The 57,671-nt window shown below is 69.8% G+C and carries 50 protein-coding genes (2 of these 50 cut by a window edge); 24 read left to right on the top strand and 26 right to left on the bottom strand.

Annotation, left to right across the window (positions count from 1 at the left end; all coding sequences use genetic code 11):
- From ACIRP2_RS15600 to ACIRP2_RS15610, 3 genes are all read left to right on the top strand, one after another.
- Positions 1-753 carry the 3' end of an LCP family protein gene (locus ACIRP2_RS15600; protein ID WP_404250437.1) on the top strand. The gene continues 765 nt to the left of window position 1, outside the view, so the window shows 753 of its 1,518 coding nt (coding positions 766-1,518); its start codon lies beyond the left edge, outside the window; its stop codon occupies positions 751-753.
- Positions 754-974: 221 nt separating this feature from the next.
- Entirely contained in the window at positions 975-1,469 is a 495-nt protein-coding gene (locus ACIRP2_RS15605) for a DUF6328 family protein (RefSeq protein WP_404250439.1), read from the top strand.
- 533 nt (positions 1,470-2,002) lie between these two features.
- Complete coding sequence (locus ACIRP2_RS15610) at positions 2,003-2,611, top strand: GPP34 family phosphoprotein (RefSeq protein WP_404250441.1); 609 nt, start codon at positions 2,003-2,005, stop codon at positions 2,609-2,611.
- Positions 2,612-2,723: 112 nt separating this feature from the next.
- On the opposite strand, the gene ACIRP2_RS15615 is transcribed toward ACIRP2_RS15610, so the two are convergent.
- From ACIRP2_RS15615 to ACIRP2_RS15635, 5 genes are all read right to left on the bottom strand, one after another.
- Complete coding sequence (locus ACIRP2_RS15615; protein WP_404250443.1) at positions 2,724-3,803, bottom strand: C40 family peptidase; 1,080 nt, start codon at positions 3,801-3,803, stop codon at positions 2,724-2,726.
- A 43-nt stretch (positions 3,804-3,846) separates the two neighbouring features.
- The gene (locus ACIRP2_RS15620; RefSeq protein ID WP_093897272.1) at positions 3,847-4,329 is read right to left on the bottom strand and encodes a poly-gamma-glutamate biosynthesis protein PgsC/CapC; all 483 of its coding nucleotides are present in this window, start codon (positions 4,327-4,329) and stop codon (positions 3,847-3,849) included.
- Positions 4,326-6,071 (bottom strand): poly-gamma-glutamate synthase PgsB, encoded by a 1,746-nt coding sequence (gene pgsB, locus ACIRP2_RS15625; protein WP_404250446.1) that lies wholly within the window; start codon positions 6,069-6,071, stop codon positions 4,326-4,328. The genes ACIRP2_RS15620 and pgsB overlap by 4 nt, the downstream gene beginning before the upstream one ends.
- Positions 6,072-6,077: 6 nt before the next feature.
- Positions 6,078-8,372: a HAMP domain-containing protein gene (locus ACIRP2_RS15630; protein WP_404250447.1), complete on the bottom strand. Its 2,295-nt coding sequence runs from the start codon at positions 8,370-8,372 to the stop codon at positions 6,078-6,080.
- A gap of 306 nt (positions 8,373-8,678) precedes the next feature.
- Complete coding sequence (locus ACIRP2_RS15635) at positions 8,679-9,929, bottom strand: CapA family protein (protein ID WP_404250449.1); 1,251 nt, start codon at positions 9,927-9,929, stop codon at positions 8,679-8,681.
- A 39-nt stretch (positions 9,930-9,968) separates the two neighbouring features.
- On the opposite strand from ACIRP2_RS15635, the gene ACIRP2_RS15640 reads away from it, so the two are divergent.
- Entirely contained in the window at positions 9,969-10,898 is a 930-nt protein-coding gene (locus ACIRP2_RS15640) for a hypothetical protein (RefSeq protein ID WP_404250451.1), read from the top strand.
- A gap of 459 nt (positions 10,899-11,357) precedes the next feature.
- Here ACIRP2_RS15640 and ACIRP2_RS15645 read toward each other — a convergent pair whose 3' ends face one another.
- The 3 genes from ACIRP2_RS15645 to ACIRP2_RS15655 all read right to left on the bottom strand — a co-directional run bounded on the left by ACIRP2_RS15645 (position 11,358) and on the right by ACIRP2_RS15655 (position 12,535).
- Complete coding sequence (locus ACIRP2_RS15645) at positions 11,358-11,777, bottom strand: ankyrin repeat domain-containing protein (protein ID WP_404250453.1); 420 nt, start codon at positions 11,775-11,777, stop codon at positions 11,358-11,360.
- A gap of 21 nt (positions 11,778-11,798) precedes the next feature.
- Entirely contained in the window at positions 11,799-12,101 is a 303-nt protein-coding gene (locus ACIRP2_RS15650) for a hypothetical protein (protein ID WP_404250455.1), read from the bottom strand.
- A gap of 305 nt (positions 12,102-12,406) precedes the next feature.
- The gene (locus tag ACIRP2_RS15655) at positions 12,407-12,535 is read right to left on the bottom strand and encodes a hypothetical protein (RefSeq protein ID WP_404250457.1); all 129 of its coding nucleotides are present in this window, start codon (positions 12,533-12,535) and stop codon (positions 12,407-12,409) included.
- A 341-nt stretch (positions 12,536-12,876) separates the two neighbouring features.
- On the opposite strand from ACIRP2_RS15655, the gene ACIRP2_RS15660 reads away from it, so the two are divergent.
- Genes ACIRP2_RS15660 through ACIRP2_RS15680 form a run of 5 tightly spaced genes read left to right on the top strand, consistent with a single transcriptional unit; the run spans position 12,877 to position 18,444 of the window.
- Positions 12,877-14,169, top strand: coding sequence for a helix-turn-helix domain-containing protein (locus tag ACIRP2_RS15660; RefSeq protein ID WP_404250459.1), 1,293 nt, complete (start codon positions 12,877-12,879; stop codon positions 14,167-14,169).
- A 13-nt stretch (positions 14,170-14,182) separates the two neighbouring features.
- Complete coding sequence (locus ACIRP2_RS15665) at positions 14,183-14,938, top strand: toll/interleukin-1 receptor domain-containing protein (protein ID WP_404250461.1); 756 nt, start codon at positions 14,183-14,185, stop codon at positions 14,936-14,938.
- Positions 14,935-16,932, top strand: a complete 1,998-nt coding sequence (locus ACIRP2_RS15670; RefSeq protein ID WP_404250463.1) for a hypothetical protein — start codon at positions 14,935-14,937, stop codon at positions 16,930-16,932. Before ACIRP2_RS15665 ends, ACIRP2_RS15670 begins: the two co-directional genes overlap by 4 nt.
- Positions 16,929-17,996 (top strand): hypothetical protein, encoded by a 1,068-nt coding sequence (locus ACIRP2_RS15675; protein WP_404250465.1) that lies wholly within the window; start codon positions 16,929-16,931, stop codon positions 17,994-17,996. Before ACIRP2_RS15670 ends, ACIRP2_RS15675 begins: the two co-directional genes overlap by 4 nt.
- The gene (locus ACIRP2_RS15680) at positions 17,986-18,444 is read left to right on the top strand and encodes a hypothetical protein (RefSeq protein ID WP_404250467.1); all 459 of its coding nucleotides are present in this window, start codon (positions 17,986-17,988) and stop codon (positions 18,442-18,444) included. The genes ACIRP2_RS15675 and ACIRP2_RS15680 overlap by 11 nt, the downstream gene beginning before the upstream one ends.
- A 192-nt stretch (positions 18,445-18,636) precedes the next feature.
- Here the strand turns inward: ACIRP2_RS15680 and ACIRP2_RS15685 are convergent, their stop codons facing one another.
- Complete coding sequence (locus tag ACIRP2_RS15685) at positions 18,637-19,113, bottom strand: ATP-binding protein (RefSeq protein WP_404250469.1); 477 nt, start codon at positions 19,111-19,113, stop codon at positions 18,637-18,639.
- Between the two features lie 200 nt (positions 19,114-19,313).
- On the opposite strand from ACIRP2_RS15685, the gene ACIRP2_RS15690 reads away from it, so the two are divergent.
- Positions 19,314-20,138, top strand: a complete 825-nt coding sequence (locus ACIRP2_RS15690) for a helix-turn-helix domain-containing protein (protein ID WP_404250471.1) — start codon at positions 19,314-19,316, stop codon at positions 20,136-20,138.
- On the top strand, positions 20,138-20,341 hold the full coding sequence (locus ACIRP2_RS15695; RefSeq protein WP_404250473.1) for a DUF397 domain-containing protein: 204 nt from the start codon (positions 20,138-20,140) through the stop codon (positions 20,339-20,341). The genes ACIRP2_RS15690 and ACIRP2_RS15695 overlap by 1 nt, the downstream gene beginning before the upstream one ends.
- Here ACIRP2_RS15695 and ACIRP2_RS15700 read toward each other — a convergent pair.
- Positions 20,335-20,529 (bottom strand): hypothetical protein, encoded by a 195-nt coding sequence (locus ACIRP2_RS15700; protein ID WP_404250475.1) that lies wholly within the window; start codon positions 20,527-20,529, stop codon positions 20,335-20,337. The two genes, ACIRP2_RS15695 and ACIRP2_RS15700, sit on opposite strands and share 7 nt — an antisense overlap.
- 255 nt (positions 20,530-20,784) lie before the next feature.
- Here ACIRP2_RS15700 and ACIRP2_RS15705 point away from each other — a divergent pair, with 255 nt between their 5' ends.
- From ACIRP2_RS15705 to ACIRP2_RS15725, 5 genes are all read left to right on the top strand, one after another.
- A complete protein-coding gene (locus ACIRP2_RS15705) occupies positions 20,785-21,774 on the top strand; it encodes an alpha/beta hydrolase-fold protein (protein ID WP_404250477.1) in 990 nt (329 codons plus the stop codon).
- Positions 21,775-21,812: 38 nt separating this feature from the next.
- Positions 21,813-23,297, top strand: coding sequence for a peptidoglycan DD-metalloendopeptidase family protein (locus ACIRP2_RS15710; RefSeq protein WP_404250851.1), 1,485 nt, complete (start codon positions 21,813-21,815; stop codon positions 23,295-23,297).
- A 29-nt stretch (positions 23,298-23,326) separates the two neighbouring features.
- Entirely contained in the window at positions 23,327-25,354 is a 2,028-nt protein-coding gene (locus tag ACIRP2_RS15715) for a family 43 glycosylhydrolase (RefSeq protein ID WP_404250479.1), read from the top strand.
- A gap of 327 nt (positions 25,355-25,681) precedes the next feature.
- Positions 25,682-26,461 carry a serine/threonine protein kinase gene (locus ACIRP2_RS15720; RefSeq protein WP_404250481.1) on the top strand — a complete coding sequence of 260 codons (780 nt, stop codon included), beginning with the start codon at positions 25,682-25,684 and terminating at the stop codon, positions 26,459-26,461.
- 8 nt (positions 26,462-26,469) lie between these two features.
- A complete protein-coding gene (locus ACIRP2_RS15725) occupies positions 26,470-27,948 on the top strand; it encodes a serine/threonine-protein kinase (protein WP_404250483.1) in 1,479 nt (492 codons plus the stop codon).
- Positions 27,949-28,103: 155 nt separating this feature from the next.
- Here the strand turns inward: ACIRP2_RS15725 and ACIRP2_RS15730 are convergent, their stop codons facing one another.
- Complete coding sequence (locus ACIRP2_RS15730) at positions 28,104-28,718, bottom strand: TetR family transcriptional regulator (RefSeq protein WP_404250485.1); 615 nt, start codon at positions 28,716-28,718, stop codon at positions 28,104-28,106.
- Positions 28,719-29,019: 301 nt separating this feature from the next.
- Between ACIRP2_RS15730 and ACIRP2_RS15735 the strand changes: the two genes are divergently transcribed.
- On the top strand, positions 29,020-29,217 hold the full coding sequence (locus ACIRP2_RS15735) for a hypothetical protein (protein WP_404250487.1): 198 nt from the start codon (positions 29,020-29,022) through the stop codon (positions 29,215-29,217).
- Positions 29,218-29,238: 21 nt separating this feature from the next.
- Positions 29,239-30,633, top strand: a complete 1,395-nt coding sequence (locus ACIRP2_RS15740) for a lipase family protein (protein WP_404250489.1) — start codon at positions 29,239-29,241, stop codon at positions 30,631-30,633.
- 466 nt (positions 30,634-31,099) lie between these two features.
- On the opposite strand, the gene ACIRP2_RS15745 is transcribed toward ACIRP2_RS15740, so the two are convergent.
- The 5 genes from ACIRP2_RS15745 to ACIRP2_RS15765 all read right to left on the bottom strand — a co-directional run bounded on the left by ACIRP2_RS15745 (position 31,100) and on the right by ACIRP2_RS15765 (position 38,914).
- The gene (locus ACIRP2_RS15745; protein ID WP_404250491.1) at positions 31,100-32,329 is read right to left on the bottom strand and encodes a damage-control phosphatase ARMT1 family protein; all 1,230 of its coding nucleotides are present in this window, start codon (positions 32,327-32,329) and stop codon (positions 31,100-31,102) included.
- 857 nt (positions 32,330-33,186) lie between these two features.
- The gene (locus tag ACIRP2_RS15750) at positions 33,187-34,515 is read right to left on the bottom strand and encodes a class I SAM-dependent RNA methyltransferase (RefSeq protein ID WP_404250493.1); all 1,329 of its coding nucleotides are present in this window, start codon (positions 34,513-34,515) and stop codon (positions 33,187-33,189) included.
- 213 nt (positions 34,516-34,728) lie between these two features.
- Positions 34,729-36,777, bottom strand: coding sequence for an APC family permease (locus ACIRP2_RS15755; protein WP_404250495.1), 2,049 nt, complete (start codon positions 36,775-36,777; stop codon positions 34,729-34,731).
- 113 nt (positions 36,778-36,890) lie between these two features.
- Positions 36,891-37,952, bottom strand: coding sequence for a 1-aminocyclopropane-1-carboxylate deaminase (locus ACIRP2_RS15760; RefSeq protein WP_404250497.1), 1,062 nt, complete (start codon positions 37,950-37,952; stop codon positions 36,891-36,893).
- 176 nt (positions 37,953-38,128) lie between these two features.
- Entirely contained in the window at positions 38,129-38,914 is a 786-nt protein-coding gene (locus ACIRP2_RS15765; protein WP_404250499.1) for a GntR family transcriptional regulator, read from the bottom strand.
- A 469-nt stretch (positions 38,915-39,383) separates the two neighbouring features.
- Between ACIRP2_RS15765 and ACIRP2_RS15770 the strand changes: the two genes are divergently transcribed.
- Positions 39,384-40,052, top strand: a complete 669-nt coding sequence (locus ACIRP2_RS15770) for a TrkA family potassium uptake protein (RefSeq protein WP_124721011.1) — start codon at positions 39,384-39,386, stop codon at positions 40,050-40,052.
- Positions 40,052-40,729, top strand: a complete 678-nt coding sequence (locus ACIRP2_RS15775) for a TrkA family potassium uptake protein (RefSeq protein ID WP_124721010.1) — start codon at positions 40,052-40,054, stop codon at positions 40,727-40,729. Before ACIRP2_RS15770 ends, ACIRP2_RS15775 begins: the two co-directional genes overlap by 1 nt.
- 118 nt (positions 40,730-40,847) lie before the next feature.
- Here ACIRP2_RS15775 and ACIRP2_RS15780 read toward each other — a convergent pair whose 3' ends face one another.
- The 5 genes from ACIRP2_RS15780 to ACIRP2_RS15800 form a co-directional block, all read right to left on the bottom strand.
- Positions 40,848-41,612, bottom strand: a complete 765-nt coding sequence (locus tag ACIRP2_RS15780) for a DUF3159 domain-containing protein (protein ID WP_404250501.1) — start codon at positions 41,610-41,612, stop codon at positions 40,848-40,850.
- 3 nt (positions 41,613-41,615) lie between these two features.
- Entirely contained in the window at positions 41,616-42,032 is a 417-nt protein-coding gene (locus tag ACIRP2_RS15785) for an OB-fold nucleic acid binding domain-containing protein (RefSeq protein ID WP_404250503.1), read from the bottom strand.
- A 221-nt stretch (positions 42,033-42,253) separates the two neighbouring features.
- Positions 42,254-42,946, bottom strand: a complete 693-nt coding sequence (locus ACIRP2_RS15790; protein ID WP_351084878.1) for a response regulator — start codon at positions 42,944-42,946, stop codon at positions 42,254-42,256.
- Between the two features lie 70 nt (positions 42,947-43,016).
- Complete coding sequence (locus ACIRP2_RS15795; RefSeq protein WP_404250505.1) at positions 43,017-45,560, bottom strand: ATP-binding protein; 2,544 nt, start codon at positions 45,558-45,560, stop codon at positions 43,017-43,019.
- Between the two features lie 357 nt (positions 45,561-45,917).
- Entirely contained in the window at positions 45,918-46,667 is a 750-nt protein-coding gene (locus tag ACIRP2_RS15800) for an ABC transporter ATP-binding protein (RefSeq protein WP_404250507.1), read from the bottom strand.
- 495 nt (positions 46,668-47,162) lie between these two features.
- Between ACIRP2_RS15800 and ACIRP2_RS15805 the strand changes: the two genes are divergently transcribed.
- Positions 47,163-48,071, top strand: a complete 909-nt coding sequence (locus ACIRP2_RS15805; RefSeq protein WP_404250509.1) for a M28 family peptidase — start codon at positions 47,163-47,165, stop codon at positions 48,069-48,071.
- A 24-nt stretch (positions 48,072-48,095) separates the two neighbouring features.
- Positions 48,096-49,526: a M1 family metallopeptidase gene (locus ACIRP2_RS15810; RefSeq protein ID WP_404250511.1), complete on the top strand. Its 1,431-nt coding sequence runs from the start codon at positions 48,096-48,098 to the stop codon at positions 49,524-49,526.
- A 96-nt stretch (positions 49,527-49,622) separates the two neighbouring features.
- On the opposite strand, the gene ACIRP2_RS15815 is transcribed toward ACIRP2_RS15810, so the two are convergent.
- From ACIRP2_RS15815 to kdpF, 4 genes are read right to left on the bottom strand one after another with little or no spacing between them, the layout of a single operon-like run.
- Positions 49,623-50,291 (bottom strand): potassium-transporting ATPase subunit C, encoded by a 669-nt coding sequence (locus ACIRP2_RS15815; RefSeq protein ID WP_404250513.1) that lies wholly within the window; start codon positions 50,289-50,291, stop codon positions 49,623-49,625.
- 6 nt (positions 50,292-50,297) lie between these two features.
- Complete coding sequence (kdpB, locus tag ACIRP2_RS15820) at positions 50,298-52,424, bottom strand: potassium-transporting ATPase subunit KdpB (RefSeq protein WP_404250515.1); 2,127 nt, start codon at positions 52,422-52,424, stop codon at positions 50,298-50,300.
- Positions 52,421-54,085: a potassium-transporting ATPase subunit KdpA gene (kdpA, locus tag ACIRP2_RS15825; protein WP_404250517.1), complete on the bottom strand. Its 1,665-nt coding sequence runs from the start codon at positions 54,083-54,085 to the stop codon at positions 52,421-52,423. Before kdpA ends, kdpB begins: the two co-directional genes overlap by 4 nt.
- Before the next feature lie 7 nt (positions 54,086-54,092).
- A complete protein-coding gene (gene kdpF / locus ACIRP2_RS15830) occupies positions 54,093-54,182 on the bottom strand; it encodes a K(+)-transporting ATPase subunit F (RefSeq protein WP_351084850.1) in 90 nt (29 codons plus the stop codon).
- Between the two features lie 388 nt (positions 54,183-54,570).
- Here kdpF and ACIRP2_RS15835 point away from each other — a divergent pair, with 388 nt between their 5' ends.
- Entirely contained in the window at positions 54,571-55,242 is a 672-nt protein-coding gene (locus ACIRP2_RS15835; protein ID WP_404250519.1) for a HEAT repeat domain-containing protein, read from the top strand.
- 3 nt (positions 55,243-55,245) lie between these two features.
- Positions 55,246-56,253 (top strand): HEAT repeat domain-containing protein, encoded by a 1,008-nt coding sequence (locus ACIRP2_RS15840; protein ID WP_404250521.1) that lies wholly within the window; start codon positions 55,246-55,248, stop codon positions 56,251-56,253.
- A 240-nt stretch (positions 56,254-56,493) separates the two neighbouring features.
- Here ACIRP2_RS15840 and thrS read toward each other — a convergent pair whose 3' ends face one another.
- A protein-coding gene (gene thrS / locus ACIRP2_RS15845) for a threonine--tRNA ligase (protein WP_404250524.1) crosses the window boundary here: on the bottom strand, positions 56,494-57,671 show its 3' portion. 49 nt of this gene lie beyond the right edge of the window; only the last 1,178 of its 1,227 coding nucleotides appear in the window; the start codon falls outside the window, past its right edge; its stop codon occupies positions 56,494-56,496.

A 57,671-nucleotide genomic window follows, 5' to 3' on the forward strand; every position in this document is an offset into this window, starting at 1 on the left:
CGCATAAAACGCCAACAGGCCTTTGTCGCCAGTCTGTTGAAGCAGGTGAAGAGCGACGGACTCACGCCCACCAAACTGCTGCCGCTCGCCGACGCGGCCACCAGATCGATGACCGTCGACCCCGGGCTCGGCTCCGCGGACAAACTGGTCTCCTTCGCGATGTCGATGAAGGACATCGATCTGCACAACACCAAGTTCGTGACCGTGCCGTGGAAGTACCAGGGTGCGCGGGTGGCGATCGTCCATCCCGACGCCGACGCGCTGTGGGCGTCGCTCAGGGCCGACCGCACCATCGACGGCCAGGACGCCGGCGGAAAGGGGAACGCGGAGACGACCGCGCCGTCCCCCTCGGCATCGTCGGACGTCGACGAACCGGACTACGGCACCGGTGTCTCCGTGGCCGTCTACAACGGCACCACCGTCACCGGCCTCGCGGCCCGCGCCGCCGGGATGCTCGAAGAGCACGGCTTCACCGTCACGGACACCTCGACGGCCTCGGTCCGCACCCAGGTCAAGACCGTGATCGAGTACGGCCCCGGCCAGAAGGACCAGGCCGCGAAGGTCGCGCGGGCCCTCCCCGGCGCGGAGCTCACCCCGGCCGCCGCGACCGGCATCGCGGTCGTCCTCGGCACGACGTACGCGACCGAGCCGGAAGCCACCGCGTCGGCCCCGCCGTCCGACGTGCCCTCCCAGGTCGCCGAGGACGCCCGCTCCGCCGACGACAACCCTTGCTCCAACCTCTCGTACGGATAGGGCGGCCCGCCGTTTCGAGTGCCCTCGATCGTCACCGCGGCGGACGGTCCGTCGCGGTGGTTGAGCAGCGATGCCGCGCCCGGAGCAGGTCCCCGCTGGTCCCTGCCGGTGAGGTCGGGTGAGATCAGGGGCTGTGATCGCCGTACGAAAGTTCCGGCCCGTTCGGACGTGACGCGGTGCGCCGCGTGATGTGGCCGGACGGCCCGAGAACAATGAGCCTCATGTCTCATATCCCGACGGATGGTGGTGATCCGTCCCCGCTCGGCCGGGAGACGCCTGCGGAGCGGGCCGACCGCAACCTGGTCGAGCTGCTCCAGGAGCTGAGGGTCGTGCAGACCGGTGTACAGATCGTCTTCGCCTTTCTCCTCGGCGTGGCCTTCACCAGCCGATTTCCCCACCTCGACACCTTCGAACGCACCACGTACGTGGCCACGTTGCTGCTCACGGTGGTCTCCGCCGCAGTGCTCGCGACTCCGGTCGCACTGCATCGCGGCCTGTTCCACAGGGGTGCCAAGGTCCGGATCGTCGCCCTGTCCGCGCGGCTCGCCGAAATCGGTCTGGTATTCCTCGCCCTTGCGCTCAACGGCGCTGTTCTCCTGCTCATGGATGTCGTCCTCGGCCGGACCGCCGCTGTCGCGGTCACGGCCGCCACACTCGTCATGTTCACCGGCCTCTGGTTCGTCCTCCCGAGGGCACTGCGCCGCCCCGCGTCCTGACGCGTTCTTCGGGATCCCGCCGACGTAACGTCGGCCGACCGCCCGGAGCGCAGGGTCGAGCCGAGCGCGTGCGCGATCGTCCACGCGGACGAGCGGCTCCGGTTTCCCGCTCCCCGGGCCTCCGGTCTCCCCACGCCTCCGGCTCCCGGGCCTCCGGTGTCCCGAGAGCCTCCGGCTGCTCCCTCGCGCCGCCGGGGCCCTCGGTCTTCCCCGCAGGGTGCGCATCCCCGGCGGGGAAGGGTGGGCTGCGTGGGATGCGGCTGACGTCCTCGCTTCGTAGACTCGAATGCGGGCGTGCTCGCCGTCGGCAACCGGTCGGACGACGGCACACGGACGTCCGAGAGGGTCCACCGCCTCATCACGTCCACCGCCTCATCCGTCACAGCGAGAGACGGGCACCGCAGTACGCGCAGCATCACCGTCGGCGACACCACGACCGCAGCCTTTCGCCGCGTGAGGGCGTCGATGGCGTCGACGCCCCGGGCGCTCATCCGCCCGCCCCCGCCCCAAACGCCCCTGACGTGGAGCCGTTCATGAGCACACCGCGGGACTTGTTGATCGCCGCCATCGACAGAGCGGCCAGCCGCCCCCTGGAGCGAGGCGATCTGTCGCTGGTGCTCGCGGGAGCGGAGGTGATCGACCTCCTGGATGCCGAGGCCGTCAGGCTGGACGGCGATCGGATCGTGCCGGGCCATGCGCCGGCGATGGAGGATCCCCTGTTGGACGAGGCCGTGTCGTCGCTCGTCCGGCAACCGCCCTACGAATCGCTCGACGACTGGCTGTGGCGCCGAGGCCGCGGCCTGTCCACGGCCTATCTCTCCGCCCTTGAGGCGGAGGGACAGCTCACCCCGCAGAACCGCCCCCGCTGGGTGCCTTCCGCGACCAGTCGGATGGTCCTCGCCGACTCGCCCGCCCGTCGCCGGGCGGCGGACCGCTGGAGTTCCGACGAGCCCGTCCTCGCCGCGCTCGGCGCGGCGGCCGGAATCCGCGACAAGCCCACCGGTGACTCCCCGGACGTGCCCGACGAGCCGATCACGACGGTGCTCGCCGCCGTGGACGACGCCCTGCGCGACCTCGAGTTCCAGCGACAACGGCGAGCGATCGACGAGGCGGCCTTCGACAACATCTGGCGCGGCCAATGACGAAGGCGCGAACGGTCCGGACGGCCTCCGGCCCCGTGCGCCGCGCCGCCCGGAGCCACGCCGAGCGGCAGGCCTCCGAGCGGTGCGGCGTGCAATGGCCGGGGGCGCTGCTTCACAGACGCTTGGCGCTGCGCAGCGTAGCGGCGTAGTAGCCGTTCCCATCCAGCCTGGAGGTACCGCCCTTGTCGCCGATGGTCGGGCCGTTGACCTCTTCCCGGCTGGACACGAAGATCTTGTGCCCGTCGGTGTCGTGCCCCATGTACATGCCGACGTGGTCCAGTCGCTGCTTGGTCCGCCGGTCGAGCTTGAAGAAGACCAGGTCTCCCGGCTGCAGCACGTCGATGCTCTTCGGCCGGTCCGCGGGCGTGATGCCCTTGAGTTCGATGACGTCCGCGCCACGCTTGGAACGGGCCATGCCGTTCGCGGTGCGCGGCAGTCCGTCGCCGAGGGCGTCGGTGGCCATCAGCGGATAGCGGGCGCGGTAGCCGAAGACCGTACGGATGAAGCCCGAGCAGTCCATCGAGCGGGCGCGCTCGGCGCGCGGCTGCATCGTGGTGCCGTTGCGGAAGGTGTACGGGATGCCGAGGTAGTCGAAGAAGTCGGACTCCTCCAGCCGGTAGTCGTTGCCCGGACTGCCGTTCGGGTTGATCGGACCGAAGTTGGCGTCCCCCGCGTACGGGACCCCTTCGTCGTCCTTCTTGATCGGCGCCTGGTCGACGTACTGGAAGGCCATCGCGAAGATGTCGTCCTCCTCGCTGCCGAAGAACTCCTTGAACCAGTCCTTGAACCACTTCTCCTTCTCGGAGCCCTTCTTCCACTGGTACGGCATCAGCCGGACCCAGTCCTCGGTGACGACCCGGGACTTGGTGTAGGCGGGTTCGGTGAACGTTCGGCTGGGGCCGGTGAGCGTGGCGGTGCGGGCGCCGTCGGTGAAGCTGGCGAGGACCTCGCCATCGGCACCGCGCAGCAGGGTGCGGGCGGGGTTCTGCAGTCGTTCCCAGCTCTTTTCGCCGTTGAGACCGGCGCCGGAGGAGCGCAGGGAGGGGTTGTCGGTGACGGCCTGCACGGCGGGGGCCTTGGCCTGCTCGTCCTTGCGCAGTTCGACGGTGAGGTAGGCGCTGCCCGCAAGCAGGCTGATCACCGTGACGGCATGCAGCACCGGGCGGGGGCCACGCTTGGTCTTGGCACTCATGGGTCGGTCAGCTCCGGGTGGTGGGTCGAGCGGTGTCGGTCGGTCAGACGGTGGGCAGGGCGCCGAGCAGGATTCCGGCGGTGAGTACGACGTACGCCATCAGCGTCACCGTGCCGGTCGCGAGCAGCGTCGCGCCCTTGGGCTGGCGGACGAGCTGGTAGGCGATGAGGCCCGGGACGATGAAGCCGAGCGTCTGGTTGGTGTACATCAGCGGGAATTCGAGCGACAGCACGATCATCAGCGTCGCCTGGAAGACGACGCCGGTGAGCACGACGGTGGAGAACAGCCGCTTGCCGTAGAGGATCACGACGCGCTGGAGGCCGAGGACGGCGACGTACGTCAGCACGGTGACGCCGACCACCATGGCCGCGCGCTGGAGGTCCTCGACGAGGGTGAGGGCCAGCCAGCCCGGGGTGATCATGCCGCCGGGCGAGAGGTTGGTCGTGAGATAGCAGACCAGGGAGAACATCAACCCCAGGGCGATACCGATCGCGGCGATCTCGGGGGTGAGGACGGAGGGGATCAACGGGGTTCTCCTGGGTTCTGCTGCTGGGCCGGGGCGGGCGGCCGAACCGGCTCGAAGGGGCCGCGAACATGGGGCTTTGCGGGCGGTTGCGCCGGACTCGGTGCCGGAGTCCCGGATGTCGGCCGGGGCTGTTGCGGCTGCTGTCCCGACTGCTCCTGCGGGGGCTGTTGCGTCGGCTGTCCCGACTGCTCCGGTCCGCGCTGTTGCGTCGGCTGTCCCGACTGCTCCGGTCCGGGCTGCCGGGGGCGTACGGCGAGGGGCAGCACGGCCGGCTGACGCTGCTGGTACCGGGCCTCGTAGGCCTCGGGGTACGGCGCGAACGGGTCGAGGCGCGGTGTGTACCGCGGCAGCGCGAGCGTCTCGTCGTGCGGCACATGGCCCGGTTCGAGGGCGGGCGCCTCGCGCCGGGGCTGGGCCGGGATCACGGGAACGGCCGCGGTGGGCGGGCCGTCGTCGCGTACTGCGGCACGTGCCTCGTCGGGCAGGCCGTCCCGCGCTTCCCTCACGCCCGGCGCGTCCGTCGGCGTGTCCGCCGTCTCGTCCGCCGTCTCGTCCGCCGTCTCGTCCGCGGGGAGTTCGGCCAGATGCTCCAGCAGGACCTCGCCCTGCCCGTGAATGTTGCCGATCGCGACGAGCGAGGACTCGGGGCCGAGCCGGTCGAGCAACTGGCGCATGAACTCGTCGGGATCGCGCTTGTCACCGCCCAGGTCGACCGCCGTGTGCCGCCACTCGGCGGGGATGGCGTCGATGGCGCTCTTCGCCGGGTGCCCGATGACGAAGACCTTCTCCGGCTGGAGATCGGGGATGATCTGGCCCATCTGTCCATTGCGCTCGACCCGGTCGGGGCGGCAGTTGATGACGACGTTCAGCGGCCGGCTGATCGCCCCCAGGTCGAGCAGTTGGTTGATGTTCATCAGCGTCGACTCGGGGTCGTTGGCCGCGAAGACGTTCGCGAACCGCAGCCGCTTGTCGTCGTGGGTGCGGTACCGCTCGACCGAGAGGACGCCCGGGTCCGGCGGAGCGTCGTACATGCCCTGGAGCGCGGTCTCCCGGTCCACACCGAGGAGCTCGGCGACGGCCAGCGCGATCGCCACGTTCTCCTTGAAGGTGAACCAGCTGAACCCGCGCAGCTCCGCGTCGCTCACGGTCTCCGGGTCCGCGTAGATCAGCTTGCAGTCCCGGGCGTCCGCCTCCTCCTGGAGGATGTCGAAGCGGTCCTTCTCGGCGGTGACGCAGATGCCGCCCTCCGGCATCGAGCGGCACAGCGAGCGGGCCACGTCGTCCAGGGTCGGGCCCATCTCGGCCAGATGGTCCTCACGTACGTTGCAGAGCACGCCGATCGTCGACCGGATCAGCTTCGACTGGTTGATCTCCTGCAGCGCCGGCATGACGGCCATGCATTCGATGACCAGCGCGTCCGGGTTGTACGCGGCGGCACGTCGCACGATGCCGATCTGCTCCACCACGTTGGCTATGCCGAATTTGCGGTAGACCGGCTCCTCGGTGGCGTCCGGGTGGATGAAGCGGGCCGCGGTGCCGGTCGTCTTGGCGACGGTGACGAGGTCACCGCCGCGCAGCGCACCGGCGCAGAGCCGGGTGATGGAGCTCTTGCCGCGGATGCCGTTGACCAGCACACGGGTCGGTATCCGCTCCAGATTGCTGAAGTGGCGGCGTTGCTCGACGATGCCCGCGATCAACAGGATCGCGCAGCACATCACGAGCACGGTGTAGAGGAAGAGCAAGGCCGATCAGTTCCTTCCGGCGAGGGGGGCGCCGTCGCGTCTGCGCTGCTCCTGGAGCTGCTGCCGGACGAGTTCGAGACTTCGCGTGACCGCGCCGACTTCGTCGTGGTGGTGCGGGAAGAGCACGGTGCGCCGGTCGCCGTCGGCGAGTGCCTCGGCCTTGCCGGCCAGTTCACGCAGCGGCCGTACGACGACGATGTGCAGCCAGCCGAGGCAAGCGGCGGCGGCGGTGACGCCGAGCAGTCCGGCCAGGACGGTGCGGTTCTGCAGGCTGTACTCGGGAATCGCGAGACCCGCGGCGGGCTGCCAGCTGACCACCGTCCAGCCGAGCTTCTTCGCTGCCCCGCCGCCGACGAACGGCGCGGCTCCGGCGACCTGGACTCCGTCACCGTCGCGGTACATGACACCGCTGGCACGGGCGCTGAGTCCGGTCTTCTGGTTGGTGCCGGTCGCCAGTTCGTCGAGCCGCTTCGGAAGGCTCTGGAAGGCGAGGTAGCCGGTGTTGCCGCCCAGGACCCGCCGCTCGTCGTCGACGACCCGGATCTGGCCGAGACCGGGGCGCTTGAGCAGCGAGTTGATGAAGTCGATCCGGAACTCACCGATCACGGCGGCTCCGTCGCGGCCCGGGATCTCCGCGTATCCGGCGATCACCGGCTCCTTGCCCGAATCGTTGAGGACGCTGATCGGCTGCGTGGGGAGCTTGTCGCCACCGCTCGCGTTCGCGGGCAGGCCGTGCGGGGACTCACCGGCCCGGGCGAGGACGGTGCCCTCGGCGGAGCGTACGTACAGCGACCGGTAGCGCACGTGCTCGGTGCGGGTACGCTCCAGGACCTTCTTCATGTCCTCGGGGCTGGTCCGGTTGCCGATCAGCGCGGAGACGGAGACCAGGTCGGCGTGGCCCTCGTTGAGCGCACGGCGCACCCGGTCGGAGAGCGTGTCGGTGCGCTCGCGCTGGTCGCTGATGATCTGTTCCGGTACGGCGACGGTGGAGTCGGCGCGGTTGAAGAGCAGCAGCATCGGCGCCGACCAGGCGAGGAGCAGGACACCGCAGACCACGACGAGGCCGCGGGTGCCGACACGGCGGCGCGACGCGCCGGAGGACGCGTCGGTGGTGCCGGCCGGTTCACCGAGGAGCTGGCGGCGGAGCCGTTCCAGGGCCTGCCCGATCCGCCCGGCCTCGCCGTACCTCGGGACGGTGACGGGGCGGGTCAGATCGCCGCGGGTGAGCCGGCGGCTCTCCAGGAAGAGTTTCAGCAGCGGGCGCTGGACCGTACCGAGCAGCAGGGCGACCGCGAGGGCGCCGATCAGCAGCAGCGCGGCCGCGGCGAGCAGGCCGAAGAGCGGTCCGGCGACCCTGGTGGGGTCCACCGCGACGTCGACCATGGAGACGACGGTCAGGCCGAGCGCGGTCGCGACGGTCCCTTCGCCGGGCTCCGGGCCGGTGAGCGTGGCATATCCGGCGATGGAACGGTCGCCCTCGAAGGTGTCCCCGAGCAGACTGCCGCTGACCCCGAGGAAACCGCCGGAACCGGGCTCCTTCGCCTTGAGCGGATGCTCCGCCGACTTGACGGCGGCAATCTTGGAGAAAGCTTTCAGCTGCTTGTTGGAACGCTTGACGCCTTCGCGCTGAAGATCGGTGAGGACCTGCTCGGGTTCCGGAATGCCGTCGCTGCTGAGGATGCGCCCCTCGCTGTCGATGACGGCGATGGAGCGGAACTGCCCGAGGCTGATGCCCGGGAAGCGCAGACTGCTCGAAGCGATCAGCAACTGCTGCGGCCGGTCCGGCCAGGAGAGCAGGGCGAGCGCGAGCAGCCGGGTCTCGCCGTTCTGCAGTCGCACCATGCGCGGGCTGAGCCCGTCCTTCTCGGCGAGCTTGCTCGTGTCGACGGCGGTGACGGGCACGTTCTCACCGCGCGCGGCAAGCATCCGCCCGGACTTGATCTCCACGACGGCCGTGCCCATCCATTTCTGGTAGACACTGCCGATCTTGTCGAGGACGGCGTCCGGCGAGACCGGATCGCCGGCGCTGAAGAGTCCGGCGGTACGGGTCAGGTCGGTGGCGCTCTCGTCGATCGAGGCGCGCATGGCGACGGCACCGTCCTCGGCGAAGTGCTGCTGCGAGGTCAGCACGGCTTCGGGGACGGGGTCCTGACCGGCTCTCCCCAGACCGAGGGCGGTGATGCCCGCGAGGGAGAGCAGCAGGGCCGAGAGGACCGCGATGGGTGGACGGATGCCACCCAGCAGCGACATGTCGGCCCGGCGTCGGACCTTGTGCCGCCGCTTCGCAGACGAAGCGGCCATGAATGTTGCCTTTCAGGTTCTGGCCCGAGTTGAGGCCCGCGCCGATGCATGCCATGGAGATGAGGCGATCAGTTCCACGACCTGGAAGCTTGGCGGAAAGTTGTACGGAGAGTTGCCGGTGTGACGTACCCGACGTTTGAAGCTCATTTCTTGACTCCGCACCCACTTGGTGATCACTCAGCTGTGCGTCACCTGTCGGAAAACTGTGAGACATCTGTGGGACAGCCAGGAGTCACCCAACGGCCGGCTACTGCTCGGCCGCCGGTCGGCGTGCGGTCGGCGTACGGTCGTCCTGGAGGACGGTGATCAGTCCGGGAGGCCCTCCAACGGCTTCAGACCGTCCTTGGCTGCACCCCGGTTGAGCATCGTGCCCTGGGTGCGCTCGAATGCCATCCGGTATCTCGCCCGCTCCTCGGGCGAGAGGTCCTTGCCGTCTCGCAGGGATTCGGCCAGATTCAGCAGCCGGTGGTCCTTCACCGCACCCCGCTCACCGGCCGCCTTCACGGAATCCGGGTCGCTCTCGTCGACGTCCGGCGGGATGGTGACGAGCGTCGGTACGTAGCGCGCGTCCACGTCCCATGTGCCGCCCCGCTTGTGGAACTCGAACCAGCCGATGACGCCTTCCTCGGTCAGTCCGGACGGCACGTCGTGCCGCGCCAGCTGGTTGCCGAGGCCGTACGCCACCCATGTGCCGTCGACCTTCTCCATCGGCTGCACCACGTGCGCGTGGTGGCCGATCACCAGGTTGATCCCGGTCTCCCTCGCCAGCCTGCGGGCCAGCTTCAGCTGCGGAGCGCTCGGATCCGGGTGATGTTCGCGACCCCAGTGGATGCTGAGGATCACCACTTCGGCACCGGCCTTGCGGGCAGCCTTCTCGGCGGCGGCGATCTTGTCGAAGGAGTTCTGGTTGACGATCCAGGGCTTGTCGGCCGGGATCTCGCGACCGTTGAACCCGAAGGCGTACGACAGTTGCGCGACCTTCACGCCCTTCACATCCATGATCAGCGGCTTGGCCGCCTCCGCACCGCTGCGCGCCGAACCGGTGTGCTTGAGACCTGCCTTGTCGAGGGTGTCGAGCGTGCGCTTCACGCCCTCGGCTCCGTGGTCGAGCGTGTGGTTCGACGCCGTCGAGCAGGTGTCGTAACCGACGTCCTTGATCGCCGCGGTGATCTGCGGCGGCACCAGGAAGTCCGGGTAGCTCTGGAACGGTCCCTCCGGCTTGCCGATGACCGGCTCGAAGTGGCAGATCGCCAGGTCGGCCTTGCTGATCACGGGCTTGACCCCGGCCATGATCGCACCGAAGTCGAGCCCGTCGGACGCGGTACCGCCGCTTCCGGCACCCTTGCCGTCGGCCGACTCGGCGTCCTTGCGGGCCTGCTCGGTCAGCTGTGGGTGGATCAGGATGTCGCCCGCGGCGGCGACGGTGAACGACGGGCCCGACTGCGCGTCGGCGGCGTCACTGTCACTGCCCGGCAGCGAGCAGCCCGCCGCGGTGACAGCGAGGAGCGCCAGCAGGGCGGCGCGGGCCGCGAAGGAGTTGAGAGGGAATGATGACACCCCTGATATTTTCGTTTGGATAGGACACGGGACCCTGCCGTGAAGATAACGATCAAGGCAATACTGCTGAGTACCGTGGTGATACTGGTCACGATCGGTGCGCTGGTGGCGGTTCTCGTCCCGTCCGGCGACCGGCCCCGACACGGTCCGGCCGCTCCCGATGCCCGTGACGGCGACGACCTGGCCCGGCGCATCACCGAATTCACCAGAGGAACGGTCGCGCACAGCGACTACCAGCGACCCCTGCCCGCCCAGCGCCGTACCGTCGCCGAAGCCGTCGGGCTCTTCCTGGACGGCCACCGGGCCGAAGCCGGGCGCCGCCTGGCCGAGGTCGACTTCGGCATCCGTACCTTCACCGACACCGGGACCGGTCGGCGCTTCGCCGAGATCGCCGACCGTGCCGCGGAGGTCAGGCGGGGCTGGGGCCGGGTCTACGTCGACCTCGGCGCCCCGGCCCGCTGGTCGGTCCAGGTCCCGCATCCGGTCGCCGACACACGCAGCGAGCAGCTGGGCATCGAGGTGCTGCGCGCCAGGACCGGTGGGGTCATGGTGCTGGCCGGCGCCCACCGCAACGCCGGAAAGGGGGACCGCGCCGATGTCGCGCACCGCAGCGACTCGGTGTTCGACGTGGTCTGCGACGAACTGGTCCGGCGACGGCTGCCGGGCGTGCAGGTGCACGGCTTCGCCGACTCCACCGAACCGGACTACGACGTGATCGCGTCCACCGGCAAGGGCGAGGCGGGCCGTGTGGCGGCCCGCCGCACGGCGACCGCCCTGCGACGGGAGGGCTTCGCCGTCTGCCGTGCCTGGGTACGACGCTGCGCGCTGGAGGGCCGCAGCAACGAACAGGGGCGACGCGCGGCGACGGACGGTGTCCCGTTCCTCCACATGGAGTTCAGCCGGAGCGTGCGCGACGACGAGGAGCGGATGCGGCAGGCGGCCGGAGCGCTGGCGACCACGCTGCCCTGAGGCGAGACACGCAGGGCATGTCGCACGGCGGACGTCCGGGGGGATCGCACCCCAGCGCCGCGCCGATGCGCACCCCGACCCGGTCGAAGTCACCGCCGTCAGGAAGCGGCCCGCGCTCGGGGCGCGTCCCGGAAGGCACCCGGCGGCTTCGCGTCGCAGTTCGTCGGGGCGCCGCCGCCAGAGGACCGGCCCGGGGCGTCCCCGTCGCGCCCGCGCGCCGACGCGGCCACCCGCCATGTCGACCACGGGCCCGCCCCCACGGCAGCCGACCTGCCGGGAACTTCACGCTTCGCGCAACCGGAACAAGCCCCTGTGAACCATTCCACCCCGGTTCGACGAACCACCCCGGTTCGACGAAACAGCCCGGGTTGACGAAACAGCCCGGGTTGACGAAACACACAGGGGCACCCCCGGCAGCACTCGGCAAACCGGAGGTGCCGGCCGTCCTGCGGGGACGGATCAAGCGGTGAGGTTGCGCAGCCGGTCCAGGACGGCCCGTCGCTCCTCGGTGTCGTCGCTCCAGCCCTGTGCCCAGTCGAGCGCCGAGCCGCCCCCCGACTCCCGAAGGTGCGGGTCGGCTCCATGACGGAGCAGCAGCTCGACGAGGGGCGGGTTCGCTGTGGTGGCGGCTGCGGCAAGTGGTAGCCCGCTGCGCCATCCGCGGGATTCGGCATTGGGCGAGGCCCCGGCCGCCAGGAGCAGCTCGGCGCAACGGTTTTCGCCTTGGACGGCGGCGAGGTAGAGCGGTGTGGCTCCGTCAGGGTCGCGGGCGTCGGGATCGGCCCCTTGGGCGAGGAGTCTTCTCAGAAGTCCGACGTGTCCGTCACCGGCAGCCGCGGCAAGCCGCTTCGGCAGCTTCTTACGCTTTCTGTTGTTCACGTGTTTCCACGGGCGCGGGGCCTACCGCCTGGAGCTGCGGAAGGTGCAGTGGTGCGCCCGGTACCCCTTTCCGTACTTCTTGCTGATCTGGGCTTGTACATCTCGCTGAGCGGCCTTTTCGGCCTCCGACTTGCTCTTTCCCTTTCCGGTGCCCTTGAGCTGCTGCTTTCCGTGGTCGCCGCTTCCGATCTTCTCGACACCACAGACGGCGGTGGAGTACCACGCCTTGGGCTTGGCCATGGCATCGGAGGCTTCGGCGGTTCCGGTGAGTGCGAGCAGGGCGCATGCCGCTGCTGCGGTCCAGCAGGCGATGGACTTCTTCACGGTGGCTCGCTTTCGGTTGGTGGGGGGCATGGCGGCGCCGAGCCGACACGATCGCATGCGCCGAGGACGGGCTTGCGTGGCCGTTCAAGGCCGGAGTTGACGTGCGGAACGGTTCTTCTCCCGTTGTCACGGGGATGTGCGGCTTTTACGAGGCCCGGCGGATTCACACGTTCGCGTGAGGTGGACCGAGGGGCGTTCGCATTTCCTCGGGCTGGAAGGCCCGCGGCAGAGACTGCGGCTGTCTTGAACGAACCGTGATCGCCACTGGAAGTGTCGCCTGCTACAGAGGCGTTGCTCAGCGCCCTTCACGCGACGACATCCTGCGCGGCCTGACAAAGGACATCCTCGAAATCCGGGTTGTCCTTCAACCGCCGTGCCAGCACGTGTACGGATTCGGAAGGGTGGCGGACGTCCATCCCCTTCCGCAGCAGCACTGCCCCAACTCCCTGTGCCACAGCGGGATGGATGTCTCCCCTCGTCGCCACGGTGGGGCCGGACCAGCTCACCAGGCCGTCGGCACCGTCACCCCAGCCCTGAGCGAGGCGGCAAACCAAGTGGGATCGACCTGCCGACGAGGAGCCTTGTGGCGTGGCCCCGACCTAAGGGCTGTCGTCAGGCTCCGTGACCGACACAAGTTCGGCCCCTCACGAATGCCGCGCCGCACCGTCGGAGAAGGAAACGGGAAACAGCATCGATTGCCTTGTCCGCCCAAGAGGGGTTGCCGCACTCTTCTGTGCAGCAACCAGGCCTGGTCGGACGGGCTTTGGAGGTTTCCGTGCCACAGCCGTCCACCGAGTTCGGCGAAGAGCTGAGAAAGCGGCGCTTGGAGGCCGGACTGAGCCTCACGGCTCTGTCCGGCGCAGTGCATTACAGCAAGGCGCAGTTGAGCAAGGTCGAGCGAGGCATCAAGGCACCCAGCCGTGACCTCGTCCGACTGTGCGACACCGCCCTTGGTGCCGATGGGGCGCTGATCGCTCTGTCCCCTCAGGCCGCTCCTGACGCACCTTCCGAACCAGCACCGGGCCACGTCTACGAGGAGGACTGGATCATGCAGTTGTCGCCGGACGGTCCCAACCGGTTCCAGCCCGTGGGCCGGCGAAAGGTGATGGGTGCCGGCGTCGCATCGCTGATGACATGGCGTTCGGAAGGAACCGGTCCGGCCTCCCCTGCCTCGGGTGCCGGCATGCTGGAAGCCTCTCGCTCGCTGTTCACGCACTACCGAAGACTTGGCCAGACCGTGGAGCCCGGCCTGCTCCTGCCCGCCCTGATCGCGCAGACGCACACGCTGCGAGAACTGTCCACGCAGACCGACACCGGTACCCGTCGACAGTTACTGGCGCTCGGCTCCCGGTACGCCGAATATGTCGGCTGGCTGGTGCAGGAAACCGGTGACGAACGCGCGGCACTGTGGTGGACGCAGCGCGCGGTCGACCTGGCAGCGGCCGGCGGTGACCAGGCCCTGGCCGGTTATGCACTGGTCCGCAGGGCTCTGGTCACGATGTACCGGGACGACGCCGAGCAGACGATCGCCCTGGCCCGTCGCGCACAGAACGGCACGCTGCCGGCACGGATCCGCGGGCTGGCCGCACAACGCGAAGCGCAGGGGCACGCACTCGCAGGTGATCTCCCTGCCTGTCTCCGCGCCTTGGAGCGCGCTCGTACGCTCCTCGCCCGCCAGGACGACGGCTCCGGCGAGCCGGTGATCGGCACCATGCACCTTCCCGACCCGGTCGGCATGGCCACCGGCTGGTGCCTGGTCGATCTCGGTCGGCCACGAGAAGCGGCTGCGGAACTCGATCGGCAGCTCGCCGGGGTCAGCCAGGACGCGGTGCGTACGCAGGTCCGGTACGGCGTACGCCGTGCGCTCGCCCATGCGTCCGCCGGCGAGATCGACCACGCGTGTGCGCTGACGGCACCACTGCTCGACAGCGTGGCGGCAGTGCGCTCAGCGACCGTCACGACCGACCTACGGCGGCTGGCCCGGGTCCTGGCCCGCCATGCGGATCACCCGTCCGTACGTCAGCTCTGGCCGCGGCTCGGCACGTTGTCGCGCCCATCCACTTCCTGAGGGAGACACCTCCATGAAAGAGATCTTCATCAACTACCGCACAGGCGACGGGGAGAAGACCGCCGCGCTGATCGACCAGGAGCTGTCACGTCGCTTCGGCCAGCAGCACATCTTCCGCGCGTCGAGGTCCATCGCTCCCGGCGAGGCATACCCCGACGCCCTGCTCGCCGCGCTGCGAGGCAGTTCCCTCCTCCTGGCAGTCGTAGGGCCGGACTGGACGAACTTCCGAACGCGACTGCACGACCGGGAGGACTGGGTACGCAGGGAGATCGAGGAGGCGTTCACCTGTGAACTTCCGGTCGTCCCCATTCTCGACGGCCGGAAGACGAACCGGTTGAGCAAGGCCGACCTGCCGCCCGAACTGGCGCGGCTCGCGGACCTCCAGTCCATTCCGTTCGACACCCACGAAACCGAGGCCGGCCTCAGGCGCATCGGCGATCTGGTGACCGAGATGGTTCCGGAGCTCGACGACCTGGCCCGCGCAGCCGAGACGTCGCCCGCGTCCGACACCATGACCAACTCGATCGGAGAAGTGAGCGGAACAGCGGTACAGAGCCGTGACTTCACCGGAGACGTCGGCGGCACCGTAGTGAAGGGCTCTCACGGCCCTGTCCACACGGGCAGCGGCAGCATCTACCAGAACTCCCGCCATGTGTCGGGCGGCCGGCACTTCTCGGGCGACGGGATGACGTACTTCGAGGGCGACAATCACGGCGGCGTTCAGCATCGGTTCGGTGAGCCGGATCGACGCGAGGACGACGGCCGGTGAACCAGCCGGGCAGTACACGAGTCGAGAACCCGCAAGGCTTCACGCACACCGGCCCCGGCCACATCTACGTCAACGTCGGCGCTCAGCCGCAGGACTCGGACAAGCCGACCTTCCGGCGTATCGCTGAGGACCAACTCCAATGGCTGCGACGCGTGTTGGTCGACCCGCCCGGCATGGGAAAGGCCCGCGCCCTGCTCGCCGACACCGGCACCGTCGTCCTGGACGGCACCCCGGGCAGCGGTCGTACCTCCGCGGCCCGTGTGCTTCTGCGCGAATGCCGCCGGGACAGCGGCGTCTTTCACGAACTTCTGCCCGGGGAGGAGGACGAACTCGCCCTCCACGACCCTGCTCTGGTCGGAACCGGTGACCAGTTGCTGCTGGATCTGTCCGCCGCCGAGGACCGCCAGTGGTCCTCGGCAAGGGCCGACCTCCCCGCGCTCCGCAAGGCCGTGCACGAACAGCACGCACATCTTGTCGTCGTCATGCCGCACGGCGGCACCCTCGATCCCGATCTCCAGTACTACCGGGTCGATCTCCAGCGCCCGTGCGGTCGGCAGGTTCTCAGACGGCACCTCCGTATGCACGGCATCCCGTACGAGCAATACATGCAGGCCGACATCACCGTCGAGGAATTCGTGCGCGAGGAAAGGCCTATGCGGGAGATCGCGGGCTTCGCCGACCTGGTGCGCCGCGCCCGCGAGAGCGCGCGGCCGGACGAAGGGTTCGCGCAGTGGTGCACGACGGCGAAGCGGGCACGGAACGACCGGCGGAGGGAGGTCGCCGGACGCGTCGCCGAATTGCGCGAGGCGCCTCAGCGGGCGCTGCTGATCGCCGTCTCCATGCTCCACGGGGCACACGCCGACGTCGTCCACCGCGCGGCCCAGCTCTTGCTGCGCACCCTCCGTTCCCCGACGGACGGACTCCCTCTGCTCCAGCACAAGGACCTCGCCGAGCGACTCGGGGAGATCTCGGCCGACACCGGCCCGAGCGGACTCGTGCGCTTCACGGAACTGGACTACGACTCCGCCGTCCGCGCACATTTCTGGGACCACATGCCCGACCTGCGGCCGCACCTCGGCTCGTGGGCCGCGAGCGTCGTGGACCTGAACGACCCGCACGTCGTCCCGGCCCTTCGTGACGGCCTGGTGGCGCGGCTGGCCGGTCAGTACCTACGGACCGGGCGCGGAGACGCTCTGGCATCGCTCGCCGAGCACTGGAGTGCCGAGTCGACGGGCAGAGCACGGCTGGAAGCCGCCGCCCATGCGCTCACCTGTGGTCTTGAAGATCCTGAACACGGCAGAGAATTCCGGAAACGGATCTATCACTGGTGTGCTCACGGCCGTCTCGGAGGAGAGCTCGCACAGGTACTCGTCCGGGTCTGCTCCGACGTTCTCGCGGCCAGTCATCCGGATCAGGCTCTGCTCAGGCTGTACTACCTGGCCCGGCGCGAACACGACGCGGCACTTGCCCTGCAGGCGCTGGACGACCTGGTGGCCGGTAGCCGTCGGCTGCGCCGAAGGCTGCTCGACCGCCTCGCACGACCCGCGCTCTCACCGTCCGACCTCACCATCTTCCTGCGAGTCAGCGATCCGGCGCCGCTGACGGACTCCTCCGACACCTCACGTGCGCTGGTGGAGGAGAACGAAGTGCAGCGCACCCTGACCGTGTGCTGGCACGCGGTACTGGCCGAGCTGCCACGGGCGACGTGGCAGCCGCACGCGGCACGCTGGCTCCACCGGGCGGCCGACGGCACCGGACAGGGCGGTGAGATTCTGCTCGACCTCCTCGTCAGCGCGGCCGAAAGGTGCGGGACAAGGCGGGGTGAGGTCTTCGCCGCCCTGTACGCGAGCGCCCGCGAAGCCGAGCACACCGCTCCGGGAGGCCCCACCCGCTCCGTCGAAACCACCGAACTGCTACTCCACAAGATCAGCGTGGCCCAGGGCCTCGGCCCGAGCGCCCCGCCGCCGGCATCAGCCAGGGGGACTCGACCATGACGACCGCGCGAAAGACGACCACCGCCTTCCTCACCGTCCTGTGCGGCCTACTGCTCACCATTGTCGGCCTGACACAACGGTGGCCCACATGGACGTGGCCGACATTGGCCGTGCTTTTGCTCCTTGCCCCCGCAGTGGCCTTCCGCATCGCTTCGCTGCGCCGCGGCTCCATACCGGTCAGCTTCGAGGAACAACTCACCGCGACCCCTGTGGAGCGCACGGAGTGCCATGTCAGCCGCGTGGTATTGCCGAGCCACTGGGACGACTACAACTTCGTGTTCTCGGCGACCGTACGCTGGTTCCTCATCGAATCGCCCGGAAACGACCCCGTCCTCAATCCGGCGGGACTCGCCGTCGAAGCAGTCCTGAATCGTGCCCGCGCCGTCACCGAGAGACGGGAGCCGGGCCGAGCCTCACTCGTGCAGCACGAGCTCGGCGGTGTCCTCAGTCGTATGTGCCCGGATCCCACAGAACACCTCCAGGCCATGGCGGAAGACATCAGCCTCACCCTGCTGGAGCAGGACCAGGAGCGCTTGGACAGACTCGCCGACGTACGCAAGGACAAGGCGGTCTGGGAGCACCGACGCAAGTACGAGCAGAGCAGGCGCCAGTACCTGGGCGAGGACGTGCTGAAGGACACCGGCAGCGCAGTGGTCTGGTGGCTCGCCAAGAACGACGAGCACGTGGAGAAGACGGTGGCGGACCTGGCCCTGCTCGCACAGCTCACGTCCGCAGCCAATGACACCGACATTCCGGAGCGGATTCAGGACCTCCTGCCACAGCAACCAGGCGAGCGAATCACTCCGGAATTCCTGGAAGGGGCACGGACTGCTTCCCGACACGAAATGACGGCCACGGACCATCTCTCCGACTTCTTCGAAGCCATGGGCTTCACGGAGGGAGACGTCCGGCGGACGATGCTGGCCAAGCAGATCTCCCAGATCATCACGGAACAGAACCGACACGAGACGGCCGAGGACCTGCTACGCCGGTTCGATCCGCCGGCGACCTTCACACCGGACAACGGTGAGGAACCGAATCCAGGAGGAGACGATGGACGCTGAGTTGACCGCGCTCGCGGCGTCGGGAGCAACCACCTTGGTCTCCCTGATGGTCACCGACTCCTGGACACGCGCGCGAGAACTTGTGGGGCGGTTCTTGGCACGCGTCGGTTCGGATCCCACCGCAGTCACCGATCTGGACGACGCGAGGTCCCGGCTGCTCGCCACCGACGCTCCGGAGGGCGGGCAGGCGGGTGCCGACGTCAGGAGCCAGTGGCAGGTCCACCTGCAACAGCTCGTCGAAGGCGGATCCGTCACCAGCACCGAACTGCACGTCCTGATCGCCTCTTTGCAGCAGCTCGCCGCGTCCTCGACGACGCCTCGTGGGTCCGTGCACAACGACATCGCCGGCGGCGTTCAGCACGGTCCCGTCATCCAGGCAGGCCGAATCACGGGCCTCACCTTCCACGTCAACGAGCCTTCAACAGGCACCGAAAAGCTACCCTCCTGACGCCGTGACGGCATCTGCATCACAGCGCGGAACACTGCTGTGGCGAGAACCTCCGCGACAAGGCGCACGGCGCGAAGGGCCGGGAACGCGCTGTCCGGCCCGCCTTCCACCCGTACGCCCCACCGTTCCAAGTCCGCGAGCAGTACCTCGACCTGCTTCTCGCAGGCGAGCAACCTCCAAGACGCCACCCAGTCAGGCCAGGGCGACCTCGCACCAGACGGTCTTGGTGTACGGGTCGCCCTCGGTGGTTCCCCAGTGGGTGGACAGGGCCTCGACGAGGAGGAGGCCCCGGCCGGAGTCGAGGTCGGGAGACGGCGGCGGGATCCTGCCCGGAGCCGGTGGGCGGCGGTCGGGGCTCGCGTCCGTGACTTCGACACGAAGGGCCGGACCCCCTGGGCGGAGGGTGAGCCGCAGGCGGAAGTCGCGACCCCGCGCTCGGCTGTGCAGCACCGCGTTCGTGGCGAGTTCGGCCACAAGGAGTGTCGCCGTCCGGTTGGTCTCCGTGTCGTACGGCCAGCCCCAGCGGTGGAGTTCCTCGGCCGCGAGGCGGCGGGCGAGGCGGGCCCCGCGCGGGGTGGCCGAGAGGAGGATGGCGAAGTGGCGGGTCGCAGCGGTGTGTCGCGTGGGCCCGGGGCGGAATGCCGACGAGTGGGCAGTCTCGGGATTCATGTCACTCAGCGTGGTCGGCCACCTCTACGTTGACCAGTAACGACGACAGTACGCAGCGTCACTGTCCGGCCTCTGTCCGGCTCTGTCCGGGCGGCGCGGCGTTACGCGGTGCGCCGAGGAGGAGTTGGGTACGGACGTGACGGACGTGGAGGTGCGCGAACGTGGGTGTGACGGGGCAGGAAGCGCCGGGCGGTGACGGGATGGAGCCGTACGGCGGTGACGACGAGGAGTCGGCGACCGTACTGCGGACGATCGGCCGCGTCGTCAAGACGTGCCGCGAGCGGAAGGGGCTCACCCAGGCCGAGTTGGGAACGGCCATCGGCTACAGCGAGGAACAGGTTTCCTCGGTGGAGCGGGGGCGGCGGGCGCCGAGTGAGGCATTTCTGGCCAAGGCCGACGCGGTGGTGGAGGCAGGTGGGCTGATCGCCGGGCTGAAGAAGGACGCGGAGGAGGCTCGGTATCCGAAGAAGGTGCGGGATCTGGCCAAGCTGGAGTCGAAGGCGGTTGAACTGTGCGCCTACGCCAACTCCGTCGTCCACGGCCTGCTTCAGACGCCGGAGTATGCGAGGGCGCTGTACGCGATGCGGCGTCCGCCCTTCGCCGAGGAGGAGGTCGAGCGGCTCGTCGCCGCGCGACTGGCACGCCAGGAGGTCTTCGATCGGCAACCTGCCCCCGTCTTCAGTTTTGTCCAGGAAGAGGTGACACTGCGCCGCCCGCTCGGGGGCAGAATGGCGATGCGAAAGCAGCTCGAACACCTGTTGGAGGTCGGCCATCGACGGAACGTGGAGATCCAGGTGATGCCCACGGATCGCGAAGACCACGCCGGTCTCGCAGGGTCACTTCAGCTGCTGCGACTCAGAGATGGGGACACCGTGGGACACAACGAGGTTCAGCTCACCAGTCGGCTGATCTCTCATCCCAAGGAGGTCCAGATCCACGAGATTCGCTATGGCATCATCCGGGCCCAAGCCCTCACACCCTGTGAGTCGCTGGCCGTCATCGAGAAAGCGCTGGGAGAGACATGATGACCAACTCCTCGACGGGGAACGGTTCCGCGCTGGAGTGGTTCAAGAGCAGCTACAGCACGAATGACGGCCCGGAGTGCGTGGAGGTCGCGTTCGCCCCCGAGACCATTCACGTACGCGACTCGAAGCATGCGCAGAGCCCTCAACTCGCCTTCGGCCCCCGGCCATGGGCCGCCTTCGTCTCGTACGCCGCCGATCACTGAGCCACGACCTGCGCACGCCCCACGTCCGATCCGCACCGGGCGCGGGGCGTCGGCATATCCAGGCCGGCCATCACCGCACGGCTGCGCTCGACGAGGCCCTCGGCGTGGCTCGCCTCCGGGGAGCGGTTGCGGGTGCAGTTGACGAACAGCGCGCTGCGATCGTGGTAGCGGTACGCGGTCGAGTCCATCGGCAGCGGTCCTCGCAGGCGGCCGGTGGGTGCCCCTCCCGCCGCCTGCGAGGAGCCCCGCGGATCGATCCACCGCGGCGTACCCCAACGCGTGACGCGAGGGTCCCGCTCGCCTTCTACCGCGTCCGGGCCGCGCCTGTCAGTCCGTAAGGTTCCGGATTCTCCGCCGAGGAGTCACGTCGCTACGTTCCGAACCGCCTGTCACACGGCGGCCGGACAATCCGTCGCCGCGTTTCCCCCACCCAGGAGGCTACGTTGACCTCGCACCAGCCCACCCGCAGGAGCATCCTCAAGTCCGCCGGCGGCGTCACCGCCGCCCTGGCCCTGGGCGCCGGAGGCGTGCTCGCGGGGGCGTCGACCGCTGCGGCGGCCGGAGACGGCTTCGGCCTGCACATCGTGGACCACAACGAGGGCGACCCCCGGATGTGGTACTACCGGTTCCAGACCGACGCGATCGGCTGGAACCCCGGTGTCAACGTGCTGCTGCCGGACGACTACCACTGGAGCGGCCGCACCTACCCCGTCCTCTACCTGTTCCACGGCGGCGGATCGGACCAGGACTTCATCACCTTCGACCGCGAGGGTATCCGCGCCTGGACCGCCGGGAAGCCCATCATCGTGGTCATGCCCGACGGCGGCCACGCCGGCTGGTACTCCAACCCCGTCAGCTCCAACGTCGGTCCCCGCAACTGGGAGCACTTCCACATCAACCAGCTGCTGCCGTGGGTCGAGGCCAACTTCCGCACCTACGCCGAGTACGACGGCCGGGCCGTGGCCGGTTTCTCCATGGGCGGCTTCGGCGCGCTCAAGTACGCCGCCAAGTACTACGGCCACTTCGCCTCGGTCAGCGCCCACTCCGGCCCGGCCAGTCTGCGCCGCGACTTCGGCCTGGTCGCCCACTGGGCCAACGCGTCCTCCGCGGCCCTCGACCTGGGCGGCGGCACCATCTACGGCGCTCCGCTGTGGGACGAGGCCAGGGTCACCGCCGACAACCCGGTCCAGCGCATCGAGAGCTACCGCAACAAGCGGATCTTCCTCGTCGGCGGCACCAGCCCCGACCCCATCAACTGGTTCGACACCGTCAACGAGAACCAGGTGCTCGCCGGACAGCGCGAGTTCCGCGGGCTGCTCGACCAGGCCGGGATCCCTCACGAGTCGTACGAGCTGCCCGGCGGCCACTTCATCCGCCACGACATGATGCAGCGCGACATCGACGGCATCATCGGCCGTCTCCGCAAGGCGTGACGGGAGGCGTCACGTGACACTCTCTCCCCCGACGCGCGCTGCGCGTCCTGCTCGCCGCGACGGCGGCCTTGGCGCCCGGACTGGTACTGGCCTCACCGGCCACCGCCCAGGCGGCCGATTTCACCGCGGCGTGCCCGGCCGCCGGCTACGTGTCCCAGCACTACCACAGCGGCCACAACGGCGTCGACATCGCCAACGACTACGGCACTCCGATCTACGCCGTGGGCGACGGCGAGGTGACCATCTCCGGCTACGAAAGCGGCTACGGCCAGTGGATCCGCGTCCAGCACCCCGACGGCAGGATCTCCGAGTACGGGCACATGTACCAGCGGGACGTGTCCGTCGGCGACCACGTCGTGGCAGGTCAGCGGATCGCCCTGATGGGCGCCGAAGGCAACTCGACCGGCCCCCATCTCCATCTGCGCATCTGGGGGGACTCCTCCGCCTCGTACGGCATCGACCCGGAGCCCTACCTCGCCGACCACGGCGTGGTGTTGCCCTGCACCCCCGGCACCGGGCCCCGTCCTACCCCGTTGGTGTATCCGGCGGAGTCGGGCCGGGTGGTGTCGGCCCGGTCGGCGGACGGACGCCTCGAAGTCTTCGCGGCCGGGGCCGACGGCGTCCACCACGCCTGGCAGACGACCGTCAACGGCAACTGGTCCGACTGGGAATCCCTCGGCGGCCCCGGCGGCGCGGAACTGGCGATCGGACCGAACGCCGACGGACGCCTCGAACTCTTCGCCATCAACGGCAACGTCTTCCAGCACCTCTACCAACTCTCGCCCGCCGGCCGATGGTCGGGCTGGGACAACTTCGGCGGCGGCGGCAAGGACATCGCCGTCGGCGCGAACGGCGACGGCCGCCTCGAAGTCTTCGCCTCCGGCCCCGTCGGGATCTTCCACAAGTACCAGACCGCCGCCAACAGCGGCTGGTCCGAATGGGAATCAGCCGGCGGCGGACCCGCCAACAGCCGCATCGAAATGGAGAAGTCCCCGGACGGACGCCTCGAAGTCTTCGCACTCAACGACGACGTCCTCCAGCACCAGTTCCAGACCGCGGTCAACGGCACCTGGTCCGCATGGGAGAACTTCGGCGGCGGCGGCCACGACCTCACCCTGGACCACAACCAGGACGGACGCCTCGAAGTCTTCGCCTCCGGCCCCACCGGCGTATTCCACAAGTACCAGACGAACTTGACCAGTTGGTCCGACTGGGAACCCACCGGCGGCCCCGCCGACTCCCAACTCACCAGCGAACGCTCGCCCGACGGCCGGGTCGAGGTGTTCGCGATCAACGGCAGCGCGGCCCAGCACCTCTGGCAGACCGGAGTGAACGCCCCGTACGGCCAGTGGGAGTCCTTCGGCACCGGCGGCACCGAAGTCACCGCCACGGCGAACGCCGACGGCCGCATCGAGGTCTTCGGCACCAGCAGCGCCGGCGTCTACCACAAATGGCAGACCGGCTTCGCGACATGGTCCGACTGGGCCTGGCTCAACTCCACCTCCGGCCCCGCCGTCAACTGACCCGCCCGAGTCCCTTCCGGAGAAGAGTCATGCACCCGATCAGCAGGCGGCACCTGCTGCGTGCGGCCGGGGCGGGAGCGTTCGCGCTCCCGCTCCTGGGCCGTGGCGCCGCCTTCGCCGCCCCTCTCCCGCCCCACCAGTGGATCGGCGCCGGTCCTTTCACCCCCGTGTACGACCCGTCCCTCCCCGGCCGGCGCCGCTACCTCAACGACCACACCCTCGTCCGGGCGAACGGCCGTTGGCACCTGTTCTCCATCGTCGGCGAGAGCGCCGCGCCCGGCGAGGCCCCGGACAGCTCCGCCGAGGTCGCCTTCGCGCACGCTTCCGCCCCCGACCCGTACGGGCCCTGGACCAGCCATGCCGACGCGCTGACCGTCGATCCGACCTATCACGGCGAGGAACACCTCTGGGCGCCGCACGTCATCGAGGCGAACGGCGCCCACTGGATGTTCTACGCCGCGGGCGGCCGCGACGGGGCCGCGATCAACCTGGCCACCTCGACCGACCTGTTCACCTGGACCCGTCTCGCGTCCGGCCCCCTGTTCCGGGGCCGCGCGGCGCGCGACCCCATGGTGGCGCGGATCGGCACCGAGTGGGTCATGTATTACACCGAGGAGTCCGCCGCCGACGGGCGCCACCTCGTCTGCCACCGCCGCTCCCCCGACCTGCTGAACTGGAGCGAACCCGGCATCGCGTTCGCCGACGAGAGCACCACCGCCACCGGCGTCTCCGTCACCGAGTCGCCGTACGTCGTCGAACGGGACGGCTGGTACCACCTGTTCATCGGGCCGCGCGGCGGCTATGACGGTACCGACGTGCTCGCCTCCCGCGATCCCTTCCACTTCACCCTCGACGAGTACGCGGGCCACGTGCCCGGTCATGCGGTCGAACCGGTCACCGACGGGCAGAACTGGTACGCGAGCGCCGCCGGCTGGTTCCGCCGCGGGCTCTCGCTGGCGCCCCTGCACTGGCAGGACACCCCACCTGTGTGGCAGAGCCCGGACAACCCGGTCGCCGCCCTGGACGTCCACGACCGCCTGACCGTGTTCGCGCTCGACGCCGTGGACCGCTCGATGCTGCGGCGGGTCCAGCTCGACCCGGACACCGACACCTGGTCGGACTGGGAGCCGTTCGGCGGCCCGGCGGGCGCCGTTCCCACGCTCGGCCGCAACGCCAACGGCCGCCTGGAGGTGTTCTCGCTCGCCCCCGGCGGCACCCATCTGCACCACAGGGTCCAGCGGCCGGACGGCAGTTGGTACGACTGGGAGGAGTTCGGCGGCCCGGCCGGCGCCGCGCCCGCCGTCGCCCGCAACGCCGACGGCCGCCTGGAGGTCTTCGTGCCGAGCCCCGGCGGCACCCTTGTCGCGCGGCGCCGCCAGTGGTCGCCCGGCGCGCTGACCTGGGACCCGTGGGACGCGGGCTTCGGCGGCCCGGCCGGCGCCCCGCCCGCCGTCGGGGTCAACGCCGACGGGCGCCTTGAGGTCTTCGCTCTCGCGCCCGGCGGCGCCGCACTCCTGCACCGCTGGCAGGAGACGCCGGGCGGCGACTGGGCCCCGTGGAACCGTTTCGGCACCCCGGCCGGCGCGGCCCCGCGCGTGAACCGCGACGGCAGCGGGCGGCTCATCGTCTCCGCGATCGCTCCCTCGGGCGTGGCCGCCTTCCACCGGCGCCAGTCGCTCCCGAGCGGCGGGTGGGACGACTGGCAGCCGCTGTTCGGCTGGTCGGCGGCGGCCCCGCTGCTCGTCCCCGGCGCCGACGGTCGGCTGGAGGGCTTCGTGCTCGCCCCCGGCGGCGAGCGGCTCGACCACCGCCGGCAGCTCGCGCCGGGCGGCACCTGGGACGCCGGGGAGGACTTCACCGCGCCCGGCGTCGTGCTCGCCGCCGGGCCGTCGACCGCGGCCGACGCCATCGGCCGTCTCCACCTGTTCGCGGTCACCGCCGACGGGCGGGTGCGCACCCGTGTCCAGGAACGGCCCGGTGGCGCCTGGCGGCCCTGGGCGGCGTTCGGCGACCGCGCCGTCGCGGCCGTCCTCTCCGGCGCCCGAGCCCAGCCCTGACCACACCCCGCCTTCCGTTCCCCGCCGTTCGTGTCCCGGCATCGTCGAAGCCGAAGAGAGCCAACCGCCATGACGCAGCATCCGACTCCCCACCACGGCGCGGCACGCCCGCCGCCGGGCGCGGGGGGATCCCTGTCGGATCACCGCCCCTTCGCCACGTGCGCGACGCCGCCCTGATCGGCGTCCGCCCGCACCCCGGCGCCCCGGTTCCGGCCCCGTCCCCCGCTCCCGCCGGAATGGCCAATACCACTCGGTGAATCACCGTGCGCACACGGGGTAACGTTCGTCCGTCGGACAAGGGTGGTCGGCGCGCGGGATGGGGGAGCAGTGAGCGGAATCGTCGTGCACCTGCCGAAAGGGGACGGCGGTGACGCGGTGACCCTGCGGCTCGGCCCCGGGGAACGCGTGCGGTTCGGCCGCGGCTCGGCGCGCACACCGGTCGAACTCCGCCTCTCCGACGAGGCGGTGTCCCGCTTGGCCGGGGAGATCCGCGCCACTGAGGACCACTGGCAGCTCAGCAATCTCAGCACCACCCACAGCTACCTGGTGGAGAATCCGGAGGGCGCGGGCGAGTACCTGCGCGTCCCGCCGCGCCGGCTCGGGGCGCCCATCCCGTTCGAGCTCTCCCGGGTGGTGCTGCCGTCCCGCCGTGACACCCCGGTTCTCTTCCAGGTGTTCGCGCCCGACCACGTCTATCTGGATCCGCAGACGATCGGCGACGGATCGTGGGAGAGCCGTACCGTCACGGCCTATTCCCTGGACGAGACCGCCACCTACTTCCTGGTTCTCGTCGCGCTCTGCGAGCCCTGGCTGCGCGATCGTTCACCGGTCGCCGTGCCGACCACGCCGGAGGTCGTCGAGCGGCTCCGGGGCCATGCCGGCTGTGCCCGGCTCACGGCCCGCGCGGTCAGTGCGCACATCGACTACCTCGCCGACGAGAAACTGCGGATCGGCGTTCCCGCTGCCCCGGACGGCGCGGCCCGCGCCGACCGCCGCAACGGCAAGCGCGAGGCCGTCGTCGGGATCGCGCTGAAGTTCGGACTCGTACGGGAGGAGCACCTCGCCCTCCTGCCGCCGCGCGCCGAGCCGGCCAAGCGCGATCGGTAGGGCGGACGGTGACGGTGCACGACCGGACTGCGCCGGGGGACAGCGGTGGACCGGAACTCCTGCCGGAGGGCCACCGGATCGGCCCCTGGGTCGTCGGCGAGCCGATCGGCGCGGGCGGCTGGGCCACCGTCTACGCCGGGCGCGCGGCTGACGGGCCGACGGACGCAGCAGACCACGCGGCCGACCGTCCGGCACACCCGGCGGACGGGGACGAGGTCGCGCTCAAGATCATGCCGACCGCCGGACTCGCGCCCCGCCAGGCCCGCAGCGTGGCCGAGGCCGCCCGCCGCGAGATCGATCTCGGCCGCAGGGCCGGCCATCCCCGACTCGTCCGGCTCGTCGACTCCCTGGTCCTCAGCGCTCCCGACCGGCCGTCCCTCGACCACGCGATCGTGCTCGTCATGGAGCGGGCCCGGTGCAGCCTGCGCGAACTGCTCGCCGCCGGCATCACCGAGGAGGAGGGCACCCGGCTCGTCAGCGGCATCGTGGAGGGTCTCGCCCATCTGCACCGCAGCGGCTGGGTGCACACCGACCTCAAGCCCGAGAACATCCTCGTCGGGCGGGACGGCGAGGTACGGCTGTCGGACTTCGGCCTCGCCATCGAAGTGACCGGCACGCACGGCTGGACCGCCCCGATGGGCACCCTCGACTACCTCCCGCCCGAGCGGTGGCGGGAGCCCCTCGCGGAGCGCGGCGTCCAGGTGCGGCCCAGCGCCGACATCTGGGCGTTCGGCATCGTCGTCCACGAGGTGTTCGCGCACGGCGCCCTGCCGTTCCCCGGCGCCACGCCCACGGCGCGCAGGGCCGCTGTGCAGGAGTACGCGGCGGGCGGGGCACCCTTACGGATGGACAGCGCCGTCCCCGCCTTCTGGCGCGCCCTCGCCACCGACTGCCTGTCCCCCACGCACGCGGCCCGCGCCCCGCACACCGCCGAACGCCTCCTCGAGCGCATCCGGGCCCACGAGGCCGGACTCCCGGCCCGCCGCCGCTCCGGTCCTCGCATCCGCCTCCGCCGCCGCGACCGCTCCGGCCCCCGCCCGCGTACGGTCACCGCCGTACTCCTCGCCGCCATCGGGTGTGCGGCCGCCGCCGCGCTCTGGACCTACGTGGAAGGGAACGGAACCGGCCACGGCCCCGCAGCCCTCCGAGGGACCCCCGAAAACCCCGCCCAGGTCCGGGTGTTCAACGCCGAGCGGGGCTGCCAGGAGCGCCGCGACCGTGACCTTCATTGCAGTCTGGGCCTCGCGATCGACCCGCGGCGGCCCTACACCACCGAGAACGTCGTGGACACCCGTGTGTGGCACGACGACGTCCTGGAGGCGGAATGCCGACTGGCCTCCGGGCTGCCGATCCTCGACGAGGAGGACCGCCGGTCCACCGTCTGGTTCCGGATCCGCGTCCCCGGAGCGAAGGTTCCGGCCACGGCCTGGTTGCCTGCCGTCCGTACGAAGGACCGCCCGGCTCTCCCGGACTGCGGCCCCCTGTAGTCGGCGTGCGGCACGGTGCGCCCGCCGCCGACGGCGAGTAGCGGCGTCCGGGCGCGGGCCCGCCGTGCGGTCGTCTCCGCCCTGCTCTCCCCCAGTCCGCGTAGGCTCGCGCACCTCGGGGCGAGAGCGATGCTCCCCCAGGGCTCCCCCGGTGGTCAGTAGGGCAAGCCCTCCGAAGCTGCGCGCAGGGCGGCAAGGAGGCACGTGGCGATTTCGGTGCCCGCCGCCCCGGGCTCCTCCGCGTACCGGCGGGCGAAGTCCTCCGAGGCCGCGCGCAATGCGCCATTGATGGTTGCCGCGTGCACCTTGATTCGGAGGTCGTCGGCGCTGCCGCCGGACCGCTGGGCAAGGAGTTGTCCGAGGACGGGCAGGGCGTCGTCGTGGGCCTGGAGCCAGACGGAGCGCAGTGATGGATCGGTGGTGGTCATACGAATCAGGTCGAGGGTGACGGGAGCGACGGACGGCAGCTCGCCGGCCCGCAGGGATTGCGTGACGAAGTCCAGCAGGCTCATGTCCGCCGGCCAATGGCGCAGTTGGGTCACGACGAATTCGAGCCCTGCGGAGAGCAGCGGCAGGACGCAGCTCTCCTTGCTGGGGAAGTGGCGCCAGAGGGTGCGGGAGGAAATGCCCACGGCTTGAGCGATCTGCTCGCCCGTCGTGCCGGTGACGCCCTGCAGGGCGAACAGCCGGACAGCCTCGGCAGCGATCTCGAAGCGGAGAGCGGCCTTGCGCCGTTCAGCAAGCAATGGCCTGCCGTCTTCCTGAACCACCGTCCCGCGTATCGCGGTTGGCGCTTCGCGCACCGTCGGCCCCCGCTCTCCGTCCCTGTGACCGCAGCATAGCGAGCCATTCGAAAATGACACGCACAGACGTCTTGTCACTGACTGACGCGCAGACCTACGCTGCCGTAAGTGACTAGCCAGTAACAGCACTGCTCTGCAGGGCACTTGGTGTGCATCGGCCGCAAGGACCGAGTTCAGGCGACAGCGACCGCCGAGGACCCTTCCCGCCCGGGCAGTTTCGACGGCCACACCGATCGGACGGCGTCCCACCCCCCTCCAGGAGCCGCTCATGCCCCATCCCCGCAGGCGCACCCTGCTCACCGTCCGCGCCCCGGAAGGCCGCGTCCGGGGCCGCCGCGGCCTCTACGTCCCCGACGGTGCGCCGATCCCCGGCACAACCCGAGCCTGCGACCCGTCGGTGACCGCCACCGTGGCCGAACGGGCGAGGGACGTCATCACCGAGCACGACATCGACACGATCATCTGACCGATGAACGAGGAGCACACCATGAGCCGCAAGAGAACCCGTTCCCGCTCCGCCCTCACCACCACCACGGCGACCGGCCGTGGCAACAAGACGGGACTGCGCCTGCTGGCCGGGGTCGTCGCCGCCGGCACGGTCTGTGCGGGCCTGTCGTCGGTACCGGCCTCCGCGGCCGCACCGGAACCCGTCGTCTCCCGCGGGGTCACCATCCCCGACTTCTACACCCCTCCGGCCGAACTTCCCGACGCCGACGGCGCGTTGATCCGCACCGAGGCACTGCCGCTCGGCCTGGGCATCCCCGGCCTGGACGGCCGCCCGATGCCGGGCACCGCGACCCGGCTGATGTACAAGTCCACCGACTCGGCCGGACTGCCCGTCGCCGTGACCGGCGCCTACATCGAGCCCTCGGCCACCTGGAAGGGCGGCGGACCACGCCCCCTGGTCGCGGTCGCGTCCGGCACCATGGGCCAGGGCGACCAGTGCGCGCCGTCCTTCGCCCTGCAGAACCCGCTCACCCTCAACGGAGACACGGTGTCCGTGGGCTACGAGGCCCTGGCGATCTACCGACTCCTTTCCACCGGGGCTGCGGTGGTCGTCACCGACTATGTCGGCCTCGGCGCCACCGACCGCCTGCACACCTACGTCAACCGCCTCGACCAGGCACACGCCCTGCTGGACGCCGCCCGTGCCGCCCGCGCCGTCCCGGGCGCCTCGGTCACCGCGGCGTCCCGCACCGGCCTGTACGGCTACAGCCAGGGTGGCGGCGCCAGCGCCGCCGCCGCGGAACTCCAGCCCTCCTACGCGCCCGACGTCCCACTCGCCGGGACCTACACCGGCGCGCCCCCGGCGGACCTGACGTCGGTCATGAAGGGCATCGACGGCAGCGCGCTCGCCGGTGCGCTGGCCTGGTCGATCAACGGATTCGCCCAGGCCGACCCCGACCTGCGCGCGGTCGTCGACGCGAACATCAACAGCGCCGGAAGGGCCGCCCTGGCAGACGCGTCGACCATGTGCGTCGGCGACGCGCTGTTCGGCTACGGCTTCACCAAGAGCAGCGAATGGACCACCAACGGCAAGTCCATCGGCGACATCATCGCCGCCGACCCCCGCGCGAAAGCCGCCCTGGACAAGCAGCGCATCGGCACGCTCAAGCCGTCCGGACCGGTCCGCGTGGCCACCGGCGTCCAGGACGACATCGTCCCCCACACCCAGGCCCGAAAGCTCGCCGTCGACTGGTGCGCCAAGAGCGCCGACGTCACCTACAAGGCCATCGTGCTGCCGAATCTCGGCGACAAGATCCTCACCAACCACCTCGTACCGCTCATCACCGACCAGGGTGACGCCATCTCCTGGCTGACCGACCGCCTCGCCGGCAAGGCGTCCACCTCCAACTGCTGGTCGATGCCCGTCCAGCCCTGACCCCACCGCCCCTACGAATCCGCCGCGTCCCCCGGAGCGACACCCCGGGGGCGCGGCACGTTCTTGGGGGGGCTGGTCGGCGTACGCGTCCCGCGGGCCGAGGTTCCCCCGCTGTCGAGAGGTGCTGATCAGCCGACGAGGCTGGGGTGACGGCTATTCAGGTTCACTCGTTCAGCAACGCCCGCACCACACATCACGCACACCGCCCAAACCGGCGGGTCAGGGGCTTCTGGGCGAGCTCAAGGATCGCCACACACTCCACGTGGTGCGTCATCGGAAAGAGCTCACATCAAACGGAAGCAGGCATAGTCGCACGTCAGCGTAGGTTCAAAGCCGCTCTGAGCGACCCTCTGGCCGCCTGGAGCATCAAACGAGCGTCGCAACCAGCCGAGGGAGCGCCCCTGGCGGGCCGTACCGCCAAGCTCCCCCAACAGCACCTCGGTCACCACTTCCGTGACCACGGCGGCTACCTACTCACCTCAATCAACGCGTGCGTGCCACTCGTGCGCCACGCGGCACCGGAGCACTCAAGGGCGTCCAAGGTCGCGTGGTCCAGGCCGACAATGACGTCGGACTTCAGTGTGCGCAAGGCCGCAACGGCTCCCGGGAAGTAGGCGGTGCGAGCGGCGAATGACACTGTGGCACCCCACAGCCGGTCCCCCACCAGGCGGCGGTAGTTGAGGTCGCCCTTCAGGATGGTGAGCGTGGCACCCGCGAACTCCTCACGGAGGTCCTCCGGCATCTCCTCGTACGGCAAGGGGGCACAGAAGAACGGGTGGGTGCGGGCCTCCAGGCTTCCCGTCGCCATGGCCTTCCACAGTCGGCCGCCGATCCGGCCCGCTTCGCCGGGCGCCTCGGTGAGGCGCCGGAGGCAGTCGACCACGTCCGCCGTCATCGCGTCGGAGACGTAGTACGGGTAGGGCTTGACGTGGAGGACGACCCGCTCGGCATGCCGTTGTTCGAGGAGGTGGTCGATGAGGATCAGGTCAGGGATCAGCTCGCGTCCCGCGTTGTCGGCCACCACGGCGACAGTCGAGGAGCGTCCGGCAGGCAGGAGCTGCCACAGCAAGGCACTGTCGTCGGCGACCAGTGCGGAGGCGGCGGCCTCACCGGCCGCCGGCTCCCCCGCCAAGACGCGAAAGCCGAGATCCGCGCGGTTGCCCCAGAGCGAGGCATGGAGCAGGGCTGTGGCCCGCTCATCGGCCGGCGCGTCCGCGAGCGCCTCCAGGGCCCGCAGTTCCTCCTGCACCGCCTCGCCGCACAGTTCGGCCTGCTTGAACGGCGCGAAGGGGTCCACTCCGTGCCACGGTCCGTTACCGAAGTACCCGACCGCGCCGAGGAGCCTGCGGTAGAAGTAGCTCTCCGCCCACAGGAAGGGCGTGTCGTACCAGGATCGCCCGAAGTGCTCCCGCCCCCAGTCCGCCCAGTGCTCGTGATCGTGATCCTCAGGGTCGAGCGGTTCGACGGCGCCGTTGGTGATCTCGTCAAGCAGGGCATCGAGGGCCTCGTGCTGCCGACGACTGTACGGGAAAGCGGCTCGTACCTGCTGGATGAGGGCAGGGTGGCGGCTGGCCAGCACGCCCCAGGCAAACGAGCCGGGCTTGTTACTCGTGATGACCGGCGGACTTGCCGCAAGGGCCGGACCGGAGTCGGCTCCGGCCCCTTCGCCCGCGGTGTGGGGGCCTCTGTCTCCCATGGCGTCCAGCCCTTCGCAAATCGACAGCCGGAGCGTCAGTCTCCTGACTGCTGGTTCTCTCCAGGTCTCCCCCGCGCGAAGCCTGGGACAATACGCAGCGGATCGTCCGTCACCGTCGCACGCCAGTCGTCGTCGAAGGTCAGTTTCATGGTCAATACTGCCCCATCTTTAATTGTCGACGTCGGTGTCCGCCAACCCGCCCAACGAGTCCTTGATGTGTAATGCTCCGCTGAGCCCTCGGCTCGCATTCGCCTCGAAAACCGGGCAGAAAGTGACGCGCCGGAGCCCGGCGTTGCGGCCGGGCTGTTGTGGTCTTCCAAGGTCAGGCTGCTGGGGACGCGCAGGAGGTTGGGGAACTTCGGCGCCGACTTCATGCAAAGGCTGAAGATGCCCTTCGAGTTCCTCGGCGACGTCTACGACGCCATCACCGGCCAGAACGGCGGCGCAGGACGACTTCGTCGACAAGTACCTCCCTGTCCGCCCCACCTACCGCCTCTACCAAGCCCACCCGACACCAACGGCCACGCCCCCGCTACGCCCACGACACGGCTCACCGACTACCCGACCCGAAGCACATCGAGAGCACCGGGAACCGAGCAGCCGGCCATGGCCCGAGATACCGACATCGTCTCGTGATCGCCCCCAGTCACCAGAGCCATGCGGCCGGGCCAGCGCCTCAGAGCAAGCGTCACCCGAGCGTCCAGAATCTCCGAACAAGACTCTGAAATCGCCGCCGCCGTGGTCGTTTCCGCCACGAAGTCGCAGGTCAAGCCACCTCCAACAGGCGATCTGTCCGCTCGACCCGCTGCACGGAGGGAAGCAGGTCGAGCAACCTACCCGAGCTATAAACCCGCAGGTCAGGCGCCCTTCTCAGCAGGCTCCAGGATCGCCACGCACTCCACATGGTGGGTCATCGGAAACAGATCGAACGCCCGCAGAGTCCGCACCCGGTAGCCACCGTCGCGGAAGTATGCCAGGTCGCGGGCCAGTGCCGCCGGGTCGCATGCCACATACGCGATACGGCGGGCACCCAGGCCCGACAGGTGCTTGATCGTCTGCTTGCCGGCACCTGCCCGCGGGGGGTCGAGGACGATCAGGTCGCACTCGGTGATGCCGGTGCGCGGCAGGATCTGGTCGACCTTGCCGTGCTCGATGCGAACCCGGTCCAGGTCCTTCAGGTTGTGCCGGGCGTCCTCGACGGCGCGCTTGCCGGACTCGATGCCGAGGACCGCGCCCTTCTCGCCGATGCGCTGGCCGATGGCGCCGGCGAAGAGGCCGACGCCGCAGTAGAGGTCGAGGGCCGTGTCGTTCTTGCGGGGCAGGAGGCCCTGCATGACGGCGCGGACCAGGGTGTTGGCGGCCTGCGGGTGGACCTGCCAGAAGCCGCCCGAGCCGACGCGGTAGGTGCGGTCGTCGGCGCGCTCGCGGACGAAGGCGCGGCCGTGCACCCGGTGGACGCCCCCGTCGCGCTCGTCGACGCGCATCACCGAGACGGGCTTGTCGAGCTCGACGAGGGGCAGCCGACCACCGGGCCTCGGGGTGAGGATCACCTGGCGGTCGTGGGAGCCGGTGGCGGCGATGGCCTCCACCGAGGCCATGCCGGGCCATTCCCGCTTCTCGATACCGAGCTCGGTGACGCCGGGGGCGGCGATCAGGCAGCGTTCGATGGGCTCCACGTCGTGCGAGCGGTGCTTGCGCAGGCCGACCTTGCCGTCCTCGTCGATGGCGTACTGGACGCGGGTGCGCCAGGCCGGTACCTCGCCCGCCGGAAGCTTGTCGCCCTCGGCCGGCATGACGGTGCCGTCCCAGCCCGCCTCCTCCGGGGTGAGACCGGCGAGGCGCTGGAGCTGTTCGGCGATCACTTCGCCCTTGAGCCTGCGCTGGGCGCCGGGCTTGGCGTGCTGCCAGTCGCAGCCGCCGCACTTTCCGGGACCGGCGTACGGGCAGGGCGCCTCGACGCGGTCCTTGGACGCCTCGATGATCCGTACCGCGTCGGCGCGCAGGAAGCGGGAGTCGCTCTCGCCCTCGGTGACCTTGGCGATGATCTTCTCGCCGGGAAGCGTGTGCCGTACGAAGAGGACCCGTCCCTCAGAGGTGCGGGCGATGCAGTGGCCGCCGTGCGCGACGGGCCCGACCTCGACCTCGTACTCCTCCCCGACCAGCGACGACGTGGGTTCGTTCTGCATGAGGGGGTGGCTCCAGAGATCAAGGGACTAACGGCCGGACAACAACCTACGATTCTACGTGGGTGTCGTCCGGCCGTTGACCACGAGAGGCCGGGCACGGTGAGCTCTTGTCGACGAACCGGCGGTCGGCTGTCGACGCGGCCGGCCCCTTGTCGGCGGTGCAGCCGTCGTTCGCGGGGCGTCCCCGCCGTTGGGATCGGCCTTGTACGCGGGTCAGCCCCTGTTTACGGGTTCCTTGGGCTTGCGCTCCACGGGTCCGCGGCGCACCGAGCCCGGTGCGTTCCACTCGGCGCGCTTCCTGGCGCGCTTCTTCGCCGCCTCGGAGGACTCCAGCTGGTACGGCACGGAGGTCACCATGACGCCCGGGGTGAAGAGCAGTCGTCCCTTGAGGCGCAGGGCGCTCTGGTTGTGGAGGAGGTGCTCGTACCAGTGGCCGACCACGTACTCCGGGATGTACACGCTCACCACGTCGCGCGGGCTCTCCCGGCGCAGGCTCTTCACATAGTCGATGACCGGCCGGGTCACCTCGCGGTACGGGGAGTCGAGGATCTTCAGCGGGATGTCGATGCCGCGCCGCTCCCAGTCGTCCTTGAGCGCCTTGGTCTCCGCCGGGTCGACGCTGATGGAGAGCGCCTCCAGCCGGTGGGAGCGAATCAGCTTGGCGTAGGCGAGGGCGCGCAGGGTGGGCCGGTGGAGCTTGGAGACCAGGACGATCGAGTGGACCCTGGAGGGCCGCATCGTCTCGTCGGACGGGGTCTCCTCGGCGGCGATCTCCTCGGCGACCCGGTCGTAGTGCTTCCGGATCGCGGTCATCGTCGCGAAGAAGATGCACATGCCGAGCAGGGCGACCCAGGCACCGTGGGTGAACTTGGTGACCATGACGACCACGAGGACGAGGCCGGTCAGGAAGGCGCCGAAGGCGTTGATCGCGCGGGAGCGGATCATGTGGCGGCGCTTCTCCGCGTCCTTCTCGGTGGCCAGGTGGCGGTTCCAGTGGCGGACCATGCCGGTCTGGCTGAGCGTGAAGGACACGAACACGCCGACGATGTAGAGCTGGATCAGCCGGGTCGAGTCGGCGCCGTAGACGACGACGAGCATGGCGGCCGCGCCGGCGAGCAGCACGATGCCGTTGGAGAAGGCGAGGCGGTCGCCGCGGGTGTGCAGTTGGCGCGGCAGGTAGCGGTCCTGGGCGAGGATCGAGCCGAGCACCGGGAAGCCGTTGTACGCCGTGTTCGCCGCGAGGAACAGCACGAGGGCGGTGGCCGCGGCGAGCACGATGAACAGGAAGCTGCCGTTGCCGAAGACGGCCTCGGCGACCTGCGTGATCACCGGGTCCTGCACATAGTCGGGGCCGACCGGCACACCGCCCTTGAGCAGGTTGTGCGCCGGGTTCTCGGCCATCCGGACGTTGGTGGCCAGGGCGAGGGCGATGATGCCGACGAGCATGGTGATGGCGAGCACGCCCATCATCGTCAGCGTCGTCGCCGCGTTCTTGGACTTGGGCTTACGGAAGGCCGGGACGCCATTGGAGACCGCCTCGACGCCGGTGAGCGCGGCACAGCCGGAGGAGAAGGCACGCAGCAGCAGGAAGACAAGGGCGAAGCCCGCGAGGCCCTCCTGCTCTGCCTTGATGTGGAAGCCGGCGGTGGGCGCGCTCATGGTGTCGCCGAGCACGAGACCGCGGAAGGCACCCCACGCGATCATGATGAAGACGCCCACGACGAACACGTACGTCGGAATGGCGAAGAGCGACCCGGATTCCTTGACGCCGCGCAGGTTCATCAGCGTCAGCAGCACGATCACCGCGACGGCGCACAGCACCTTGTGCTCGACCACGAACGGGATCGCCGAGCCCAGGTTCTCGATACCGGAGGTGATGGAGACGGCGACGGTGAGGACGTAGTCCACGAGCAGCGCGCTGGCGACCGTCAGGCCGGCCTTGGGGCCGAGGTTGGTGGTGGCGACTTCGTAGTCGCCGCCGCCGCTGGGGTACGCGTGCACGTTCTGCCGGTACGACGCCACCACGGTGAACATCACCACGACGACCGCCAGCGCGATCCACGGGCTGAAGTGGTACGCCGACACGCCCGCGACAGACAGGACGAGCAGAACCTCGCCCGGCGCGTAGGCAACGGAGGACAAGGCGTCGGAGGCGAAGACGGGGAGGGCGATGCGCTTCGGCAGGAGCGTTTCTCCGAGCCGGTCACTGCGCAGTGCGCGCCCGATCAGGATCCGTTTGGGCACGTCGGTCAGTTTGGACACGCAGAGGATCGTAAGCGTTCCGTATGGAAGTCGCAGACGCACCACCCGCGTGGTCCCGCAATCTCCTGCACTCGGGCCGAAAAAGCCACGAAATCCTTAACGAAATCCTTGCACTAGGCGTCCGCGAAAAGGGCGCTGTACCCATTCAATGCGGGCTGACCGCCGAGATGTGCGTAAAGGACGGTGGAATCGCGGCCGATCTCACCGCGGGCCACGAGGTCGGCCATTCCCGCCATCGACTTCCCCTCGTACACCGGGTCGGTGACCATGCCCTCGGTACGCGCGACGAGCCGCATCGCGTCGAGGGTGGTGTTGTCGGGGATGCCGTACGTGCCCGCGTGGTAGCGCTCGTCGAGCTCGATGTCATCCACGGTGAGCTCGCGCCGCACCCCGATGAGCTGTGCGGTGCCGGCCGCGATCCGGCCGATCTGCACACGCGTACGGGCGGGCTCGGCGGAGGCGTCGATGCCCAGCACGCGCCGCGGACGGCCGCCCGCCTCTTCGAGTGCGGCGAAGCCGGCGACCATGCCGGCCTGGGTGGAACCGGTCACCGAGCAGACGACCACGGTGTCGAAGAACACACCGAGCACACGCTCCTGCTCCGCGACCTCGTAGGCCCAATTGGCGAAGCCGAGCCCGCCGAGGGGGTGGTCGGACGCACCGGCGGGAATGGCGTACGGCCTGCCGCCGCCCTCCTCGACCTCGCGCAGCGCCTGCTCCCAGCTCTCCTTGACACCGATACCGAAGTCGGCGCGCACCAGGCGGACGTCGGCACCGGCCAGGCGACTGATCAGGATGTTGCCGACCTTGTCGTAGACGGCGTCGGGCCATTCGACCCAGCTCTCCTGGACGAGTACGCACTTGAGGCCGGCGCGGGCGGCCACCGCCGCGACCTGGCGGGTGTGGTTGGACTGGACTCCGCCGATGGAGACGAGCGTGTCGCAGCCCTTCGCCAGGGCGTCGGCGACGAGGTATTCGAGCTTGCGGGTCTTGTTGCCGCCGTAGGCGATGCCGGAGTTGCAGTCCTCCCGTTTGGCCCAGACAGCGGCGCCGCCGAGGTGGTCGGTGAGCCGGTCGAGACGGTGCACGGGAGAGGGGCCGAAGAGGAGGGGATAGCGGTCGTAGGAGGAGAGGGAGGGAGAGGAGGAGGTCGGGGTCGGGGTGACGGGCGTCATGGGAGCTCCCTCGGTCGGGGGTCGGTGGGGTTCGGGTTCCTGATCGGGTCGGTGAGGGTGGGGGCCGGGGTCATGCGCGTGCTCGGCGCCGTGGCCGGGCGCGTTCGGGGCGGCGCGGTGGCCGGGAGGGGGCGCGATGGCGGCGGTCACGGGGCGAGGTGTCGACTTGTCCGCGGTTACGCCGGGGATCCGGCCGACGCTCGGGCCCTCGGCCGGTCGCCGACCGGACCGGGCGGTCCAACGGCCTGTCGGGGCTGCCCGTGGGCGGCCTCGGCGGAGGACCCCTGGGCCGCCCCGTCGGACGGTTCGTCGGACGGTTCGTCCGCCAGTTCTTCGAGAGCCCGCCAGATCTCCGCAGTGATCCGGGACGCCGCCTCGGCATCACGCCCCGCGCATGCCTCGATCAGCCGGTCGTGCAGTTCGGCCGAGCCGTGTGCCGCGCTCGCCGTGCCGAACTGCCGCCATTCCAGCCGCCGGATCAAAGGGGTGTAGCGCTCGACCGTGGCAGCCACGGCACGGTTGCCGCACGCCGCGACGAGGACGTCGTGGAGCCGGTCGTCGGCGCGCAGCGCGTCCATCACGTCACCGCGGCGGGTCGCGTCCCTGAAGAGTTCGTTCGCCTCGCGCATCGCGGCGACGTCCGCATCCGTGAGGCGAGGTACGGCGGTCCTCGCGGCCAGCTCCTGCATGACCCGTACGACAGCCGCCGCGTCCCGGACGTCGCGCGGCACCAGGCGGGTCACCCGCGTGTAGCTCTGCGGCTTGGACTCGACGAGCCCCTCGCCGGAAAGCCGGGACAGCGCGTCACGGACCGGGGCCCGGGACAGTCCGAGGCGTTCGGCGAGTTCGGCGTCACGGACAGGGGCACCGGGCGGGATGTCGCCACGGACGATGGCGTCGCGGATCGCCTCGTACGCGGTGTCCCGCAGCAAGGTCCGTCGGACGGGGCGCAGGGTCTCCATGAACTGACATGTTAGATGTCTGTTCTGCCGGCACTCAAGGGTCCGTGCGTCCCTGGTGCGATCGACGGGCCCTTTCCCTCCGCAGCGGCGCGAACTGGGCGGCCTTCCCCCTCCGCCCCTCCGCGGTGACACGAACGACGGCCCCCCGTCCGCAATCGTGCGGACGCTACGGACGCCGATCCGCGTCACACGTGTCCGGCGGTGTGCCCACCCCTGTCGCGAGGACACGTCGAGGACACGTCACAGCACCCATGCGTGATCGCGCGGACACTGCGCGGTACCCATCCGCATCGCGCGGACGCGGCGAAAGCGCACGCGGATGAGGCTTCGCGATCCCAGCCGCATAAGCTCATCCTGGGCAACGGGACACACCGTTGCCCCGTTGTTTGCCCGGCAAGCTGAGAAAGAAGTGTGAGCAGGGTGTTTTCGCAGGTCAGCCGGACGACCAGGACTGCGAGGTAGGCGCAAGGTGCACATCGTCATCATGGGCTGCGGGCGAGTCGGAGCCGCTCTCGCGCAGACCCTGGAGCAGCAGGGGCACACGGTCGCCGTCGTCGATCAGGACCCCACGGCGTTCCGACGCCTCGGGTCCGGATTCGGTGGGCGGCGCGTCACCGGTGTCGGCTTCGACCAGGACACCCTCCGTGAGGCGGGGATCGAGGAGGCCGGCGCGTTCGCCGCGGTGAGCAGCGGCGACAACTCGAACATCATCGCCGCCCGGGTCGCCCGCGAGATGTTCGGCATCGAGAACGTCGCGGCGCGGATCTACGACCCTCGGCGCGCCGAGGTCTATCAGCGTCTCGGCATCCCCACGGTCGCCACCGTGCGCTGGACCGCGGACCAGATGCTGCGACGGCTGCTCCCCTCGGGGGCCGAGCCGCTGTGGCGGGATCCGAGCGGCGGTGTGCAGCTCGCGGAGGTGCACACCACGCCGTCCTGGATCGGCCACAAGATCAGCACGCTGCAGGAGGAGACGGGCGTCCGCGTGGCATTCCTCACCCGGTTGGGCGAAGCCATACTGCCCACGTCGCAGACCGTGCTGCAGGAGGGCGACCTGGTCCACGTGATGATGCGTACGGACGAGATCGCGAAGGTCGAGGCGGCCTTCGCCGAGGGCCCCGAGGAGGGCGGTCACTGATGCGTGTCGCGATTGCCGGCGCCGGTGCGGTGGGACGTTCCATCGCGGGCGAGTTGCTGGAGAACGGGCACGAGGTGCTGCTCGTCGACAAGGCACCGACGGCCATTTCGGTGGAACGGGTGCCGATGGCCGAGTGGCTGCTGGCGGACGCCTGTGAGATCACCTCGCTCGACGAGGCAGCACTTCAACGCTGCAGCGTCGTGATCGCCGCGACCGGCGACGACAAGGTGAACCTGGTCGTCTCGCTGCTCGCCAAGACCGAGTACGGCGTGCCGAGGGTCGTCGCCCGGGTCAACAACCCGAAGAACGAATGGCTGTTCAACGAGGCCTGGGGCGTCGATGTGGCGGTCTCCACACCGCGGCTGATGTCGGCCCTGGTCGAGGAGGCGGTGAGCGTCGGCGATCTGGTCAGGCTGCTGCGCTTCAGCCACGGCGACGCCAACCTGGTCGAGCTGACGCTGCCCCCGGAGTCGGCGTTGGCCGGCACCCAGGTCGGCGAAGTGGCCTGGCCCGAGGACACCTCGTTGGTCACCATCATCCGCGGGCAGCGTGTACTGACGCCGAGCACCGAGGAGACGCTGGAGGCCGGTGACGAGCTGCTGTTCGTGGCCGCGCAGGCACGCGAGGAGCAGTTGGAGGACCTGCTGTCGGTGCGCCGGGGCGACTCGGACGACTGACCGGCGCAGTGCCGATCGGAGGCCGGCACGAGGCGCCAAGCGCAGCCCTGGGCGGAAAGCAAGGGGCCCGGAACCGTTTCACACGGTTCCGGGCCCCTTGCTTTCCGCCCAGGGCGGTTCAGTACTCCTGGTGGCGCGTCGCGGCGGCGGCCGCTTCGGCCTCGCGGGCCTTCTCGGCCTGCTCCTGCGCCTCCATCTCGGCGAAGACATCGATGGGCGGCGGCGCCTTGGCGAGGAAGACCCAGGTCAGATAGACCGCGAGCAGGAAGGGCGGGATCTTCAGGGCGACCAGGACCCAGCCGAACTGGGTCGTGTCGGCCCACCAGTACAGCGGGAAGAGAACCGCGCACTTGGCGAGCAGGATCAGTCCCCAGGCATAGCTCGCCTTGGCGTATGCCTTCCTGCGGCCGGGGTTCCTGGTGCGCCAGGAGAGGTTCTCCTTGAACACCGGTCCCAGGATCAGGCCGATCAGCGGTACCCCTGCGAGGGTGGTGATCAGATAGGCGAGGGCCAGGCCGAGCGTGTAGAGCATGCCCGGCAGATAGAAGTCCTTGGCGTTGCCGGTCATCATGGCGAAGACCACGCCGAAGGCCACGCCGAAGACACCGCTGAAGGCGTGCTTCACGGTGTCCCTGCGGATCAGCCGTACGGCTACGAGGAGCAGGGACACCACCAGGGCCGCGATGGCCGAGATGTGCAGATCCTTGTTGATCGTGAAGATCGTGACGAAGAGCAGCCCGGGAAGGACTGTCTCCACCATCCCCCGGACACCGCCGAACGCCTCGAAGAGCGCTGCCTCGGTGACCGCCTTCGCGTCGGCCTCCTGCTGGTCGGTGCGGGTGGTGCGGTCCGTGTCGGACGTCGGCTTGTCGAGAGACGTCACCGGCTACTCCTTGCCGAGCGGTCGGAGTTCGTATTTGGGATTGAACAGCACCCGGCGTCCATGACTCATGGCAATCCGGCCCGAGGCGATGAGCTTGCGGCCCGGTTCTATACCCGCGATGGAGCGTCGGCCCAGCCAGACCACGTCCAGCGGCGCGGTGCCGTCGAAGAGCTCCGCCTCCAGGGCGGGGACTCCCGCGCGCGGCCGCAGGGTGACGGTCCGCAAGGTACCAGTCACCTTCACGATCTGCCGGTCGGTGCATTCGGAGATGCGCGTGCAACCCGAAGCCTGCGAGTCCTCCTGCAGCTCCTCGGACTCCAGGTCCGACTGGGAGCTGGACAGCCGGTCGAGCATCCGCCGGAAGCGGCCGGACGGCTTCTCCGCCTTGCCCGGCTTCTCGAATCGAGGAACAGCACTCATAACCGAAGGGTACCGGTCTCCCATGCTCCGAGCGGGTGTCCCGGGTCTCACTCGAACGGGTTACTTGTCAGGGCTTCGGACTTCTGGTCGGACCTTCGGAGCTCTCGTCGGAGTCGGCGAGCAAAACGAGCGACGCAGCCACGACGGACCGGGCCCGCAGCACACGCCTGCCGACGAAGGACCCGGCCGACACGCCGAAGCCCAAAGTGCCCGACTGCGGTTCAGCCGCGCTCGAACCGGTAGCCCATCCCCGGCTCGGTGACGAAGTGCCGGGGATGCGAGGGATCGGCCTCCAGCTTGCGCCTCAGCTGGGCCATGTAGACCCGCAGGTAGTTGGTCTCGGTGCCGTACGAGGGCCCCCACACCTCCTGGAGCAGCTGCTTCTGGCTGACCAGCCGGCCGCTGTTGCGGACCAGGACCTCCAGCAGATGCCACTCGGTGGGCGTGAGCCGCACGTCGCGTCCCTCCCGGTGGACCTTCTTCGCCGCCAGGTCGACGGTGAACCCCTCGGTCTCGACGACCACCATGTCGTCGGTGCCGTGCTGGCCGACGGGTTCCGCGCGGCGGACGGAGGCGCGCAGCCGGGCCAGCAGCTCGTCCATGCCGAACGGCTTGGTCACGTAGTCGTCGGCTCCGGCGTCCAGGGCCTCGACCTTCTCGTCGGAGGTGTGGCGGGCGGAGAGCACCAGGATCGGCACCCTGGTCCAGCCTCTCAGCCCCTTGATCACCTCGACCCCGTCCATGTCGGGCAGTCCGAGGTCGAGGACGACGACATCGGGGTGGCGGGCGGCGGCGAGCTGAAGGGCGGTGGCGCCGTCGGGCGCCGCGTCCACCTCGTACTTGCGCGCCTTCAGGTTGATCACGAGGGCGCGTACGATCTGCGGCTCGTCGTCGACCACAAGCACCCGGGTCATGGGGGCCCTGCCTTTCTGCTGTACGGCGATCTCCCGGAACGTTCCGGTGATCATGAGGTGACCGGCGAGGTCATGAGGTGACCCGCGCGGGAAGGTCGGGGCTGACCGGAACGTATCCCGACGCCGCCTTGAGGGTCAGCACCATGGTGAGACCGCCACCCGGGGTGTCCTCGGCGTCCAGCGTGCCGCCCATGGACTCCACGAAACCGCGGGCCACCGCGAGACCCAGTCCGACGCCCGCCCCGCGCGGGGCGTCGCCGTAGCGCTGGAAGGGCTCGAAGATGCGTTCCTTGGCGTCGTCGGGGATGCCGGGGCCCCGGTCGACGACCCGTAGTTCGACGCGTTCGCCGAGCGCGCTGGCGGCCACCGTGACGTGTTGTTCGTAGGGGCTGTACTTGACGGCGTTCTCGACGATGTTGGCGACGGCTCTCTCCAGCAGCCCGGGGTCGACCTCGACCATCGGCAGGGTCTCGGGGATGTCGAGGTCCACGCTGCCCTCCGGCACGCCGCCGAGCGCCATCGGCACCACCTCGTCGAGGTCGATCTCGCGGATCAGCGGGGTGACGGTGCCGGTCTGCAGCCGGGACATGTCCAGGAGGTTGCCCACGAGGTGGTCGAGGCGGTCGGCGCCGTTCTCGATGCCCTCCAGGAGTTCCGCCTCGTCCTCGTCGGACCACGCGACGTCGTCGGAGCGCAGGGAGCTGACGGCGGCCTTGATGGCGGAGAGCGGAGTCCGCAGATCGTGGCTGACGGCGGCGAGGAGCGCCGTCCTGATCCGGTTCCCCTCGGCGAGCCGCCGGGCCTCCTCCGCCTCGCCGACCAGGCGCTGCCGGTCCAGCACGACGGCGGCCTGGGCGGCGAACGCCCCGAGCACCCGGCGGTCCTCGGCGGGCAGCACCCTGCCGGAGAGGGCGAGCGCCATGTGGTCACCGACCGGCATGTCCACGTCGGCGTCCTCCGGCCGGGCCACCGGCCCCGGGCCGACGCTTCCGGCGCAGGTCCACGGGTCGACGTCGCTCTTCCGCTCCAGCAGGGCGACGGACTCCATGCCGAAGGTCTCGCGGACCCGGTCCAGGAGCGCGTCCAGGGTGGTCTCGCCGCGCAGCACACTGCCCGCCAGGAAGGAGAGGATCTCCGACTCGGCGCGCAGCCGGGCCGCCTGATGGGTGCGGCGGGCCGCCAGATCGACGACCGAGGCGACCGAGACCGCCACCGCGAAGAAGATCAGGATGGCGACGAAGTTCTCCGGGTCCTGCACGGTCAGGGTGTGGGTGGGCGGGGTGAACCAGTAGTTCAGCAGCAACGAGCCGACGGCGGCCGACGCGAGTGCGGGCAGCAGCCCGCCGAGCAGAGCCGCCGCGACCGTCATGAAGAGGAAGAGCAGGACGTCGTTGGCGAGCCCCGGTCCGTTCTCCAGACCGGTGAGCAGCAGCGAGAGCAGCGCCGGGCCGCCGACGCCGACCAGCCAGCCCCAGATGATCCGGACCCGGCCCAGCCGGGCGCCGCGGGCGATGGGCAGCCCGCGGCCCTTGGCCACCTCTTCGTGGGTGACGATGTGGACGTCGAGGTCGGGGCCGGACTCACGGGCGACCGTGGCGCCCACGCCCGGTCCGTAGATGTACTGCCAGGCCTTGCGGCGGCTGGAGCCGAGGACGATCTGCGTGGCGTTCACCCCACGGGCGAATTCGAGGAGCGCCGACGGTATGTCGTCGCCGATGACATGGTGGAACGTGCCGCCGAGATCCTCGACCAGGGTCCGCTGGACGGTGAGCTCCTTGGGCGAGGCCGAGGTCAGTCCGTCGCTGCGGGCGATGTAGACGGCGAGGATCTCGCTGCCGGAGCCCTTGGCGGCCATCCGGGACGCGCGACGGATGAGCGTACGGCCCTCGGGGCCGCCGGTGAGTCCGACGACGATGCGTTCACGGGCCTGCCAGGTGGTGCGGATGTTGTGCTCGCCGCGGTACTGCTGAAGGTATTCGTCGACCCGGTCGGCGACCCAGAGGAGCGCCAGCTCGCGCAGGGCGGTCAGGTTGCCGGGGCGGAAGTAGTTGGACAGGGACGCGTCGATCCGGTCCGGCTTGTAGATGTTGCCGTGGGCCATCCGGCGGCGCAGTGCCTGGGGCGACATGTCGACGAGTTCCAGCTGGTCGGCCCTGCGGACGACCTCGTCGGGGACGGTCTCGCGCTGGCGTACGCCGGTTATGGCCTCGACGACGTCGCCGAGCGACTCCAGGTGCTGGATGTTGACGGTGGAGATCACGTCGATGCCGGCCTGGAGGAGCTCTTCGACGTCCTGCCAGCGTTTGGCGTTGCGGGAGCCGGGCACATTGGTGTGCGCGAGTTCGTCCACCAGGGCGACGGCCGGGGCCCGCTCCAGAACCGCGTCCACGTCCATCTCGGTGAAGACGGCGGAACGGTACTCGATCTCACGGCGCCGGATCTGCTCCAGGCCGTGGAGCATGACCTCGGTGCGCGGGCGGTCGTGGTGCTCCACGAAGGCGACGACGCAGTCGGTGCCCCGTTCGACGCGCCTGTGGGCCTCGGAGAGCATCGCGTACGTCTTGCCGACGCCGGGTGCCGCACCCAGGTAGATCCGAAGCTTGCCGCGTGCCATGGCCCCATTGTCTTCTCTGAACCGGCTGCGGCAGATGCGGCAGCCGCTTCGAAGCTACCCCGTAGATTCTCGACAAATCGGACCAGGGGTGGAGGTGAGAACCGAATTGACAGGATTCTGACGCCCGCACCGAGTACGGGATGCCAGGAAGGAACACGGGACGCTTCGGCGGAGTCCCGCCTTCCGCAGGTCAGGGCCGCTCCCGGCCGGTGGTCAGGGCGTCCGGGCACTCGGATCCGCCCCGGGCCGGGCCAGATCGGTGGCATCCCCGCCGGCCGCGATCTGCCGGGCCGGGGCCGATATCGGCCCCGGCAACTCAAGACCGCCCTTCACCCGGCTCGACGATGCACTCGGCCCTCACCCCTGCTCGACGATGTGCCCGTCGCTCAGCTCCAGCACCCGGTCCGCCAGGCCCAGCAGCTGGGCGTCGTGCGTCGCCACCAGTGCGGTGACGCCCTCACTCCGTACCACCGCCTTCAGCAGCTCCATCACCGCGAGCCCGGTCTCCGCGTCGAGCTGTCCCGTCGGCTCGTCCGCGATCAGCAGCGCGGGGCGGTTGGCGAGCGCGCGGGCGATCGCGACGCGCTGTTGCTGACCGCCGGAGAGCTCTCCGGGACGCTGGGCCGCGTGGTCGGCGAGACCGACCATGGAGAGCAGCAGCGCCACCCGCTCCTCGCGCTCGCGCGGGTCCGTCTTGCACAGTCGCAGGGGTACGCCGACGTTCTCCGCGGCCGTCAGGATCGGGATCAGGCCGAAGGACTGGAAGATGAAGCCGATCCGGTCCCGGCGCAGCTCCAGCAGCCCGCTCTCACCGAGTTCGGCGAGGTCCGTGCCGTCGACGGTGATCCGGCCGCCGTCCGGGCCGTCGAGTCCACCGACCAGGTTGAGGAGGGTCGTCTTGCCGGAGCCCGAACGTCCCTTGAGCGCGACGAGCTCTCCGCGTGGCAGCTCGAAGGAGACCCCTCGCAACGCGTGCACGGCCGCCGCACCGGTGCCGTACGAGCGATGCAGGTCCTCGACCCGGACCATGGGTCCGCGCGCCACGTCCTCGGCCACCGCCGCACCGCTCCGCCCTCCGGCGCCCGCCTGGCCGGTGATGTCGGTCATGTCTCTCCCCCGCACATGTTTCCCCGTACGTGATCGTCTCGTCGGCCGCCAGTATGTGCATCGGGCACAGGGCCGGGCAATGGCCGGGATGCCTGCCAGGCGTCCGGCCGCGCGCCGATGCGGTCGCCGACGACGAGCCGCACCCGGTGGCGGAGCCCGTCCCCTGCGCGGCGCGTCGGACCGTGGCGCCCGGCGCGGCGCAACAGCACAGGCGTCCGCCCCCGTTCCCCACCAGCCTCCCTGGTCATCCTCTCCCCCGGATGATCGGGCCGGCACTGGCGGACGCCATCGGCGTCGCAACAGCCCGGACAGATTGAGCACATCAACCCGAAGCGCACGTGACGGATCGTCGGTTCGTTCGCTCCGTCGCCCCGGTCGGCCCTCGCCACCGGGGCGCTACCGCTTCCCCACAACTTTCCGACAACTCCCTGACACCGGCCGACCAGCCTTGCCGGCGTCCACCGGGGCATGTGCCCCGTCCTTGAAAGGGTGCGCATGACCTTACGCAGAAGCCTTCCCCGGCTGGCGGCCGGAGTCCTCGGGATATCCCTGACCGTGTCCGCGGTGCCCGCCACGACCGCCACCGCAGGAACACGGCCCACCACCGCCCCCACCGTCTCCGAGCAGCAGGTGATGCCGCATCTGCGTGCGCTGCAGCGGATCGCCGACCGCAACGGCGGCAACCGCGCGCACGGCACGCGGGGGTACGCCGACTCGGTGACGTATGTGAAGAACGCCCTCGACCGGGCGGGCTTCCGGACGAAACTCGTCCCCTTCACCCACGACGGCGCCACCGGCAGCAATCTGATCGCCGACTGGCCGGGCGGCGACCCGGACCATGTGCTGCTGACCGGCGCCCATCTCGACAGCGTCGAGGAAGGCCCGGGAATCAACGACAACGGCTCCGGCTCGGCAGCGGTCCTGGCCACCGCACTCCAGGTGGCCACGTCGCGGCTGACACCCGAACGGCACCTCCGGTTCGCATGGTGGGGTGCGGAGGAGCAGGGCCTGATCGGCTCGGCGGACTACGTCCGGAAACTCTCCGCGGCCGAGCGCCGCACGATCGATGTCTACCTCAACTTCGACCAGGCGGGCAGCCGGAACACCCGGCAGTGGCTCGTGGTCCACGACGACGAGCACGGCGAGACCGAGGCCCAGCAGGCTTTCGAGGCGTGGTTCGCCGAGCGGAACATCCCCACCTTCGACATCGGCGTCGGCGGCTCGGACCACGAGTCCTTCGGCAACGTCGGCATCCCGTCGTCCGGATTCAGCACCGGCATCTCGGACTGCATCCACGAGGCGTGCGACGACCTCACCAACGTGGACCCGAAGACGGAGACGACGAGCACCGACGCCCTCATCGGCGTGCTGTGGAAGCTCGCCGCCACCGGTTCCCGGCACTGACCGCCCCTTCCCCAGGAACGAGACATGCGCAGACTGCTGAACCGACGCCGCCGATCCGCCGCCGCCCTCGTGGCCGCGGTCGTGAGCGGCACCGTGCTGACCGCTCTCCCCGCCTCGGCCGCCATCGGCGGCTCGGGCGTCGGTGACCCGTACTTCCCCGACGACGGCAACTCCGGCTATGACGTCTCCCACTACGACGTCCGCATCGCCTACGACCCGGCGCGCACCGACCACCTGGACGGGGACACCACCGTCACCGCCCGCGCCCTGACCGGCCTGGACCGCTTCAGCCTGGACCTCAAGGGCTTCACCGTGGCATCGGTCACGGTGGACGGCACCCCGGTGAAGGCGTTCTCCCGGTCCGGATCCCATGAGCTGGTCATCACCCCGGCCCGCCCGGTCGTGAAGGGCACGACGTTCGCGGTCCGGGTGAAGTATGCGGGCAAGCCCGACGCCGAGGGCTGGCACACGCTGAAGACCGGCGGCGCGTACGTGGCGGGCGAACCGCACGCGGCGACCTCCTGGTATCCCGCCGACGACCACCCGTCCGACAAGGCCACCTTCGCCCTCACCGCAACGGTGCCCGACGGCTGGACGGCCGTCGGCAACGGCCTGCCGGGCCAGGTCACCGTGAAGGACGGCAGGAAGACCTTCCGCTGGTTCGAGGACAAGCCACTGGCGACGTACCTCAGCACGGTCGCGATCGACAGGTTCACCGTCCACCGGGGGAAGACGGGCGCCGGAACGCCGGTCATCACGGCCTACAGCCCGGACGCCGTCGTCGATCCGGACGCGGAGGCCGAGCAGACGGACATCCTGGACTTCCTGGCCGCGAAGTTCGGCCCGTACCCCTTCTCCTCGGCGGGCGCCATCGTCGTCGGGGCCACGAAGGAACCCACCAATGGCCCGATCGCCCTGGAGACGCAGAGCCGCCCCACGTACAGCGGCATGCTCTTCGACGCCTCGGTGGTCCATGAGAACACCCACCAGTGGTTCGGTGACAGCGTCTCGTTCAAGGACTGGCGGGACGGCTGTGCCGCGGAGTGCTTCGCCCAGTACGCCGGGCAGTTGTGGGAGGAGCACAAGGGCGCCGACCTGGATCGGGACTACTACCGTTCCGAGATCGAGAACTACCGCGACGACCCGTCGTTCTGGTCCACCAGGCTGTACGACCCGGGCCCGGGGAAGGAGTTGGACTCCGCGCTGTACTTCAAGGGGTCGCTGATGCTGCACGCCCTGCGGCGCACGGTCGGTGACGAGGCGTTCTTCCGGACGCTCAGGGCCTGGACCCGCGACCACGCGTACGGAAACGCCTCGTTCCGGCAGTTCGAGGCGCTGGCGGCGAAGGTGTCGGGGAAGGACCTCAAGGGCTTCTTCGGGGCCTGGGTCGACGGCACGGTGATCCCGCCGGCGAAGTACCTCTACCCGGGGAGCCTGGGCTCGCCTACGGGCTGAACCGGCTTTCGGCGTGCGGTATGCGGTATGCGGTATGCCGCATACCGCATACGGCCGATGGTCCGGGGCCGGCCGCGAAGGCCGGCCCCGGTGCTCTCAAGCTCCGCTCACCAGCTGCTTGAGAGCGATGTTGAGCTGGAGGACGTTGACCCTCGGTTCCCCCACGAAGCCGAGAATCCGGCCGTCCGTGTGCTGCTCGACGAGCTTCTCCACCTGCGCGACGCCGAGATGGTTCCGCTCGGCGACGCGGCGCACCTGGAGCTGTGCGTACGCCGGGGAGATGGCCGGGTCGAGGCCGGAACCCGAGGAGGTGACGGCGTCGGCCGGCACGTCGGTGGGGCTGACGGGGTGGCCGGGGACGGAATTGTCCTTGACGACGGCGGCTTTGGCGGCCGTCACCGCGTCGATCAGTTCCTTGCTGTCTCCGGAGCGGTTGGTCGCGCCGGAGAGGATCAGCTTGTACTGGGTGTTGACGCTGTTGGTGCCGAGGCCGTCGGAGGGGCGCGGCTGGAACCACCTGAGGTCCGGGGCCGCGGTCTGCTGCCCCTTCTTCAGCGGCAGGTCGTAGCGCTGGCCGATGAGTTCGGAGCCCACGACCTTGCCGTTCGCGGTGATCTCGGAGCCGTTGGCCTTGTCGGGGAAGATGCCCTGGGCGACACCCGTCACGGCGAGCGGGTAGAGCACGCCGCAGACGACCGTGAGAACGAGCAGGGCACGCAGCCCGGCCCAGAGCAACCGGACGGTGTTTGCTACGGAGTTGTTCATGGCAGGTCAGCCGATTCCGGGGATGTGGGAGATGATCAGGTCGATGATCTTGATGCCGATGAACGGGGCGACCAGGCCGCCCAGGCCGTAGATCCCGATGTTGCGCCGGAGCATGGAGTCGGCGCTGCTGGGCCGGTAGCGCACGCCCTTCAGGGCGAGCGGCACCAGTGCGATGATGATCAGCGCGTTGAACACGACCGCCGACAGGATCGCGGACTGGGACGAGGACAGCCGCATGATGTTGAGCGTGTCCAGGCCGGGGTAGACGCTCGCGAACATCGCCGGGATGATCGCGAAGTACTTCGCGACGTCGTTGGCGATCGAGAACGTCGTCAGCGCACCCCGGGTGATGAGCAGTTGCTTGCCGATCTCGACGATCTCGATCAGCTTGGTCGGGTTGGAGTCCAGGTCCACCATGTTCCCGGCCTCCTTGGCGGCCGAGGTGCCGGTGTTCATCGCCACGCCGACGTCCGCCTGGGCGAGGGCGGGCGCGTCGTTGGTCCCGTCGCCCGTCATCGCGACCAGCTTGCCGCCCGCCTGCTCCCGCTTGATGAGGGCCATCTTGTCCTCGGGCGTGGCCTCCGCCAGGAAGTCGTCCACCCCCGCCTCCTCGGCGATGGCCTTCGCGGTCAGCGGGTTGTCACCCGTGATCATGACCGTCCTGATGCCCATCCGGCGCAGCTCGTCGAACCGCTCCCGCATCCCCTCCTTGACGACGTCCTTGAGATGGACGACGCCCAGGACCCGGGCACCCCGCCCGTCCTCAATAGCCACCAGCAGCGGTGTGCCGCCGGCCTCGGAGATCCGGTCGGTGAGTGCCCGTGCCTCCGGCGAGACGCTGCCCCCGCGCTCCTTGACCCACGCGACGACGGAACCGCTCGCGCCCTTGCGGACCCTGCGTCCGTCGACGTCCACGCCCGACATCCGGGTCTGGGCGGTGAACGCGACCCATTCGGCGTGCCGCAGTTCGCCCTGGTGGCGCTCGCGCAGCCCGTACTTCTCCTTGGCGAGCACCACGATCGAGCGGCCCTCGGGCGTCTCGTCGGCCAGCGAGGACAGCTGGGCGGCGTCCGCCAGTTCGGCCGCGGTCGTGCCCCTGACGGGGACGAATTCGGCGGCCTGCCGGTTGCCGAGCGTGATGGTGCCGGTCTTGTCGAGCAACAGGGTCGAGACATCGCCGGCGGCCTCGACGGCACGCCCCGACATCGCGAGCACGTTGCGCTGCACCAGCCGGTCCATCCCGGCGATTCCGATCGCGGAGAGCAGCGCTCCGATGGTCGTCGGGATCAGGCAGACCAGCAGCGCGGTCAGCACGATCATCGACTGCTTCTGGCCCGCGTAGACGGCGAACGGCTGGAGGGTGACGACGGCGAGCAGAAAGACGACGGTGAGGGACGCGAGCAGGATGTTCAGCGCGATCTCGTTGGGCGTCTTCTGCCGGGCCGCGCCCTCGACCAGGGCGATCATCCGGTCGATGAACGTCTCACCGGGCTTGGTGGTGATCTTGACGACGACCCGGTCGGAGAGCACCTTCGTACCACCGGTGACGGCCGAGCGGTCGCCGCCGGACTCCCTGATGACCGGAGCCGATTCACCCGTGATGGCGGACTCGTCGACGCTCGCGACACCGTCGACGACGTCCCCGTCGCCGGGGATGATGTCACCGGCCTCGCAGACCACCAGGTCACCGATGCGCAGTTCGGTGCCGGGGACCCGCTCCTCGTTCGTGCCGACGATCCGCCGCGCGACGGTGTCGGTCTTGGCCCTGCGCAGCGTGTCGGCCTGCGCCTTGCCGCGCCCCTCGGCGACCGCCTCCGCCAGGTTGGCGAAGATCGTGGTCAGCCACAGCCAGGCCGCGATCGCCCAGCCGAACCAGTCACCGGGGTTCAGGCACGCCAGCACGGTGGTGAACACCGAACCGATCAGCACCACGAACATCACCGGGGACTTGACCATCACCCGGGGGTCGAGCTTGCGTACGGCGTCGGGGAGGGACGTGAGCAGTTGTCCGGGGTCGAACAGGCCCCCGCCGACGCGTCCTTCGCTCTGGTGACCCGTGGGCGCGTCCTGGTGGGGTGCCCGGGTGGGGGTGACAGTGGACATCGAGTCCTCATGCTTCGTACGAGTGGTCATGACGCCAGCCCTTCGGCCAGCGGCCCCAGCGCCAGGGCCGGGAAGTAGGTCAGCCCGGTGATGATCAGGATCGTGCCGACCAGCAGCCCGCTGAACAGCGGCTTGTGCGTGCCCAGGGTTCCCACGGTCGCCGGTACGGGCTTCTGCTCGGCGAGCGAGCCGGCCAGTGCCAGCACGAACACCATCGGCAGGAAGCGGCCCAGCAGCATCGCGAGACCGATGGTCGTGTTGAACCACTGCGTGTCCGCGTTCAGTCCGGCGAAGGCCGAACCGTTGTTGTTGGCACCCGAGGTGTAGGCGTACAGCACCTCGGAGAATCCATGCGCACCGGAGTTCAGCATGGAGTGCGGCGGGGTGGGCAGGACCAGCGCCGCGGCGGTGAAGCAGAGCACCAGCGCCGGGGTGATCAGGATGTAACAGGCCGCGAGCTTGATCTGCCGGGTGCCGATCTTCTTGCCGAGGTACTCGGGCGTACGGCCGACCATCAGGCCCGCGATGAAGACCGCGATGATCGCCATGACGAGCATGCCGTAGAGGCCGGACCCGACCCCGCCGGGCGCGATCTCGCCGAGCTGCATGCCCAGCATCGTGATGCCCCCGCCGAAGCCCGTGTACGAGGAGTGGAAGGAGTTGACCGCACCCGTGGAGGTGAGCGTCGTCGCCACGGCGAAGATCGACGAACCGGCGATCCCGAACCGGGTCTCCTTGCCCTCCATGGCCCCGCCCGCGATGTCGAAGGCGGGCCCGTGGTGGCTGAACTCGGTCCACATCATCAGGGTGGTGAAGCCCAGCCAGATGACACCCATCGCCGCCAGGATCGCGTAGCCCTGCTTCAGCGAGCCGACCATCCGGCCGAACGTCCGTGTGAGCGCGAAGGGAATGACCAGGATCAGGAAGATCTCGAACAGGTTGGACAGCCCGTTGGGGTTCTCGAACGGGTGGGACGAGTTGGCGTTGAAGTAGCCCCCGCCGTTCGTACCCAGCTCCTTGATGGCCTCCTGCGAGGCCACCGCTCCGCCGTTCCACTGCTGCGAACCGCCCATGAACTGGCCGACCTCATGGATGCCGGAGAAGTTCTGGATGGCACCGCAGGCGACCAGCACCAGCGCACCGACCACGGCGATCGGCAGCAGGATCCGGACGGTGCCGCGTACCAGGTCGGCCCAGAAGTTGCCCAGTTCACCGGTACGGGAGCGGGCGAAGCCCCGTACCAGCGCCACCGCGACGGCGATGCCGACCGCGGCCGAGACGAAGTTCTGCACCGCGAGTCCGCCGGTCTGGACGACATGGCCCATGGCCTGCTCGCCGTAGTACGACTGCCAGTTGGTGTTCGCGACGAAGGAAGCCGCCGTGTTGAAGGCCTGGTCGGGGTCGATCGAGGCGAAGCCGAGCGAACCGGGCAGGGCGCCCTGGAGCCGCTGCAGCAGATAGAGGAAGAGGACACTCACCGCGGAGAAGGCGAGGACCCCGCGCAGGTACGCGGGCCAGCGCATCTGTGCGTCGGGGTTGACGCCTACGGCCTTGTACATCCACTTCTCGACGCGCAGGTGCTTCTGCGAGGAGTAGACGCCGGCCATGTGGTCGCCGAGCGGACGGTATGCCAGTGCCAGCGCCACGACGAGCGCGAGAACCTGGAGCACACCAGCGAGGACGGGGCTCATATCGGGCTCAGAACCTCTCCGGGTACAGAAGGGCGAGGATGAGATAGCCCAGCAGGGCGACGGCCACGACGAGGCCGACGACGTTCTCGGCGGTCACAGCTTGGCCACCCCCTTGGCGACGAGAGCCACCAACGCGAACACCGCGATCGTGGTGACGACGAAGGCCACATCGGCCATCGTGTGCTCCTAGATGAGGTACGGAATCTCTGACCTCCTGAGCAAACCTCGCGCCCCGACGGTCCCGGCCCTGCGTTGATGGCTTCCTTACGGGGAGGGGCGGGCCTTTGACGGCGCACATACGTGCCCGATACGCGCCCCATACGCGCCCCTTTGTGCGCCCCGAGCCGCCACTACGGCCGGCTCCTGGACGCAGCGCCTGGACGGAGATCGCCACGCGCCGAGGATGCCCGGTCGTCCCTCGGCCCGGCTCCGCTTGACCCTGACACGGTGACAGGGTCTTCACTGCAGCCAAGGAGGTGGTCCTCGTGACCCTGTCGAAAGAGGACACGATCACGATGCGGGTTCTCCAGGGGCTGGAGAACAAGAGCTCGTCGGTCCGGGTGCAGGCGGCGCTGGCGGTCGGCACGACCCCGGACCCGGGGTTCATCGGCAAGCTCGTCGAGCGATGTGCGATCGAACCCGATTTCTACGTACGCGAAATGCTGACGTGGGCGCTCACCCGCCACGCGGCATCGATGACGGTCCCGGTGCTTCTCGACGAAGTCCGCTCGGAACGTGCGCAGGCACGGAGCCAGGCGTTGCACACGCTGTCCAAGATCGGCGATCGGCAGGCGTGGCCGGCGATCACACCGGCGCTGCTGTCCGACGCCGACGACGAGGTGGCCCGGAGCGCCTGGCGGGCGGCGGTCGTGCTCGTGCCCGAAGGTGAGGAGCACGAGTTGGCCGTAGTGTTGGCGACACAGCTCGGACGCGGCGAACACGAGACGCAACTGAGCCTCAGCCGGGCGCTGATCGCGCTCGGGGAGGTGATGTCGCCGACCCTGGCCGCCGCGACGACGGATCCCGACCCTCGCGTGCGCGCGCACGCGATCGCCACGGAACGGCTGTGGCGCGACCCGAATGCCGGATTCGAGTCCGCGGTCGAGGAGGCGAAGCGCATCGTGGCCCTCGGCGAGGCCGGCCAGGAGGAGCGGTAGGCAGTGTTGATCGGTGATGTCGCGCGACGGTCCGGGGTCAGCGCCCGCATGCTCAGGCATTACGAATCGCTCGGCCTGGTGCGGCCGACGGGCCGTACCGACTCCGGCTACCGGGAGTACTCCAGCGAGAACATCCGGCGCATCTTCCACATCGAGAGCCTGCGGTCATTGGGGCTGTCCCTGCGCGACGTCGGGCGCGCGCTCGACGACCCCGGCTTCACGCCCGCCGAGCTCGTCGACGACCTCGTCCGCCAGGCGCGAGACCGCGTCGCAGCAGAGACGGAGCTGCTCACGCGACTCCGTCGGATCGGTGCCGCGGAACCCGCCGACTGGGAGGACGTCCTCCAGATCGTCGCGCTCCTCCAGGCGTTGGGGTCGAAGAGCGCGGGGGCTCGGCAGCGCGCGGCCCTCTCCGCGATCGAGGAAGTTCCCCTACCGGTGGAGGCCCTGGTCGAGGCCGTGCTGAACGAGCCGGATCCGAACGTCGCCGGAGCCCTTCGTTGGGCTCTGGCGCGATCGGGCGAGGACGCGTCGGCACTGCTGGCGACGGGCCTCGGATCACCCGCTGCCGAGGTACGGAAGCGTGCCGTCCAGTCCCTCGCCGAGATTCCGAGCGGTGAGGCCACCGCACTGCTGCGCAGCGCCCTCACGAACCCCGACGTCGTGGTCCGCGGGTACGCGGCTCTGGCGCTCGGGGCACGTGGAGCAGCCGACGCGGTCCCGACTCTCGTCGACATGATCGTCGAGGAGAGGAACGACGCCGACGCAGCCGATGCACTGAGCACGCTGGCGAGCGATCCCGCGTCGGCGGAGCAGATCGCTGCTCGGCTCGTCGACTGCCTCGCCCTCAACACCATCGGACCCTCTGCACGTCGACGGGTGACACAGGCGCTCGCTGACATCCCGGGGGTCTCGGCGTCGCGTGCCCTCGCAGATCTGTCACATGACGAAGACCGTGCCGTTGCGCTCACCGCGGCATACATTCTCAAGCTGCGCGAAGCACGACAGTGAATCTTTCCTGAGGCGCTGTGCGCGTGGGGCCCGGTTGTCGCCGGTCGCCGCCCGCGAAGCCCACACCTGCCCGACCACCGGCCGCGTACGGTCGGCGCGGTTGTCGTACGGGCAGGCCCGCGCCCTTCTCGACGAGCGCTCCGCCGTGCGGGGCCGGGACCTGCACGTACACCGCCACTCCTCCCTGACCCGCCTCGCAGACGCCGGGGCGGGCCTGCTGATGCCGATGGCCGACGCCTGCTACGAGGTGGCGTCGACCCACAGGTCGGTGCTGTGGGCCCCGATGAGACCACTGATGCGGGTGAGTACGTCACTGACCGGCTGCGGGTCGAGTCGGCGTCCGTCGCGCAAGCGCAGTGCGACGTGATCGTCAGCGGCCTCCTTGGCGCCGATGACGGCTTGGTAGGGAACCAGGCGTGCCTCTCGGACACGGGCACCCAGGCTGCCGCGTTCCGGTCCCGCGATCTCGGCACGCAGTCCGAGGTGGGTACATCGTCGGGCAAGGGCTGCGGCGTCCGGCAGTTCGGTGTCGGAGACCGGGAGAACGACCAGCTGAGTGGGGGCGAGCCAGGCGGGGAAGGCACCGCCGTGCTGTTCGATGAGATGGGCGACGGCTCGCTCCACACTGCCGATGATGCTGCGGTGGACCATGACCGGGCGGTGTTTGGCGCCGTCCGCGCCGATGTAATGCAGATCGAACTGCTCGGGCTGATGGAAGTCGACCTGGACGGTGGACAGGGTGGACTCCCGACCGGCACCGTCGGCGACCTGGACGTCGATCTTGGGGCCGTAGAACGCGGCCTCGCCCTCGGCCGCCTCGTAGGGCAGGCCGGAGCGGTCGAGGACGTCGGTCAGCAGGGCGGTGGACCGTTGCCACTTCTCGGGCGCGGCAACGTACTTGCCACCGGAGCCCGGCAGGGAGAGCCGGTAGCGGGTCGGGGTGATGCCGAGCGCCTCGTGGGCCCGGCGGATCATCTCCAGCGCCGCCTGCGCCTCTTCGGCGACCTGGTCCAGGGTGCAGAAGATGTGCGCGTCATTGAGCTGGATGGCCCGCACTCGGGTCAGTCCGCCGAGCACACCGGAGAGTTCGGAGCGGTACATGCCTCCCAACTCGGCCATGCGCAGGGGCAGCTCGCGGTAGCTGTGGGAGCGGGAGCGGTAGATCACCGCGTGATGGGGGCAGAGACTCGGCCGCAGGACGACCTGCTCCCCGCCGAGGTCCATCGGGGGGAACATGTCGTCGCTGTAGTGCGCCCAGTGCCCCGAGATCTCGTACAGCTCCCGCTTTCCGAGTACGGGTGAGTACACATGGTGGTAGCCCGCTCGCCGCTCGGCGGCGCGGATGTACTCCTCCAGGGTGTGGCGTACGGACGCGCCGTCGGGCAGCCAGTACGGCAGGCCCGCACCGATCAGCGGGT

Origin of the sequence: Streptomyces sp. NPDC101194 (genome assembly GCF_044767885.1) — a bacterium.
Lineage (GTDB): Bacteria > Actinomycetota > Actinomycetes > Streptomycetales > Streptomycetaceae > Streptomyces.

Bases quoted from the DNA above. Each gene is read 5' to 3' on its own strand.
- ACIRP2_RS15740 (WP_404250489.1), top strand. From the start codon at position 29,239: ATGAGCCGCAAGAGAACCCGTTCCCGCTCCGCCCTCACCACCACCACG.
- ACIRP2_RS15805 (WP_404250509.1), top strand. From the start codon at position 47,163: ATGACCTTACGCAGAAGCCTTCCCCGGCTGGCGGCCGGAGTCCTCGGG.
- ACIRP2_RS15760 (WP_404250497.1), bottom strand. From the start codon at position 37,952: ATGACGCCCGTCACCCCGACCCCGACCTCCTCCTCTCCCTCCCTCTCC.
- ACIRP2_RS15675 (WP_404250465.1), top strand. From the start codon at position 16,929: ATGACGACCGCGCGAAAGACGACCACCGCCTTCCTCACCGTCCTGTGC.
- ACIRP2_RS15690 (WP_404250471.1), top strand. From the start codon at position 19,314: ATGGAGCCGTACGGCGGTGACGACGAGGAGTCGGCGACCGTACTGCGG.
- ACIRP2_RS15815 (WP_404250513.1), bottom strand. From the start codon at position 50,291: ATGAACAACTCCGTAGCAAACACCGTCCGGTTGCTCTGGGCCGGGCTG.
- ACIRP2_RS15790 (WP_351084878.1), bottom strand. From the start codon at position 42,946: ATGACCCGGGTGCTTGTGGTCGACGACGAGCCGCAGATCGTACGCGCC.
- ACIRP2_RS15785 (WP_404250503.1), bottom strand. From the start codon at position 42,032: ATGAGTGCTGTTCCTCGATTCGAGAAGCCGGGCAAGGCGGAGAAGCCG.
- ACIRP2_RS15680 (WP_404250467.1), top strand. From the start codon at position 17,986: ATGGACGCTGAGTTGACCGCGCTCGCGGCGTCGGGAGCAACCACCTTG.
- ACIRP2_RS15615 (WP_404250443.1), bottom strand. From the start codon at position 3,803: ATGAGTGCCAAGACCAAGCGTGGCCCCCGCCCGGTGCTGCATGCCGTC.
- ACIRP2_RS15605 (WP_404250439.1), top strand. From the start codon at position 975: ATGTCTCATATCCCGACGGATGGTGGTGATCCGTCCCCGCTCGGCCGG.
- kdpA (WP_404250517.1), bottom strand. From the start codon at position 54,085: ATGAGCCCCGTCCTCGCTGGTGTGCTCCAGGTTCTCGCGCTCGTCGTG.
- ACIRP2_RS15695 (WP_404250473.1), top strand. From the start codon at position 20,138: ATGACCAACTCCTCGACGGGGAACGGTTCCGCGCTGGAGTGGTTCAAG.
- ACIRP2_RS15715 (WP_404250479.1), top strand. From the start codon at position 23,327: ATGCACCCGATCAGCAGGCGGCACCTGCTGCGTGCGGCCGGGGCGGGA.
- ACIRP2_RS15665 (WP_404250461.1), top strand. From the start codon at position 14,183: ATGAAAGAGATCTTCATCAACTACCGCACAGGCGACGGGGAGAAGACC.
- ACIRP2_RS15685 (WP_404250469.1), bottom strand. From the start codon at position 19,113: ATGAATCCCGAGACTGCCCACTCGTCGGCATTCCGCCCCGGGCCCACG.
- ACIRP2_RS15765 (WP_404250499.1), bottom strand. From the start codon at position 38,914: ATGGAGACCCTGCGCCCCGTCCGACGGACCTTGCTGCGGGACACCGCG.
- ACIRP2_RS15775 (WP_124721010.1), top strand. From the start codon at position 40,052: ATGCGTGTCGCGATTGCCGGCGCCGGTGCGGTGGGACGTTCCATCGCG.
- ACIRP2_RS15700 (WP_404250475.1), bottom strand. From the start codon at position 20,529: ATGGACTCGACCGCGTACCGCTACCACGATCGCAGCGCGCTGTTCGTC.
- ACIRP2_RS15800 (WP_404250507.1), bottom strand. From the start codon at position 46,667: ATGACCGACATCACCGGCCAGGCGGGCGCCGGAGGGCGGAGCGGTGCG.
- ACIRP2_RS15745 (WP_404250491.1), bottom strand. From the start codon at position 32,329: ATGGGAGACAGAGGCCCCCACACCGCGGGCGAAGGGGCCGGAGCCGAC.
- ACIRP2_RS15795 (WP_404250505.1), bottom strand. From the start codon at position 45,560: ATGGCACGCGGCAAGCTTCGGATCTACCTGGGTGCGGCACCCGGCGTC.
- ACIRP2_RS15810 (WP_404250511.1), top strand. From the start codon at position 48,096: ATGCGCAGACTGCTGAACCGACGCCGCCGATCCGCCGCCGCCCTCGTG.
- ACIRP2_RS15630 (WP_404250447.1), bottom strand. From the start codon at position 8,372: ATGGCCGCTTCGTCTGCGAAGCGGCGGCACAAGGTCCGACGCCGGGCC.
- ACIRP2_RS15735 (WP_404250487.1), top strand. From the start codon at position 29,020: ATGCCCCATCCCCGCAGGCGCACCCTGCTCACCGTCCGCGCCCCGGAA.
- ACIRP2_RS15610 (WP_404250441.1), top strand. From the start codon at position 2,003: ATGAGCACACCGCGGGACTTGTTGATCGCCGCCATCGACAGAGCGGCC.
- kdpB (WP_404250515.1), bottom strand. From the start codon at position 52,424: ATGACCACTCGTACGAAGCATGAGGACTCGATGTCCACTGTCACCCCC.
- ACIRP2_RS15750 (WP_404250493.1), bottom strand. From the start codon at position 34,515: ATGCAGAACGAACCCACGTCGTCGCTGGTCGGGGAGGAGTACGAGGTC.